Source organism: Palleniella muris, assembly GCF_004792655.1.
Lineage (GTDB): Bacteria > Bacteroidota > Bacteroidia > Bacteroidales > Bacteroidaceae > Prevotella > Prevotella muris_A.
On the sequence record NZ_SRZC01000026.1, the window covers coordinates 1 to 52528 of the forward strand.

Genomic DNA, 52528 nt, shown 5'->3' on the forward strand with positions numbered 1-52528 from the left:
GCCTGCGCCGATGGTACTGCACTGCAATGCGGGAGAGTAGGAGGCCGCCTTCTTTAACAGAAAGGTTCCCCCGCTGACTGAAAGGTCGGCGGGGGAATTCTTTTATGTTCGGGAGTAGGGGACGGAGGAAGCGACAGGATAGGAGGGGGACAGAGTGGGATTTTGGAAAGTCTGGCTGAATAGAGTTGGTGTTTGGAAAGTGATAGCTTCATATTAATATTGAAATATCTTGAAATATGATATATGCAGAAACAGACAGGCTGGTTCTTAGGTCATGGAAACCAGAGGATTTGCCATATTTTGCTGCTATAAACAGCAATCCACAAGTGATGAAATATTTTCCGGCATTGCTGACAGATGAAGAAACGGAAACTTTTTACAGTCGTATTCAAGATGAATTTAAGCGTAATGGATGGGGATTGTATGCGGTGGAATTAAAGGAGACCGGTGCATTTATTGGATATGTCGGACTGCACAAGATTGGATTTGATGCCGAGTTCACACCTGGCATAGAAATCGGGTGGAGGTTAGTTGCCGATTGTCACAATAAAGGCTATGCCACTGAAGCTGCAAGAAAAGTATTGGAGTTAGCTAGGGAAATAGGGATGACACGACTCTATTCTTTTACTGCTGTTGTGAACAAGCCTTCAGAGCGTGTTATGCAGAAGATTGGAATGGAAAAAATCAATGAGTTTGACCATCCGAAACTTTCTGGTGATTCACCATTACTGAAGCATGTCCTTTACCAGATAGATTTATAATGTAACATATGATGACGCTATATGTACTTATACAGAGTATTATAGGCGTATCAGTATGTGTGCATAATAGGAACACATTATCCAATGTCAATTTTGTCAGTTTCTGTAGTGTTAAAGTTACGAAAACTGCATTTGTTCCATCACTTTTTTTGTAAATTTGTGCGGAAAAGGGATGAAGACAATTATTTTTGACTTTGATGGTACATTGGCGGATACACGCCGTAGCATAGTAGAGACGGTGTTTCTTACTTTGAGTCACTTTAATTTACCTCAACCTTCTGCAGAACGTATCCAGTCCGTCATCGGGTTGCCTCTCCGTGATACTTTCACATGTGCAGCAGGTTTGTCCGATGAAGAAACCATTACAAAATGCATTGAATTTTACCGTAGCAATTATGATATGGTATGTCTAAAGTCCGTGACTTTGTTTCCTAATGTTACTGATACTCTAAAAGCCTTCTATTGAAGAGGATATATCATTACAGTAGCTTCCGGTAAGGGTAAAAACATCGTTGGAAAACCTACTTGAGACGCTGGGGATTGCCACATACATTTCACACATTTGCGGTGAGCAGGATGTTGCCAACAAGAAACCTGCTCCGGACATGGCTCTGCATATTTTAGAGAAGACTTCTACGAAGCCTATGGATGCCATTGTCGTTGGTGACACTGTTTTTGACATTCAGATGGGCAAGTCTGCCGGTTGCCGAACTTGTGCTGTGACTTACGGCAACCACAGTGAGGGGAAGCTCATAACCTCACATCCTGATTATATGATTTCTGATTTTATAGACCTTTTTAAAATAGTGGATAATGAAGCACGTGATTGATTTCTTCCATTCCTGTCACTCAACTGCACTCAAAAGAGAAAAGGCGGCAACGATTATCCACTGTTAAATGTCGGAATGATGGACAAGAACCAGAAGATGCCGGTAGCTTTGAGCACTCGCCATGGCTTTGTGGACGGAGAGCACATTTCAGATTTATATAAGAAGATACAGGAAACTTTGGATTGCACAGACTCCATGTAGTAGTTATGCTGTCAAAAACTGTAAGAATGTTGTTTATTGTTAAAAACAATTTTGTTGAAGCAAGATTTCCATGCTATAAGGATTATATAGGTGTATTAAACAAAAAAAATAGTATGATGAAGTATCCAAAAACATTCCTTATTGCATTACTTACAGTAGTGCTCGGTCTGCAGTCATGTGACAGCAACGACGATTATGTAGCAGTGAATTTTCCTAATGGTCTGGTGACTGTGAAAGTCAATCCTGAAGGAAAGACTTATTTCCAGCTTGACGAGAAGACAACATTGTACCCTGAGAACCTGACCTCTACGTTGTACGACGGCAAGGAAGTACGCGCATTGATGAATTTCGAGGTTTTGGACAAAGTGACAGAGGGCTATACGAAGACCGTACGTGTCAACTGGATTGACAGTATACGTACCAAGGACATGGTCGTTATTCCTGAGGGAGAGTCCATAGATGATTATGGCAAGGACCCTATCGAGATTGTCAATGATTGGGTAACCATTGCCGAAGATGGATATCTTACACTGCGTGTCCGCACATTGTGGGGAGGTAGCAACAAGAAGCATTATTTGAATCTTGTCGGTGGTGTGAATGAGGAAAATCCGTTTGAGGTGGAGCTCCGTCATGATGCTAAGGGCGATGTGAACGGAGCTTGGGGTGATGCATTGATAGCTTTCCGCTTGTCAGAGATTCCTGCGGAGATACAAGAGAATCAGAAGCTGACTTTGCGTTGGAAATCATTCAACGGAGAGATAAAGAAAGTCGATTTCAAACTCTCCGGAACATCGTCTGATTCAGGAGATAAGGTAGAGCCTGCTGTGATAAGCCGTGGTGCTGCCATAAAATAATGGCGCAGCTACTGCGTAAGCAGCTATTGTAAATTCGTAGATTGGCATAACATTTATTCTGAGAGACGGAAAAATTGTTATAAGAAGAAAAATGAAACATATCGGGAGCGACAACGAGATGGAGCTGATACGGCGGATGCAGTCCGGTGACCATAGTGCCATGCGGACTGTATACGAGAAGTGCGCAGGCTACCTTACGGCAGTCTGCTCCCGTTATGTTGTTGATAGTGAGGACGTCCGAGACGTGCTGCAGGATTCTTTTGTGAAGATATTTTCCGGTATAGGGAATTTCAGGATTATGGAGAACGGCTCATTGAAATCATGGATGACAAGGATTGTCGTCAATGAGTCTCTGAAATTCATACGGAGGCGGAATATATTCAGTTTTATCGATACCGTAGAGGATATTCCCGACTCTCCTGATGTTGAATTGGAGACAGACGGGATTCCGTTTCAGGTGATACAAGAGATGATACAGAGCCTTCCGGTCGGTTACCGCACCGTCTTCAATCTTGTTGTGTTTGAGAAAAAGAGCCATAAAGAGATAGCAGCCATGTTAGGCATCAAGGAAGGCACCTCCGCATCGCAGTTTCATCGGGCAAAGGCTATGCTTGCCGAAAAAGTCAGTCAACACTTAAAGTAATGGTATGGAAGATAATAATTGGATAGAGGATTTACGGCATAAAGAGCATGATTTTGAGCTTCGTGCTCCGGAAGGTCTGTGGGACGATATAGAACGAAGTCTGTCATCCGGGCATCGCCGTCAGAGACGTATCCTTCCTTTGTGGCTTCGCTATGGTGGGGTTGCTGCTGTTGCGTTATGCCTTGCTGTTATCGTGCCGTTACTGTTCTCTGAACATTCCCTGCAAGATGATGTCCGCATGGCAGACAGTGGAATGAGTAAGGATAGCCATAATCTTGTTACAGAGGTTGGAGACAAGAATCCTGACGAGGTTGTCCATGCAGCCCTGCGTCCATTGGAACGTGGCATCAAGCGTGTGGGCAATGTTTTGGAACGCCATACAAAGGTTTTGGCAGACGCATCTGTTTCAATGGAAACATCAGATGAATTATCTGAAGGTGGAGAGGAAAAAGAAAAACAAAAACCGGCGGTCACTGAGCATACAGATACAGCACCCTCAGTTATTCCTCCCGGTTCGCGGACACAGCCATTGGGTACAGGAAGGAACAAGGACGTGCCTGCTGTAAGGCATAATAAATCCGGTGGTGCCTGGAGCCTGACGGCATACGCAGGCAACCTTATGGCCAATGGAAAGAGTTCCGAAACAGGATATTCGCCTATTGTCAGGACATTGAGCCCTTATGGCGGAGCAGCAGATGTGCCGATTGGTGTGAATAAGGTGTATGACATTTTGACAATGAACCGTGGTGAGAGTGTTGAGACAGAGACGCACCATAAGCTGCCGTTGCGTTTCGGACTGGGCTGTGGTATTCCCGTCAGTGACAGAATGAGTGTCGAGACGGGCATAACATACAGTATTCTTTCGTCTTCCACGGTGTCAGGTACGGATAAGAATTATTTTGATACAAAACAGACGTTGCACTACATTGGTGTTCCTTTGAAGTTGCATTATAATCTTTTGAAGACACGCAAGTTTGGTGTCTACATGAGTGGTGGCGGTATGGTGGAGAAGTGTGTCTACGGCTCTTCGGACACCGACCTCTTTATTGGTTCGGAAAAGGCATCCTCAACTTCGGAGAAAGTCAGCGAGAAGCGTTTGCAGTTCTCTGTCATAGCCGGTGGAGGTCTGGAGTACCGCATCACCGAAGCTTTGAATCTGTTTGCAGAGCCGGCGGTGAGCTATTCTTTTGACAACTACAGCAGCGTTGAAAACTCATATAAGGAGCATCCTTTGAACTTTGACCTGAAGGTCGGTGTGCGTTTTGATATAAAACGATAAGTGGATTTTTTGCAGTCAATAGTCAACTGAGCGCAGTGAACTATTGACTGTTTTTTTTGATGTCTACAGCTGCTTTTCAGACTATATGGCGGTTTTTATACAAAATCACATATTATGCGCACGGAATTACAGTCTTCTGATGTTTGTTTTTGTTAATTTTGCATACAGAAAAATAAAGTCAGAAACTAACTAAAAACATTTTTATGAAAAAACAAATTCTTACATGCCTTGCAGCAGCATTGCTGTTGACCATGCCTACAGCTGCCCAGCAGTATGCTGAGAAACTTAATCGCGGAGCTGTCAAGATGCAAGGTGCACCCCGTGGCGGTGCCTATCTGTCATGGCGCAGTTTTGTGACGGACAGCAAAGACATGACCTTCGACATCTATCGCAATGGAACAAAGGTTGCCAATGTCTCAAAGACCAACTATAAGAACCTTTCGTACAAAGTCACGGACAAGTTTGTCATCAAGGCTGTCGTGAATGGTGAGGTGGTTGAAGAATTCTCGCCAATGCAGATAGCTTCATCACAGAAACTGCACATCGACCGTCCGGCAGGAGGCAAGACAAAGCCATACACCGATTACCCTGACGGACAGGATTACACGTATGAGCCGAATGATTGCTCTGTGGGAGATGTGGACGGCGACGGAGAATATGAACTTATCGTGAAATGGTATCCGAGTAATGCGCGTGACAATTCACAGGGTGGTGTGACAGGCAACACTATCCTTGACTGCTACAAGCTGAATGGTACAAAACTGTGGCGCATCGACCTTGGCAAGAACATCCGTTCCGGTGCCCACTACACACAGTTCCTCGTCTATGACTTCGACGGTGACGGCAAGGCGGAGATGATTTGCAAGACCGCTCCGGGAAGCATTGACGGTGCAGGAATCTATGTCAGCGAAGCTGCCACAGAGGCGTCAATAAAGTCGGTGAACAACACAAAGGATTGGGTTACTTCCGCCGGACGCGTCAATGGTGGTCAGGAGTGGCTGACAGTGTTCAATGGTGAGACTGGAAAGGCTGTGCATACCATATACTACAATCCCAACCGCAACACCACTGTCGGTGGAGAGGCTGCCGGCACATTCAATTGGGATGACCGTAGCGGGAAGACTGACAATGGCAGCTATGGCAACCGCGGCGAACGCTATCTTGCAGCAGTTGCCGCACTTGATGGCCCTGCCGCACTGCCGAGTGCTGTGATGTGCCGTGGCTATTATACCTATGCTTTCCTTTGGGCAGTGGATTTTGACGGCAAAGAACTGAAAACACGCTGGCTCCATTCTTCGAAATCAAAGACATCCTACAGTGTCACTGATGCCGGTGGTGCAACAAATACCTACACTCCAGGTGCGGCAACACGTGGCTCCGGCAGCCGTACGGCATACGGGAATGGTAACCATAACATGTCGGTGGCGGACGTTGACGGTGATGGCAAGGACGAGATTGTGTGGGGTTCATGCGCAATAGATGATGACGGAAAACTGCTTTATGCCACAGGCTACGGTCATGGCGACGCCATACATGTTGGCAAGATGATTCCTTCACGTGAGGGTTTGCAGGTCTATCAGGTGCATGAAGCATCGCCTTATGGGTGGGACCTCCATGATGCTGCCACAGGTGAGATAATCCTCAGTGGCACTGCCGATGGTGACACCGGACGCGGCATCGCAGCAGACATTGACGCTAACAATGACGGTTGGGAGATGTGGTGCTCTTCCTCAAGCAATCCACGCAATGCGGTCACCGGCAAGACGATAAGTTTCACTGCCCAGCCTTCCATGAATTTCAGGATTTATTGGGACGGAGACTTGCAGGATGAGTTGCTTGACGGCAGTACAATCACGAAGTACAGCAACGGCGCGGTTTCAACTCTGAAATCGCTGAGCGGCTCTTCATGCAATGGCAGTAAGAAGACTCCTAACCTTTTGGCGGACATTCTCGGCGACTGGCGTGAAGAGGTTATCCTTTGGGACAGCAGCACTTCTTCCGACTTGCACATCCATTCCACAACAGAAGAGAGCGACCACCGTGTGCCTTGCCTCATGCAGGACCATACCTACCGCATGGCTGTCGCATGGCAGAATGGAGCTTACAACCAGCCTCCTCATCTCGGATACTACTTGCCTGACTATGAACAGCAGTATGTCCAGACGGCGATTGGTTCGCCTGTAATCAGCGGAGAATGTGAGATAACAGTCTGCAACCCTGCCGGCACGATGCTGAAAAAGGGATATGGCACGGTGGAAGACATGCTCGACACGCTTCCTACGGGTATGTACGTCATCAAAGCCAATGACGGAACGCACACTAATACACGCAAATTCATTGTGAGATAATCTCATATTCCACTAATTACAAAATCCTAAATCCAAGATTGAAGTTTATTGCTTCATCATGGATTTAGGATTTTTTTTTATTGCAGTCTTGTAGAAGCAATAACAAAAACGAATCCCTTGTAAATTGTTGATTTATGGGGGCTTATGACATAATCGCGTTAGCTGTTTCTTGTAAATCAAAGAAAGCAACTCTTTGACGGACCACCAATTTCTTTCTGTACTACAATGTAAATTTACCGCATTAACCAATATTAACTAAATGGGGGGGGGTAAAACGAGATTTTTTTGTAAATTTGCACATTATTAATCTTAAATTATGATAATATGAATGTACAAACATCAAATAGTAGTTTGTGGATTTCATTTCTACTGTCTATTATTTGGTGTCTGACAAACGATAACACAGCTTACCGGCATTTGTACAAAAAAATGCCAAAGACTCTTGCAGCTAAACTTGATAAGCAGTAAAAATACTTAATAATCACCTAACTAAAAGAACAATCTATGAATCAGAAAAATCGATTCCTAAAAGGGACATTGGTGCCCTTTGCCATGGCATGTTCAGCAATGATGCTTCCTGTTTGTCAGGTAAGTGCCAATGCTGCAGGCAATGTCAGCCTTGCCGCCCAGCAGCAAGGCAAAGTGACCGGTGTTGTTGTTGACGCTAACGGTGAACCTGTCATCGGCGCGACAGTAATGGTCAAAGGCTCAAGCAACGGCTCGATAGCTGACATTGAAGGAAAATTCACCATCAGCAATGTCCCTGCGAACGCTGTTATACAGGTCTCCTATGTCGGCTACAAGACTGCTACCGTAGCAGTAAAGGGGCAGTCAAAACTGAGGATTGTGCTTGAGGAGGACGCTGCGTCACTCGATGAACTCGTGGTGGTCGGCTACGGTGTGCAGAAGAAGAGTGATGTAACAGGTGCTTTGACACGTGTAGGCGAGAAGGAACTCCAGGCACGTCCTGTAAGCAATGCCTTCGAGGCGCTTCAGGGCAAGGCTGCCGGTGTGGACATCACATCAAGTGAGCGTCCGGGCACAGTTGGTGACATCCGCATTCGTGGCGAGCGTTCTATTACAGCACAAAACGCTCCTCTCTATGTTGTTGACGGTGTGCCATTGATGTCCGGTTCCGGCATAGAGACACTGAACCCGCGCGACATTGAGGCTATAGATATTCTCAAGGATGCTTCTGCGACAGCCATCTACGGTTCTCGTGGTGCAAACGGTGTTGTCATCGTGACAACAAAGCAGGGCAAGGCAGGTCAGCTTTCTTTGAACTACTCAGGTTCTGTTACATTTCAGAATCTTGTCGACCGCAGTCCTTCTATAAGTGCAGCGGACTACATACAGTACCGCCGTTGGGCAGCGTACAACAGTGATCCTGCAAAATATGCTGACCCACGCAATCCAACGCAGGCAAGCGACTACGAAATCTTCCGCAGTATTGACGATGCTACAGCACGTGACAATGTCATGAACGGCTGGCAGTCAGGTTCATGGAATCCTAATGACGTGATTGACTACGATTGGACAGGTCAGGCACTCCGCACAGGTGTTGTTCATGAACACACTATCAACGCTTCCGGCGGTACAGATAAGTTGAACGCTTTCGGTTCTTTCGGCTACCTGAGCAACAAGGGTACTCAGCAAGGACAAGAGTATAATCGCTTTACTGCCCGACTTGGCATGAATATCAATCCTACAAAGTGGATGTCAATCAATATGTCATTCAATGCCTCTCGTGAGTCACAGGATTACGGAATGTCATCAGCCTATGCGCCATCAAGCACAAACTCTGCGGCCGGTTTGTACGAACTTTACAAGAAGTCTTACCGTTGGGCATTGCCTTATGATGCAAACGGTGACCGCGTTAAGTACCCTGGTGGTGATAATTTGGCCTACAACCCGATAAATGAGTGGGAACATAACATATCTAATCGCGAGACATACCGTATCCTCGGTTCACTCTCTGCACAACTCCACCTTGGTGAAATCTGGGCACCTTTGAAGGGATTAGAGTACAAACTCGCTTTTGGCCCTGATTTCCGCAACTACCGTAAGGGTGACTTTATCGATGAGGAGTCGGCTTATAACTGGATAAAAGGCGGCACAAACCAATCCAGATGGGAGCAGCGCCGTGGTTTCTCTTACACTTTGGATAACATGATTACGTACAACCGCACATTTGCCAAGAAGCACAATGTCGGCCTTACATTGCTTCAGTCTGCTACAGAGTGGAGATACGAGACAGCCAACATGGGTCTTAGCCGTATTGAAAACGACGAGTGGCTTTGGAACGCAATGGGCTCTCTTGACATCACGGATAAAGAGAATGGCGCAAGCATGAGTACAGGTATTAACGAGCGTCAGCTTGAGTCATACATGATTCGCTTGAACTATGCTTTCAATGACAGATACCTTCTGACAGCATCCGGACGTTGGGATGGAGCCTCACAGCTTTCAAAGGGACGCAAGTGGGCATTCTTCCCATCTATGTCCCTCGGTTGGCGCATCCAGGAAGAGGCGTTCATGAAGGATATCCGGTGGATTGACAACTTGAAGCTCCGTGCAGGTGTCGGTGTGACAGGTAACTCTTCCATCCAACCCTATTCAACTCTTGGTAAAATCCAGTCAATCTATGTTCCTACGTCTGATGGTTATGACAAGGCTTACACAATTAATGACCCTGCCTATGTGAAGGATGCTCTTGTGATGGCAAACACTCAGGTGGGCTGGGAGAAGACAACACAGTGGAACTTCGGTCTCGACTACGGATTCCTCGGCAACCGTATCTTCGGTAGCTTGGATGTCTATTTCTCAAAGACAAATGATCTCCTCTTGGCAATGTCTATCCCTACCGTTACAGGCTATTCTTCAACAATCGGTAACATCGGCAAGACTTCTAACCATGGTGTCGAGCTCACAGTCAATGCTATCCCTGTCGTAAACAAGGATTTCCGTTGGGAGACATCTTTCAACATGGCATGGCAGAAGGACAAAATCGATGAACTTGCTAATGGTAAGGAAGACGATATAGCTAATGCACGCTTCATCGGCGAACAGCTCAATGTTTACTATGATTTCTTGACTGACGGCTTGTGGCAGGATACTCCTGAAGACCAGGCTGAGATGGCTAAATGGAACGCAAATGGCTATAAGTTTACTCCGGGTAATGTGAAGCCTGTTGACCAGAATGGCGACTACAAGATGGTGGCTAGTGATGACAAGGTGATCATCGGCAACAAGCGCCCTACATTCACGGCAGGGTGGAACAATACATTCAACTACAAGGGTCTTGAACTCAGCTTCCAGCTCTATGGACGTTTCGGCTATTGGGTTCACGCTCCTCAGTACCTCTTCGGTTTTGGCGGACTTGGCGAGGCGGCTCTTGACTATTGGACTCCGGATAACACGGGCGCACGTTTCCAGAAGCCTGTCTTGACTTCTGCCCAAACCGGCGATACCGACCAATTCTCCAGCCAGAATGGTTACGAGAAGGCAAACTTCATCCGTATGCGTAATATCTCTCTCGGCTACACTCTCCCAAGCAAGTTGCTCAAGAACGTACAGCTCAAGAATGTGAAGGTTTACGCTCAGGTCATCAACCCATTCGACCTCCATCAGTCAGTTGCAGGACTTGACCTCGACACAGGCAACTCTTACTTCAACCGCAGTTGGGTTATTGGTCTCGAACTTGGTTTCTAATATGATACACTAATTCGCTTAAAACAGAATAACAATGAAATTCAACAAATATATCGCTGCCGGACTCATCGCTGCAACGGCAACAGGCTTCACTTCTTGTTCGGATGATTTTCTTGACGAGAAACTGAGCTCTTCTTACGATACCCAGTACTTTGAGACTGAGAACGGTATCCTTGCACTTACAAAATCCCTCTATGGCCATATCCGTTGGATTGGCGGCTATGAGACACAGGGTTACAATCAGTTCATGGCAGGTACGGACGAATTCGGCATCGGAACTGATGCTGCCAACGAAATGTGGCTCACTTACGATGTCCGTATGGCTCCGTCTTTCGTCACTCTGAACGGCAACACAGGTACGAGTGCCCATGTTTGGGATGAGGTTTATTACGGCATCGCATCTGCAAACAAGATTATCGCTTCTGCAGACAAGATTGCCAATGAGGAGACACGCAATGCAGCTCTTGCACAGGCTTATTTCCTCCGTGGCTTCAACTACTACATCCTTACATCACAGTTTGGACACTGTGTCATACAGACAGTGCCTGCAGATGGCATCATCCGTTCTTTTGATCTTACTACAGAGCAGCAGTGCTGGGAACAAGTCATCTCAGACCTCCGTCAGGCTTATAACCTTTTTGACGGTGAGAAGAATACTCTTGTGGGGCAGCCTGTCAGCTGGACAAAGGCGACAGCAGCCCATTTCCTTGCAAAGGCTCTCCTTTTCGCAGCTTCCGAGCGTTGCGATTCTTGGAACGGTGCTGTCAAGGATGCTTACCTTAGAGAGGCTCTCGAAGCTGCAGACTACGCTATCGGCGCACGTAAGCTTGAGAATGACGTTATTGACCTTTATGGTAATTGGACCGGTGTGAACTGTGACATAGAGAAGAGCAATGAGATTCTTATGGTTGCTGCGCAGGATGAGCACTTTACAGGTCGTACCGCTGCACGTAACCCGGGAGCTTTCTTTAACCCTCAGTTCTCTAACTTTGCAAACACTACTCTTGGTGGTATGCGTGGTTGTGTCACCGGCGGAAAGGATTTTCAGCGCTTCCGTCCTACAGAGTACACAATCTCTGTCTTTGACAATGTTAACGACGCACGTCTGTGGAAATCTTTCGCGACGGTCTACGGAACTGCTGTCGAATACACGGACAAAGATAAGGATGGTAATGTCTTGGGAGCGCACACAGGCGCAGTGCACATTGGTGACCCATCTGTAGTCTTTATTCTCAACAAGAAGGATGAGCACGCTTTCGATAAGTTCAAGTTCGGTGCTTATCGTTATCAGACAGATGTTAATTTCGCTGATGAGGAGGGACGTCTTCCTGAGGGAGGCCGCAAGCAGACACGTACAGGTGATGCTACTTTCTCCGGCAAGCCCGGTCAGCATATCCTCAACGCATGGATTCAGTATCAGAACGGTCAGTACGTGGGCGATAAATTCGGTGATGTTAAGAATGGCGCATATACAGAAGGTAACAGCAATATGTTCCCCGGCATCATCAAGCACACTTGCGGCTATCTTAACGCTTTTGCCGGCGATAATGGCTCACGTGACCTTATCCTCGCTCGTCTTGGCGAGACTTATCTTGTCCGTGCGGAAATCAAGCTTCGCCTTAATGATTATAACGGTGCAAAGAGTGACATAGACGTTCTTCGTAAGCGTGGCGCATGGCATAAGGATGAGAACCGCAGTTATTTCGTTGATGGATGTCATGCAGCAGCAGCCTCCACATCACACGTTACCGGTAAAGAGGCTAACGTGAAGGCAAATGACGGTTGGAACCTCGGCATGAACACTTACTACCTCTCTAACCCGGGTCTTCAGGTCTCTAAGGCTTCTACAGAGGCTGAGATGACAAACTGGACTTGGGACAGGCTTCCTGCAGAGGATGAGGCTATCCTTGCAAAGATTGGTGCCACAAGCAAGTTCGACCGCGCACTCAACTTCATCCTCAACGAGCACACACGTGAGCTTGTCGGTGAGTTTGTACGCTGGGAGCACATGGCACGTACAAAGACAATCCACACCCGTTGCAAGGCTCTGAATCCAGACATTCTGTTCTTCGACGCAAGCAAGCACTACTATCGTCCTATCCCACAGACCTTCATCGACCAGCTCCAGCACGCTGATGGCACTAATCTCACAGAAGCAGAGAAGAAGGCTTGGCAGAATCCGGGCTATTAAAATAGTGTGAGTTCGGCGGGTCTCGCTTGATTTGTAGTCTGATGTATGGCGAGATTTCGTCGGACTCATGTCAATCGGTATGTTACCGGATAAGAAAATCTTCTGAATCCGCATAAATCCACATGCTCTTTGTCTCTGCGCTAAGAGATTCTCATGTGGATTTATGCGGATTCGGAAGATTTCCTTGTTAATAAACCGGACTGCGGATTGCGAATGTTGTGCAGATTTTCCTGCGCCACACTTTTTATTCCGGATGCTAAAAAAGCAGTTTTCGTGAGGTAACACTTTACCGTGCGAAAGATAACCTTTCGCACGGTAAAGTGTTACGGTTTGGACAGTCAAAGGTTACCTTTTGTAAGTCTTTGATTTTATGTTTGTTATGACAAGTCCTGCGAGGGTGAAGCCGAAAATTCCGGTGATGTGGTGGAGAGAGCCGTTGATGACCGCCTTATAGTCGCAGGTCTCGTCCGTAAAGCCGAGGTTCTCCATCGGCAGTTCCTCACTGTAGACACATTGGAATTTGCGCTTTGGCAGCATTTTCTTTTGGCGCATGCGCTTGCGTAGGAGGGCACCGAGTGTGTCGTTCCTCACTTTCCAGAATTCTGTGACCCTTACTTTCAGCGGGTCGATGCGCAAGGCAGCACCCATGGAGGAGAAGAAAACGGGATTGTTGTCATCCTTTTGGTCGCTGTATTCGGCAGGCGCATCCGTGCTTTCGGGCAGGGTGGAGACGGTGCGTTTGATGCTTGTGGCGTGGAGGATAAGCTGAATCTTGTCCTTGAGAGAGTCGATGCAGTCGATGATGTAGTCGTAATCCTCAAGGCGGAAGTCATGCATTGTCTCTTTGCTGTACACGGTCTGCAATGGCAGAATCTCGGCATTGGGGTTTATATCGAGAAGCCTTTCTTTGAGTACCTCCACCTTCGCTTTGCCCACAGTCTTTGTGGTTGCCATGAGCTGTCGGTTAATGTTTGTGGTGGCGACACAGTCAGGGTCGACAATGGTAATGTGCTTTATGCCCGAGCGCACAAGGCTTTCGGCACACCATGAGCCAACACCGCCCACACCGAAGATTATTACCTTCGCGCTTTGTATGCGTTCCATTGCCGTAGAGCCAAGCAGCCGCTCCGCTCTGTGGAAAATCTCTTTTTCGGAATATTCCATTATCGCTGTTTTTTTCGTGGTGTTTTTATAAATAAATGCCTGTCCTTGGGGTAGGGCAGGCATATTGTCGGTGATGTTATTTTACAAGGCATGCGTCAAGCATGTCGGTTATCTCCTTGCGGTTCATGTGCTGTCCGATGAACACAAGTTTCTGCATGCGGTCGCCATACCTGTCGTCCCAGTCGCGCTTCACACCGGGGTTGTCGGCGAGGAAAGTGCGCAGTTCGTCTGCCGGCATTGTGGCATACCACTGTCCGGCGTTGCGCAGTGATACCTGTTTTCCTGCCTGCTCGAACACATAGCATGTGTCCTGCTCGTCATGGAAATAGCAGATGCCCTTTGCGCGGATGACGGATTTTGGCCATTTGCGTGCCACGAACTGGTCGAATTCCGTGATAGAGAACGGTTCGCGCGCATAGTAGACGAATGTGCCGATGCCGTATTCCTCCGCCTCGCCGGTCTCCTCGTTGTGGTGGCAGTGACCGCATGTGCATCCTTCACCGTGGTGGTGATGGTGCTTATGCTCGTGGTCATGGTGGTGGCATTCGTGCTCTTCATCGTGGTGATGGTGGTGATGATGCTCCTCATGATGATGATGATGCTCGTGTTCTTCTTCATGTTCCTCCATTTCGTCGAGATGCTTTTCAACCTCCTGCACCCATGTCGGGGATGCGGCGAGTGTGTTGAAGTCAAAGGAGTTTGTGTTGAGCAGCATGTCAAGGTCCACATCGCAGTAGTCGCAGTTGATGATTTGCGCCTTTGGCTGCAGTGTATGGAGTATTTCGCGTATGCGTCCAAGCTCCTGAGGTGTCACCTCACTTGCTTTGTTAAGCAGGATGATGTTGCAGAACTCAATCTGCTGTATGACGAGGTTCTCGATGTCCTCCTCGGCGATGTTCTGCTTTGTGAGGTCAAGCCCGCCATTGAATTCGTCGCGCAGGCGCAATGCGTCAACCACACTTACTATGCTGTCGAGGCGTGCTTCGCCGTCGGTGGTGTATTCCTCGCCCATCATCGGAATGGAGCATATTGTCTGTGCGATAGGCTGCGGTTCGCAGATGCCTGATGCTTCGATGACGATGTAGTCGAATTTCTTTGCCTTCATGAGGTCGCGGAGCTGTTCGACAAGATCCATTTTCAGTGTGCAGCAGATGCATCCGTTCTGCAGTGGCACGAGTGAGTCGTCCTGTTGCCCCACGACTCCGCCTTTCTGTATGAGGTCGGCATCGATGTTCACTTCGCCGATGTCGTTGACGATTACGGCGAACTTTATGCCTTTCTTGTTTGAGAGAATCCTGTTGAGCAGGGTTGTCTTGCCGCTTCCGAGGTAGCCGGTAAGCAGCAGTACGGGAGTTATGTTGTTCATGACTATAATGTTTTTTGTTGATATTCTACGGTTTGTGGATGTCTGTTTGGTTTATATCCTTATCAAGTTTCTTCCGGCATCTATCCTTAGGAAGATAAACAGAAGTATTGTGAATCCCCAGAGAGATGAGCCTCCGTAGGAGAAGAATGGCAGCGGGATGCCGATGACAGGTGTCAGTCCCAAGACCATTCCCACGTTGATGAACAGGTGGAAAAGGAAGACGCTCATGACGCAATAGCCATAGATGCGCCCGAACTTGAACGGTTGCCGTTCCGCAACGTGGATAAGGCGGAGTATGAGGCATAGGAACAGCACCAGCACTCCTGCCGACCCGAGAAAGCCTTCCTCTTCGCCGACGGTGCAGAAGATGAAGTCCGTGTCCTGTTCAGGCACATATCTCAGTTTTGTCTGTGTGCCGTTGAGGAATCCTTTGCCTTGCAGACCGCCGGAGCCTATGGCGATTTCCGCCTGGTGGACGTTATATCCCGCGCCTGCGAGGTCTTCCTCGAGTCCGAGCAAGACATTGATGCGCACACGTTGGTGAGGCTCCATGACTTTGTTGAGGACAAAGCTTGACGAATAGAAGAATGTCACCGAACCGAGGGCGAACAACAGTATGAGGAAATAGCTCTTTATCCTGCTTTTCAGTCCTTCGTAGAGCAGTGCACCGAAGACATAGGCGGTCAGTGCCAGTTGTACCCACACGATGTCAAATGGTATCACGAATTTCGAGAACAGTGTGGCTATTAGTGTCACTGTGCCGGTGACTATTGAGAGGTTGGCTACAAGTGCCTTGTTCTTGCAATAGACATGTACCATTATGATAGTGAACACGTGTACAAGCAACAGGACAAAATATTTGCCTGCCGATGTGGGCATACCGAGGAGTTCTGTCTCTTCATATCTTATGCCGATTACGAAGTACATGACCATCGCAACGCCTGTAAACAGTATCGAGCCCGGCATGCCTTCGCGGTAGAGCATAAGGAAGAATGCTGAATAGACAAGGGCGGAGCCTGTCTCGCGCTGTCCGATGATGAGCAGCATCGGGGTGACTATTATGGCGCATGCGAGGAAGAAGTCCTTGCCGCGCTTTATGTTGAACCCGTAGGTGGACATGAGTTTCGAGACCGCAAGTGCCGTGGCAAACTTCGCAAATTCGGCAGGTTGCAGTCGCAGTGGTCCGAGCACGAGCCACGACCGCGAGCCTTTTATGGAATGAGGGTTGAAGATTGTGGCGAAGAGCAGAAACAGCATTGCGAAATATATGATGAAGGCGAAAGTGTCGAAGCCGCGGTCGTCCATCATCAGGATTACGAAGCCGAGGCAGACAGATGTCGCAATCCATACTATCTGCATTCCTGAGCGTGAGCTGATGTCGAAGATGTCGGCATCGTCAAAGGAGTAGCTTGCTCCGCAGACGCTGAGCCATCCGAATGCCAGCAGGGCGAGGTAGATGCCTATTGTCCACCAGTCGAGTGATGCGATGATGCCTTTTCCGTTTCCTTCTTTCATGTTGAGAGTTTGCTGATGTGTCTGTTGTCTTACTGTTTCTTTGGTTTTGTGGTGGTGTTGCTATCTGTTGCCCGAGCCGTAGGCGATTCTTCTGCTTTGGAAGTCTCTTGCGCGTGCTTCGCTTGCTTCGGAGAGTTTGCCGTTCATGTATTGCTCTATCATGAGTGAGCCGATAGGCACGCCGTAGTCGGCGCCGAAGCCACCGTTCTCGACATAGACGCTGATGGCTATTTTAGGATTGTCCATGGGTGCGAAGCCCATGAAGATAGAGTGGTCGTGCCCGTGGTTCTGGGCAGTGCCGGTCTTGCCGCATACAAGGTAGTCTGCTCTGTTTGCCGCGCGGCAAGTGCCCCTCTCGACAGCCGAGCGCATTCCTGCAACGACATAGTCGTAGGCGGCGCGGGATGCTTTCGTATAGTGGCGTGTGGTGTATGCCGTATCAAGCGGTTCGCCTTTGACGCTTTTCACGACATGCGGCGTGATGTAGTATCCGCGGTTGGCTATCGTGGCTCCGAGGTTTGCGATTTGGAGTGGCGTGAGGTTTACCTCGCCCTGTCCGATAGAGATAGAGATAATGGTGAGTCCGTTCCACGAACCTTTGTAGGCGTTGTCATAATAGTCTGCGTTTGGGATAAGGCCTCTTTTCTCGCCGGGGAGGTCTATGCCGAGCTTATAGCCGAAGCCCATTGAGACCATGTAGTCGCGCCAAGTGTTCATGGCGTTCTGCACAGACTTGTATTTCTTCTTGTTTCCAATCATGTAGTACAGTCCCCAGCAGAAGAATGCGTTGCATGAAGTCGAGATAGCCGGCACGAGAGGCAGTGGACTGCCATGGCCGTGACAGCCGACATGAAGACCTCTGAAAGAGAAACCATGGTAGCATGGGAAACTTGTGCCTGAGGTTATGATGCCTTCTGTAAGGAAGGTGAGTGCCTGTGATGTCTTGAATGTCGAGCCCGGAGGGTATTGTCCCATTATGGAGCGGTTGAGCAGCGGCTTCCATACGTTCCTTGACAGTGCAAGGTGGTTCTTGCCACGGTTGCGCCCGACCATTTGCCTTGGATCGTAAGTCGGCGAGGACACCATGCAGAGTACCTCTCCTGTCGAAGGCTCTATGGCGACGATGCTTCCGATTTTTCCTTCCAGAAGCCTTTCGCCGAGTGCCTGCAGATTGATGTCGAGACTCAGTGTCAGGTCTTTGCCCGGTATCGGTCGTCGGTCGTATTCACCATTGTTGTATTTGCCTTTTATCCTTCCGTGGGCATCACGCAGGAGAATCTGCACTCCCTTCTCTCCGCGGAGTTGCTTTTCGTAGTAACGCTCTATGCCGAGTTTGCCGATGTAGTCGCCTGCCTGATAGTACTCGTCCTCCTCTATGTCTGCCGGTGACACTTCTGCGACATCCCCAAGGACATGGGCGGCATAAGGATAGTGGTATTGCCTTACAGAGCGTTTCTGTACATAGAAGCCAGGGAAGCGGAACATCTTTTCTTGGAAGATGGCAAACTCCTGCTCCGAGATTTGGGACATGAACAATTGCTGTGTGAACCGTGAATATCCGGGATTCTTGTTGCGGTCCTTTATCTCCGCCATTCTGCGTTTGTAGAATTCCGGGGTTATTCCCAGTGCGTTGCAGAACTCCAGTGTGTCGATGTGCCCTTTCTGTTCGTTCATGACAACCATGAGGTCGTATGACGGTTCGTTGTAGACAAGCAGTTTGCCGTTGCGGTCGGTGATTACGCCGCGTGACGGATACTCTATTTTCTTGAAGAAGGCGTTGGAATCCGCGCTTTTGCGGTAGTCATCGCTCATGATTTGCAGGAAGAACAGGCGTATGATGTATATGGTGACAATAGCTGTCGCTATGCCACCAATCACATATTTCCTGTTGTCAAGACTGTGGTCTGCCATTCTTGGTATATAGTGTAGTCTCTACTATGTGTCGTTCTTTTTCTATTCCCTTATCTTCTCTACGGCGATAAGCATAAGCAGTGTTATGACCGTGCTTCCTCCGACAGACTCTGCCCAAATGGTGATGTTGAAGAAAGAGAAGGCTTCCAAAGTGCAGAACAGAAGGCTGTAGATGAACGTCAGGATAAAGGTGTAGGAGACGAATTTCAGCCAGCCGAGTTCTTTCAATGAGGGGGAGCACTCTTCTTCAATCTTTTCTTTCGACAGGAACATGCGGAGCACACTTGGCTGTATGAATCCTATGAAGGTCATTGAAGCCGCGGCGACGCCGGGAGTGTTCGAGAAGATATCCATCAGCAGTCCTGTGGTGAAACTCCACAGAAGGATGCTCCACCGTGGCTGTGCTGTGCTGAACTGCAGCACAATCAGGATGTATAATAGCGGTGTGGCGCAGCTGAATACATGTATATGGTTAAGCACCAACGCTTGCAGGAGTACCAGCAGTGACAGTAGTGCCAGTCTTTTGAAAAAATCAATACTCATCGCTATTCTTTTTTGTTCTTTATTGAATCCTCGGCAGCGCGCTGAACCTCCAGTCTTTCCCGCATGATTTTGTCGTCTACGACACAGACATTGCGCAGATTGCCGAAATCTGTTGACAGTTCTACCATGCAACGGTATGCTAGACCGTCAGGGGAATTATAGACATGTATGATTTTTCCTATAAGGATTCCCGGTGGGAATACCGAGCTGTAGCCTGAAGTGACAATCTTGTCATAAAGCCTGAAATGTGCATGGCGTGGTATATCGTCAACGTAGGCATGGCGTGGCGACTTGCCGTCCCAATGCAGGTAGCCGAAATATCCGCGTCCCTGAATCTTGCAGCTTATGCGTGAGTGGCTTGACAAGACCGGAATGACAATGCTGTAGTTCCTTGAGGTCTGATAGACAATGCCGACGATTCCCGTACCGCCGACAACGCCCATGTCAGGCTTTATGCCGTCGGCAGCACCTTTGTCAAGTGTTATGAAATTGTCCTGCTTGTCGATGGAATTGCTGATGACCCGTGCCGGAATGACCCGGTTGCCGGCAATGGCTGCCATTATGGGCTTTGATGCGATTGTGGTGTCACCTGTCGCTTTCTCCAGTTGTTCTGACAGTTGCTGTATTCGTTGTTCAAGGAATACATTGCGTTGTGTCAGCTGCTCGTTGACTTTTGCCAATGAGAAGAATTGGTTCACCGCAGCGTTTGCTTCGTACACTTTTCCGGATACGGCATTCGCTGAGGTGAACCATACACTGCCTTGATAACCATTGAATTGGAACAGCAGAACCATTGACACCACTTCCAGCAGCAGAAATATGAACCAATGGTGATATTTCTGCAGGAACTCTGATAAGTTGTGCATATATTAAAAACTTTTAGGCAATGTGCAAATGCCATTGGGCGTGCCCTTGATGAAGATGGCTGTTCCCCATGGCATCTGCACGTATTGTCTTTGCCTGTTTGGCATGAGTTGTCTGTGTGACTGTCTCGTTATGTGTGACTATCTCATAAGGAATGAGAAGCGGTCAACATTCTTCAATGCTATGCCGGCGCCCTTTGCAACAGAGTGCAATGGGTCGTCAGCAATATGGAACGGAATCTTGAACTTGTCTTCCAGACGCTTGCTGAGACCAAGGAGCATTGCGCCGCCACCGGTAAGCCAGATGCCGTTGGTCACGATGTCTGCATACAGTTCCGGTGGTGTGTTCTCCAGAGCGGTGAGTACTGCATTCTCGATTTTTGCGATGGTCTTGTCAATACATTCCGCAATCTCCTTATAGCTTACCTTGACTTCAAGTGGCAGGGCTGTTATGCGGTCCGGTCCATGGATAGTGTAATCCTCCGGAGCCTCGTCGCCAAGTTCGGTGAGGGCAGAGCCGACATGAATCTTGATACGTTCAGCCATACGCTCGGAAACCTTGACATTATGCTTGCGCGCCATGTGCTCCTGGATGTCGGATGTCAGTTCGTCACCTGCTGTTCGTATGGAACTGTTGGAGACAATGCCGCCAAGTGAGATTACGGCAATCTCGGTGGAGCCACCGCCGATGTCGACAATCATGTTTCCCTGTGGTGCTTCGACATCGATGCCGATACCGATAGCTGCCGCCATTGGCTCGAATATGAGGTAGACATCACGGCCGTCAGCATGCTCGGCAGAGTCGCGCACGGCACGCAGCTCTACTTCCGTGCTTCCTGAAGGGACACCGATAACCATGCGCAGTGAAGGCGAGAACAGTTTGCTTCCTGAATGAACCATCTTGATAAGACCACGCATCATCTGCTCGCAGGCAGAGAAATCGGCAATGACACCGTCACGAAGAGGGCGGATAGTCTTGATGTTGTCGTGAGTCTTCTCGTACATCATCTTTGCCTGCTTGCCGACAGCAATCATCTTGTCCGTGTGGCGGTCAAGGGCAACGACAGAAGGCTCGTCAACAACAATCTTGTCATCGCTGATTATGATGGTGTTGGCTGTGCCAAGGTCCATTGCTATTTCTTGTACAAAAGAGAAAAATCCCATTGCGTTTATGATAATTTTTTACATACAGCGTGGCAAAACTTTCATTTGCCTGCTGTATCTTGTTCGTTTATTTTGTTGCTTCAAACCAACCGTTGATGGCTGTGTCGTAGTGGGAAGACACACCGAAAGCGCGTGTGGCAAACATACGGCGCTGTTCAATGGTTGTCTCTGCTCCCTGCTCGTTGATGATGTCAAGAAGCACCTGATATTCAGCCTTTGAAGGTATGATGACAACATCCTTGAAGTTCTTCGCTCCTGCACGGATGAGTGAGATGCCGCCGATGTCGATTTTCTCGATGATGTCTGCATGTGATGCTCCGCTTGCCACAGTCTGCTCGAAAGGATAGAGGTCGACGATTACGAGGTCAATCTCCGGAATCTCATACTGCTCCATCTGCTTCCGGTCGCCTTCATTGTCGCGGCGTCCGAGGATGCCTCCGAAGATTTTCGGGTGCAGTGTCTTCACGCGTCCGCCGAGGATTGAAGGATAAGTTGTGACATCCTCCACTTTCCGGCACTCATATCCGAGTGATTCGATGAAAGTCTGTGTGCCACCGGTAGAGAGGAATTTCACTCCCTCTGCGTTAAGTTTTGCGAGCAACTGGTCAAGTCCATCCTTGTGGAATACAGAAACCAGTGCGGTCTTGATTTTCTTTGTCTCTGCCATTTTGTGTTATAACGTTATGTTTTCTTATTCTGAGAATTATTGTATAGTGTATAAAATAATGTGTATGCTTGTCTCATTGTCCGTCGGTTGCTCATTGGGGCAATGCTATTCCCTGTCCATCTTTATCCCGATGTCCACAATACCCGGAAGGATTTCACGCTTCATGTTGTGGCGCACGGTGATGTGCAGACTGTCGCCGCGCATGTGGAATTTTTTCCTTATCGGTATGGAATACTGGTAGAGCGTTATGCCATTACCCAGCATTCTGCCGTTGTGGTTGGCGATGTCGCAGTTCACCACGTCCACTGCCGTCTTTTTTGAGGGAAAGGAAGTCTGCTCTACAACAAGACTAAGGTTTTGGAACGGATAAGCATCGTTTGTCCTTATGCCAAGCGACAAGGTGTACCTTCCGCTTTCCTCCAATGCCGGCAAGTCGAATGCCAGTGCATCATTCTTTTCCCAACCGCCCACGGTGGCATGCTCATAGTGGTCGTACACACGGTTGTCTCCGCATGCCGAAAGAGACATTATGATGCCAATCACGGCAATAAGGGCTGACAGGCGGCTATTCCTTTTTGTTTTCTTGGTGTTCATTTTTCTCGCCTCCATTGTCTTTTCTCTTTGGGCGGGCGGCTTTCTTTTTCTTTTTCTTCTTTGACTTGTCAAAGCGTGTGATGTCCTCACTCTCAACAAGGTCGGTGTGAACAGGACGCCTTCTCTCCGACGTTGCCTCTTTGTTGTCGTCAAGGTCTATAGGCTTCTCGCCACGTCTGTTCATGTCCATGACAGCCTTTGCACGTTCAACAGTGATTGTCTGCAGGTTGGCTGCGAGACGCTTGTCGGTGGAGTAGGTGACAATGCCTGCGAGAATGTCCTGCTTGAAGAAATGGTAGTCGTTGTCCTGCGTCTGTAGCACGGCATCGCGCGGTGGCATTTTCCTTCCGGCTTCCATGTATGTGTCAACCTCATAGTTGAGGCAGCATTTGAGCTTTGCGCACATTCCCGCCAGTTTCTGTGGGTTGAGGGATATGTCTTGGAAGCGTGCGGCGTTGGTGGAGACGCTTGAGAACGATTTCATCCATGTTGCGCAGCACAGTTCTCTGCCACAAGGTCCTGTGCCACCGATGCGTCCTGCCTCCTGGCGTGCTCCAATCTGTTTCATCTCGATGCGTACATGGAACACATCGGCAAGGACTTTTATGAGCTGGCGGAAGTCCACACGCTCATCGGCAATGTAGTAGAATATCGCCTTGTTGCCGTCGCCCTGGTACTCCACATCGCCGATTTTCATCTTCAGTCCGAGGTCTTTCGCTATCTGGCGGCTCTGGATCATGGTGCCATGCTCTCGCGCCTTGGCGTCGTTCCATGTGGAGATGTCCTGGTCGCGTGCTATGCGGTAGATGCGCTTGATGTCATCCATGGACTTCAGGTTCGCCTTTTTCACCTGCAAGTTGACAAGCTGTCCGGTGAGGGTGACCACACCAATGTCATGCCCTGGGTTGGATTCCACAGCCACAAGGTCGCCTTTGTGCAAGTCCAGTCCGTTGATGTTGTGGTAATAGCCTTTCCTCGTGTTCTTGAACTGCACTTCCACAAGGTCGGTGCTCTCCACGTTTCCGGGGACGTCTGCCAGCCAGTCGTAAGTGTTCAGCTGATGGTCCTGCCGTCCGACGCCTTTTGCCGAAAGTCCGCGGTCACAGTTTCCTGAGATATATTTCAAGTTATCAAAATTCATTATGTCTTATTTTCTTAGTAACAAGACTGTCAGTCTCAATGCTGTGTCGAAAAAGACAATCTTCTGGTTTGTGTTTTGCGAGATGTCGCGTATGGCAAGTTCCAGCAGGCTGTTGATGTCTATGACGTTCGCTTCGTTGATGAAACGCCCGAACTTGCTGACGAACATCTCCTCTTCGGCAGTCATGTAGGACAGATCAGGGTCTTGGAAATTGGACATGAACGCCTCCCTGACCATTCGCAGGAAATACGTCAGCAGCCTTTTCTGCTTCTCCCTGCCGAAGCCTGCGACGGTCTCCGACCATTTCTTCATGCCGCGCACATCCCTTGCATAGACCTGCCTCATGAGCATTTTGAACAGGTCAAGGAAAAGCATCTGCTCGGAGTCCGGCGACAGTTGCTCTATGGCTGTCAGCCAGTTGCCGTCGGCTGCACGTGAGAGTTTGTGCGCTACGCCCTCTTCCAGTCCGCGTTTCTCCATGAGAGCCTTCTCGAGTGATGCGCTGTCAATCTTCGGCACATCGATTCTTTGCACACGGCTGCGTATCGTTTCAAGCAGGCGTTCCGGTCGTTCTACACAGAGAATGAACACTGTCTGTTCGGAAGGTTCCTCCAAAGTCTTGAGAATCTTGTTGGCACTCTCGTCGTTCATCCTTTCCGCAAGCCATATTATGGCAACCTTGTATCCGCCTTGGCTTGACTTAAGGGAAAGTTTCTTTGCCAGCTCATCACTTTCTGCAGCTGTTATGATAGCCTGCTGCGTGGTGGCTTTCATCGCTTCCAGCCATTGGTCGAGCGTTATGTAAGGACCTTCACGCTTGATAAGTTCGTGCCACTCCCTGATGAAATCGTCGCTGACGGGCTTGTGTTCGCCGCCTATCGACGGCAGTTTTACTGTCGGGAATGAGTAGTGAAGGTCAGGATGATAGTCCGTTGTCTTGTGCAGTAGTTCAGTGGCAAGAGCTGTGGCAAGTGCCAGTGTGCCGCAACCGGTCTCTCCGCAGAGCATCAGGGCGTGAGGCATACGCCCGCTATGGACCAGCCCCATGAGCCGGTCTTTCACTTCTTGTTGCCCTATGACTTCATTCCACTGCATGGTGATTGTCCTCAAATGTCCATAAAACGCCCTACATATTTATACATACGCGTGTGCGAACGGGTACATTTCGAATACAAAGTTACATATTATTAATGATTAAAGGTGAATGCATGATAAATAATTATGTTTTGTTAACCCAAGAGACTCGTTTTTTAGCCGTAGAGTGAAGGGGTTGCGAAGTGTTACCTTTCGTGTGGTGAAAGGTAACACTTGACCTTGTCAAAGGTAACCTTTTGCAGTGCGAAGTGTTACCTTTTGTTGTCGTGTTTTATATGAAAGCGGCATTTTCAATATATGCCTGCCACTTTTTCCGGCTTTTATTTTGTGGATTCATGGAAAAGTGTTACTTTTGCAGTGTGTTCGAAGGACATGTATGTCCCGAGGACGCAAGTCTCCGACTTGGACGGAACTGCAGAAGTTTTGCCTTCACAGTCCCCAATCAAAGGAGGAAGACTTAATCTTATTGGTAAAAAAATTAGCTATAGCTATTTGTTCAAAACAAATTGAAACGTAGGAAATTTCAAGAATAAGAGTTGATTGAGCAAGTTCTATGCGTCCGCGTTACGTGGACGTAACTTGTCAACTCTTCCGGTGATTCCTACGACCGCAATTTGGACAAAGTTACTGTCCACGTTTTGCGTTTGTAGGAATCATCGTTTTGTAGAAGGGACTTTTGGCATACGTTACGGTTTTAAACGTTTGCTGAAAGTCTATTGAAGACAACCTTTTGCAGGAGTGTCATTTCGTTGATTTGTCAGAGGACATTCTTAATGCTATGGGTGGCGAGGTGCTTGCCATCCTGTTGCATAATCATACCACGGGAAGGAATATCACGTGGGCGACGCGTGATCATGAGCATTTGGGCGAGGGCTACATGTACGGTGACGAGATTCTTCCCGAACGAATCACGGGGGAGAACAATCGAATCATCGTGCCGAGAGTCCTGAAGCCGAGACGCTCGCAGGCGCAACGCTCAAAGGAGATGGCGGAAGTGTTCACGCCATCTTGGGTGTGCAATGCGCAGAACAATCTCATCGATGAGGCTTGGTTTGGCAGACGGAATGTTTTCAACACGGAAATGACAACGGAAGCCGGAGTTCACACATGGATTCCGTCGGATTCTCCTATCTCTATTTTTCCCGAAGGCAAGACATGGAAGGACTATGTGCGCGCCACCCGTATGGAGATAACCTGCGGCGAAGCGCCTTATCTTGTGAGCCGTTACGATGCCACTAACGGCGAACCTATACCTATTAATAAAAGAGTCGGTCTGCTCGACCGCAAGCTGCGCCTTGTCTCTGAGAACACCGAGACATCCGGCGAATGGCTTTCTTTCGCCCAAGAGGCGTTCCAAAACATCTACGGCTACGAGTGGCAGGGCGACAATCTGCTGCTTGCCCGTGAGAATCTTCTTGCAAGTTTTATCGAATATTATGCGGAGAAGTTTGGCAAACTACCAATGGCAAAATCAACAGCCTACATCGCCTATATCGTTTCGTGGAACCTGTGGCAGATGGACGGGCTGAAAGGTGTTGTGCCCGACTCCTGCCATGAGCAGGTGACAACCGACCTTTTCGGTGGAGAAACCCGTACGCCTTGCCTCGGATGTAAGGACGGAAACCTCCGCCGGCACAATGGCACATACTGCCTCATAAAGGACTGGAGTGCGAAGAAAGAGAAGCAGAAAATAAGATACATCGACCTGATAAAGTAGTTGCCTATGAAAACCAAGTATTTTGAAGAACTGAAACCCAAACTGATTTATGTGTTCCGCATAAATGACGCTGCCCATAGGGATTGCTTGAAGATTGGCGAAGCCACCATGGATGTTGACCCCGAAGAGGTGGACATCACCGCCATTGCGTCAAACAGCAAGGTGCTCAACAAGGCTGCCCGCAACCGCATTGACCAATATACCGCCACGGCGGGAATAGCCTACGAACTCCTTTACACTGAGTCTGCCAGCTATCGCAAAGGCACACATCCTATCGGTTTCAATGACAAGGATGTGCATGAAGTGCTGCAACGCAGCGGCATACGACGCAAAGAGTTCAAAAACATAGACAAAGGTGGCAGGGAATGGTTTGTCACCGACCTTGAAACCGTAAAGAAAGCCATTGCTGCCGTAAAGGAAGGGCGTGAGTCGCTCAATCCCGGTGATGTCACCGTGGGGCGTTCACCGATAGAGTTCCGCCCCGAACAGGCTGAGGCTATAAACAAAACAGTAAAACTGTTCAAGAAGTCGCAGGCAAAGTCTCGCCGTATGTTATGGAACGCAAAGATGCGTTTCGGCAAGACATTGTCGGCATTGCAAGTAGCTAAGGTTCTGCAGTTTGAGCGCACTCTGATTCTTACCCACCGCCCTGTGGTTGATGACGGATGGTTTAAGGATTTCGACAAGATTTTTTATGACAGCCCGAATTATGCCTATGGCTCTAAGAATTATGGCTCTTCGCATAAGAATCTTGAACACCGCCATGCGAGGGAAGGCATCCATTACGTCTATTTCGCGTCAATGCAGGATTTGCGTGGCTCGGAGACTGTCGGCGGAAAGTTTGACAAGAACGATGATGTGTTTTCCACACCGTGGGACTATATTATCATCGATGAGGCTCATGCTTGAAATTAGATGCCTATGCAGATTCATTGGTCTGTAAACTCATTATTAATTATTTAGCGCAGACACGCTAAGTTTCTTACAGTTAAAATAAGGCGAGATTCGGTGAGTATATTTGCTTCTTTGCTGTTCCAACAATGGCATGTGAATCCATAAAGGAATTCGCGCCAAAATCCGGTCTGAAGCACCATTCGGTTTTTTAGCTTGTTTTTCAATTTCCTGACTTCGGCATTTGCGTTATTTGGTATTTCGAGTACAAGGCTATACGTATGCTGTGTTATAATCTGCGTGAATCTGCGGTATCAGCGTGCCCTTTTTACCGTATGAGATTTTCTCACGCAGATTTATGCTGATTGCAACATGGCATGATGTTTGCTGTATGCCTTGTATGGCAGTCTTTGACATAATGCCGGTCGATGCAAATGCCTGTTGCTTAGTTAATAATTCTAAATAAGAGGCAATAAAAGGTAGATGTGTGAGTTATTTTGTATAACTTTGTAAAGTTTTCGTGCGATTATGTCCGCATGCGCGTATTTAAATAAGTAAAGAGTTACAGGATGAGACAATTAAAGATTCAGAAAAGTATTACCAATCGTTCCAGTGAGGCACTTGACAAGTATCTTGTGGAAATTGGCAGAGCCCCGCTTATCTCTATCGACGAGGAAATTGAACTGGCACAGAAAATCAGGAAGGGCGGTCCGGCAGGCGAGCGTGCCAAGGAGAAGCTGGTGACAGCGAACCTTCGCTTTGTGGTTTCTGTGGCAAAGCAGTACCAGCATCAGGGGCTTACTCTCACCGACCTTATCGATGAGGGAAACATAGGATTGATAAAGGCGGCACAGAAGTTTGACGAGACTCGTGGCTTCAAGTTTATCTCTTATGCAGTGTGGTGGATTCGCCAGTCTATTCTGCAGGCCATCGCAGAGCAGAGCCGTATTGTCCGCCTGCCGCTGAACCAGGTCGGCTCACTGAACAAGATAAACCACGAAATCAACAAGTTTGAGCAGGAGAACCAGCGTCATCCGTCTGTCTCCGAGCTTGCAGCAGCAACGAACATCGATGAGGAGAAGATTGGTCAGAGCCTTATGGCAGACGGTCATCATGTCAGCATCGACGCTCCTTTCCAGGACGGCGAGGATAACTGTATGCTTGACGTCATGGCTTCCGGTGACGACTCACGCACCGACCGCAATGTCGATCACGAGTCTATGGCAATGGAACTTAACAACGTGCTGTCAAAGGTTTTGAAAGACCGCGAGATAACTATCATCCGCGAGTGCTATGGCATCGGCTGCCATGAAAAGGGACTTGAGGAAATCGGCGACCAGCTTGGACTTACTCGTGAGCGTGTCCGCCAGATTCGTGAGAAGTCAATTGCCAAGCTCCGCGAGAGTGGTAACGCAAAGATACTTATGAAATATTTAGGATAAAAGTTATGAAAAAGATTCTTTTTACAATGCTTATGATGCTTGCATTCGTTGCGACAGCGTCAGCACAGGCAAAGATAAAGTTTGACAAGACTGTGCATAACTTTGGGCAGTTCTCGGAAACTGACAGCAAGCAGAGCTGTGTCTTCACGTTCACAAATGTTGGCGACAAACCGTTGGTTGTCAACCAGGCATTGGCAAGTTGTGGCTGCACAGCTCCTAAATACACAAAGACTCCAGTCATGCCCGGTGAGAAAGGTGAGCTGAAAGTCGTGTATAACGGTGCCGGAAGAATGCTTGGTCATTTCAAGAAGACCATCACAGTGCGCACAAACGGCACTCCTGAGGTTGTCCGCCTTTACATTGAGGGCGACATGACAGAGGATAAGAAATAAGTTGTCAAGTTCCGTACACTCAACTTGATAATGGTTTCAGGTTTTTGGTTATGGGGTTTTAGGTTGTGATTGACATTACAGAAATCCATATAATACCAACAACTTGAGACCAACGACATTCAACTTGAGCGTAAACGAAAGTTGAATACACCTAAAAACAGAGTTCCGGCTTGTCGCTGGCGGCATGCGCCGCGAGAGGAAAGTCCGGGCAGCGCAGAGCGTCCCACTTGCGAAATTACAAGCAGTCAGTGATGGCTGAGTAACGCAGAAGAAAACAACCGCCGGCTTGCCGGTAAGGGTGAGAAGGTGAGGTAAGGGCTCACCAGCACGGTGGTGACATCGTGGCTGTGCGTCTTGGGAGCTGCAAGTTTATGTAAACTGCCGTCCGAGGGCTGCTCGTCCAAGGCAGAGGGTAAAACGCTAAACCGAAAGGGAGACATGCCGGGTGACCGGCATGATAGATAAATGACAGGCGCCTGCCGATGTGACCTCGGTTACTGTCAGCAGGTACAGAACCCGGCTTATAGGAACTCTGTTCTTTTTTCCCGCTTATTGAGTCTAACCCGCTTTAAAATATTACGCCATGGTGAACAAGGAAAGCATATTGCGAATATTGAAATCCATTTGGGAGGACTTTTCCACCAAGCGTGTGATGAACGCAGCATCGCTGCTGACTTACTCCACATTGCTTGCTATTGTGCCCGTTGTTGCAGTGATTTTTGCCATTGCGAGAGGTTTCGGCTACAATAAGTATATAGAATCATGGTTCATTTCCACACTTGACAGCCAGCCACAGGCTGCGGAAGTGATAGTCGGCTTTGTCAATTCGTATCTTGTGAACACGAAGAGTGGTGTAGTTTTCGGTATCGGTCTGGTGTTCATGCTCTATACCCTCATCATGCTGACGATGAATATAGAGGTGGTTTTCAATGACATTTGGGGCGTGAAGTCGCAACGCTCTTTGGCGCGCACGGTGACAGACTATCTTGCGATGTTCTTCATTCTGCCGATAATGATTATAGTCATGTCGGGCGTGACGCTGTGGATAGGCTCTCTCTCCGAGATAGTCGATAAGATGTTTGTCATAGGAAGCCTTATGAAATTCGGCATGGATCTCCTGCCGCTTTTGCTGCTTTCCTGCATCATTTCCATACTCTACATCTTTATGCCGAACACCCATGTGCGTTGGCGTTGTGCTATCCTGCCGGCGTTTATTGCGGCTTTGGCTATGGAACTGCTGCAGTATTTCTATATCCACTCCCAATTGTGGGTGACAAGCTATAACGCCATTTACGGCTCTTTTGCCGCCCTTCCGCTGTTCATGCTCTGGCTGCAGCTCACATGGACGATAATACTTGTCGGTGCGGAGTTGGCATACACAAACCAGAATCTTGAGGATTTCCGCACGCGTAATGACCGTGGGGAGTTGTCTCACAAGCACCGCACAATGCTTTCTATCATGGTTATGGCAATCATCTGCCGCCGGTTCAAGGAAGGACGGCGTCCGTATACCTTGCCGGAGATAAAGCAAGAGGTCAAAGTGCCTATGCGTGTGCTTGCCGAACTGACTTATGATTTGCAGCAGGCACGTGTGCTTCAGCAGATTGGGGATGACAATGATGGCACTGATGTGGCATTTGTCCCTGCCGAATCAGTAGAGAATCTTACTGTCGGTCTGCTTATCTCGCGCCTTGAGAGCATGCATCCATATACTTTGGAAGCCATGCCTGATTTCTCTTCCCATGAATGGCGGCACGTGCTTTCCGCACATCGTGACTATCTGCATGCGCAGGATTATGTGAAACTGTATGAACTTTAGCAGCCTTGTTCTGAGGTCATTTCCCGAATTTATATATTGTTGTGCTGCGGAAAGTCTCTCCGGGACGCAGCATTGTTGACGGCCATTGCGGCTTGTTCGGTGAGTCCGGGAAATGCATTGTCTCAAAGCAGATTGCGTTGCGGCGCACATAAGGCTTGCCCTCCTTTCCAATGATGTTCCCTCGATGACCGTTGGCTGTGTAGATTTGCATGGCAGGCTCAGTTGTGTAAACCTCCATGTACAGCCCCGTTTTCTTGTCATGGAGCTTTGCGACAGGCTTTGAAAGGTCGCCATTGTTGCGCAGTTGGTAGCAATGGTCGTACCCTCCTGTCACTTTGAGCTGCATATCCTCTGTGTCAATGCGCTTGCCTATGGCGGTAGGTGTGCGGAAATCGAAAGGTGTTCCGCTGACGCTTCCCATACAGCCCGTGACCCTTTTGTTGGCATTGTACAATGCTATGCTGTCCGCATCTATCCATAATGATTCGTCAAGAATGTCTTTTCCGAGGTCACCGGTGAGGTTAAAGAAGCTATGGTTTGACGGATTGAGCACTGTCGGTGCTGTTGTTGTTGCCTGATAGTCTATCCTCAGAGCATCACGCAGCAGAGTGTAGGTTACATCCAGTGTCAGTTCGCCTGGAAAACCGTTTTCCCCGTCAGGAGAAATGTATCTCAATGTTATGGATTTCCTATCCTTTTTCACTATATTCCACTGTCTTTGAGAGAAACTTGGAGTACCTCCGTGCGAACAGTCGCCGTTGGAACCCGTCTGCAATTTGTACTCCTTGCCGTCGATTTCAAGATGACCTCCGAGGATACGGCCTATGTAGCGTCCTACCACAGCCCCGAAATTCTGCTTTCTTTCCTTATAGTTGGCGAGTGTGTCAAACCCGAGTACAACGTCCGTTCCGCAGAATTTCAGTGATTGGATGCGTGCTCCGTAGTCGATGACTGTCATCTTCATCTTGCCGTTCTGCAAGGTTGCAGTCTTTATGTTCTCACCTTTCGCAATGCAGGCAATGGTGAGAAGGAGTGATAATGTCAGTAGAAGTCTTTTCATAGTATGGCAGTTGGTTCTGTTATTATGCTTTTTGTTTTTTTTGTATTGCCTTTTTACTGTCCGAGGTAGATTATACATTCATTGCTCCGCAGTGAGGACATTTGCCTTTGCTGCGTATTGCTTTCCCACATTTCCCGCAATAGTATTCCAGGCGTTTGTGCTTGTGGAATGTCTTTATGGCGAAGAAGATGTAGGCAATGAGCAGGATGTACCCTATATAATATAAGGTGGAAAGAGTGAATATGAGGTAGTCCACCATACAGACAGCGGCAAGTCCGCAGAGATACAGTACCGCATCATCAAAGGAAAGGTGGTGGAAGACATCATCGACTGTTGCCACTCCGACAATAGGAAGCATCCACACCAATGCAAGGAATGTGCCAAGAAGCGGTGGTACGGCAAAAGGATTGAGTGTCGGATGATAATAGAAATGCCGCCACATCTCAGGTTCGAACAGTTGTATGGAGGCATACATCATGGCAGCGAATGAGACTATAAGAACCAAAGCGGTAGGGTAGAACGACGGAATATCGTTGAAATGTACTATTTTTGCCCCTTTCCTGTTAATCAGGCGCAGTGTGTAGACAACGACCATAGTGCCCACAGCAATAAGCATCCAAAGGAGATGGGTGTTGGAAAATATGCTGATAAACTGTGAAATCGGGTCGTCCGGCACAACCGCAGGCAGGAGTTTTGACTCGTGAATCCACCCGAATGTCTGTTGGTCGCGTGCCAGCTGCACCCACACAGAGTCAATGGTATCCTGTGGAAGGATGCGGATGTTTGCCACAACAACCCTTTCTCCGTGATAGACAGTGGTAGAGTCGGAAGGCATCCGCTCGGTTGTCCATGGCGTGCCGGCTGTTTCTTCGCATGCCACAATCTCTTCCGGTTGTTGTGTGAAGAGCACGAGAGAATCCTCGTTGACAATGAAATTGTAATTGTTCGTGTAATGATGTTGGCTTGTGAATGTCAGAGAATCCTGCCTGCGTGTCCACATGTCGGAATCCTCGGGCAGGACTGTGTCTGCCGTGGCAAAAGCATCATGCACCTTGCTCTTGTCGTTGTAACAAGAGGCAAGTGTGGAAATCAGTGCGCAAAGCACAAGAGTCAATATGGTTTCAGTTGCTTTTCTCATTGATGTTGCTGCCGGACAGGCTTTCCAAGCGTTTATTTCACAAGCACATTCATTTGGCAATTCTTGCAGTCAAACTCCAGTGTGAAGCTCCTGCCGTCGTCAAGACGTAGCGACAGAGGCTCTTTCCATTTCGGCGTTTTCCCACCGTTCTTCACGCAATAGCCCAATGTGAAGCGTATGCAATGGCGGCATTGCATGAGTATTCCGCCTTCGTTGCCAAGTTCAAAGGCTTTCCCGTGTATCTCCGTTCCCAGCCCGGTATAGAATTGCCGGGCTTTTTCGTTTGCCACATTATGCAGATATTCAAACCTCCTATGATAAGAATCGGAAGGTGCAGGACAGTCCTCATTCCTTTCAGATGTCATCTTTGCATGATCAGGGATAATGATGTTTTCGACAGCCTCCCTTCTCAGACCGGCAAGAAGGCTTGAAGGAATGAATATGTTCTCCGGTTCCGGTGCGACGGAAACATTCTCGCAACGGTATATAGTGTTGCCAAGTTTTGTCAGTTGGCGGTTGATGTTCTCCAGCTGTGGCTTCTGTGCCTGCTGCAGTTCGTCAAGAGTCACAGATGCAAAGCCCTGCACCGGCGCATCCGTACCCTTTATTTCAAGGCACAGAGTGTTGCCGTCAAGGGACAGCTTCATGTCTGTTGTGATAGTCCGCTCTGCCGTTTTTCCTGCCAAAAGTTTGTCAAAAGCCTGGTCCTGGCTTCTGTATAGCGGTGTGCCCGGCTTCAGGTCGTGCGGCATGGACTGAGGGAAAAGCCTGTTGCCCTCCGCACGGTTGACGCGGAAACCCTTCATAACACCCTCGCTGTCAATATAGCACAGCCCATCGCCATTGGCAAAAGAACTCAGACTTGCCACATTGAACGACGGCTGCCTGCCGTTCCTGATTTCCTTGACCTTGCCGACATACTCGCCGATAGCCTTTGGAGTGCGCAACGATGCTATGTCCGCGTGCCTGCCGTTGAGGAAATAATCGGTGTAGCCTCGGCAGAAAGTCTTGTTCAAATCAGGAGAGAAAGCCAACTCCGTCCTGCCCCATGAAGCACGTCGAAGCGTCCCTTTGCTCTTTTTTATGATACTGTCCAGCCGTTGGCTGTATGCCGCCACTACATTCTTCACATACGAAATGTCCTTCAGCCTGCCCTCTATCTTCAGTGAGCAGGCACCGGCTTCGATGATTTTCTCCAAATTATCAATCTGGCATTGGTCTTTCAGCGAAAGATAGTAGGCAGGCGGAGCCACCTCGTTGCCGTCAGCATCCATGACAGAGTATCTCATGCGGCACATCTGTGCGCATTCGCCACGGTTGGCAGAGCGGTTGAAACAGTATTGCGAAGCATAGCATTGACCTGAAAAACTGACACATAGCGCACCGTGGGCGAACACCTCCAGCTCAACATCCGGCACTTGCCGATGAATCTCTTCGATTTCCTTTGCCGTAAGTTCCCTTGCCAAAACGACACGTGAGAACCCTAAATTCCTGAGCCATTCAACCTTTTCAGCCGTGCGGTTGTCGGTCTGTGTCGATGCGTGCCATTCCATTCTGATTCCCCTCCGCCTTGCTTCGGCAAGCAGTCCCATGTCCTGCACAAGCACAGCATCCACGCCCGCTTCCGCCAGTTCTGCCACAAGAGTGACGGCATCGGCAAGCTCATGGTCGTAGACTATGGTGTTTACGGTGGCATACACCTTCACTCCGAACTTATGGGCATAGAGGCACAAGGTGCGAATGTCATCAACCGAGTTCCCTGCCGCATGCCTTGCGCCGAAATTCCGTGCTCCGATATATACCGCATCGGCACCGTGGTCTATTGCCGCGATGCCGCATTCAAGATTCTTTGCAGGCGCAAGAAGTTCTATTTCACGCATTTCTTGTCGTTTGTTATTCTGTTATTTCGTTGATATTGAACGGAGTCTCCTGGTAGACATAGTAGTTCATCCAGTTCGTGTAAAGGAGGTTGGCGGCGGCGCGCCAGCGCACTACAGGTGCCTTTGACGGGTCATTGTCCGGGTAATAGTTCTTCGGGATGTCCATCGTCATGCCCTTTGCGATGTCGCGCTTATACTCTCCGTCAAGTGTCAGCGGAGAATACTCGAAATGGCAGGTGATGAAGAACTCCCTGCCGTTCCTTGCATGGACGATTGTGACACCCGCCTCCTCGCTCTCGGCGATGATGTCCAGCCCCAGCACTTTCTCAATGTCCTCCCTCCGAAGACCACAATGGCGGCTGTGAGGAGCGAAGAAAACATCGTCAAACCCTCGGAAAATAGGAAGTTCCGGAGCGTGCATCTCATGCTCAAACACGCCGAATATCTTCTTCTCCGTGTTATGTTTCGGCACACCATAGAAATGGTACAGTCCCGCAAACGCCGCCCAACAGACATAAATCGTGCTCGTGACGTTATGGTGAGCCCAGTCAAACACCTCCTGAAGTTCCTTCCAATAGGTCACATCCTCATAGTCCATGAACTCCAAAGGCGCACCGGTGACGATAAGCCCGTCATATTTCTCCTTCTTCATGTCCTCGAAATTGCGGTAGAAGGCAAGCATGTGCTCGATGGGAGTGTTCTTGGAAGTGTGCGACTTTATCTTCATGAAGTCCACCTGAATCTGCAATGCTGAGTTTGAGAGTATGCGTATGAAGTCCGTCTCCGTCGTGATTTTTATGGGCATAAGGTTGAGCACAGCGAGTTTCAGAGGGCGAATCTGCTGCGAGTCCGCTCTCTTGTAGCCCATTGTGAATATGTTTTCCTGCTTCAGTACGTCAATGGCAGGCAGTTCCTCCGGTAGAATTAAAGGCATTTTTCCTAAAGAAAATTGTTTTTGAAATGAGTTTTATGCGAGGGTTTTCCTCACGTTGGAAGTCGTTCCCAAAGGCGTTTTTATGGTCTATGGCTTACGGCGAAAGTTACATTCTTCCACCGTAAGCCATTGCTTCCTGCACGGTTAAGGCAGGCAATTGCCACCCTTCCCATGCCGGAACAGTCTGAAAACCGAAGGGAAATCAGTTCTGTTGGTATTCCTTGATATAGTTTTATTGATGTCCGGTAAAACTCCATAAGTTGTTATGAAATCACATTTTCATAGGAAATGTTTCTCATAAGATGTGGCTCCGCCACACTTTGCAGCGACATCCTGTTGCTGCATGCGAGGATAGAGGTTTGTCACAACTGAAACAGATGAATGAAAATGTGTTGTATATGTTTAGCGGACGACACCATTGATATAGTTTACAATCCATGCACCGACCTCTTTCGTGCCATACTCCGCACCACCTTCGACCTGAATCTCCGGCGTGCGCACATTTTGGTCAAGGGAAGCATCGACAGCCTTGCGCACGAGTGCCCCCTCCTCTTTCAGCCCGAAGTGCTCAAAGAGCATGGCAACGGAAAGAATCTGTGCAAGAGGATTGGCGATGTTAAGTCCCTTTCCCTGCGGCCAAGAGCCGTGGATAGGCTCGAAGACAGGTGTGGATGAGCCTGTTGAGGCTGACGGGAGGAGCCCCATTGAGCCTGTTATGCAGGAGCCTTCGTCGGTGAGGATGTCACCGAAAGTGTTCTCCGTCACCATGACATCGAAGAATCTCGGGTCCTGAATCATGCGCATGGCAGCATTGTCCACATACATGAAGTCCGTCTCCACGTCAGGATACTGTGGCGCAAGCTCCTGCGCAATCTTTCGCCATAGGCGTGATGAAGCAAGCACATTGGCCTTGTCGACAACGGTGAGGTGCTTGCGGCGTTGGCGTGCATATTGGTAGCCGACTTTCAGGATGCGCTCAACCTCAGGGCGTGAGTAGTAGTTTGTGTCGAGAGCGTCCTCTATGCCGTCAGCGTTTACGGCAGGTTCCTGCTTCTTTCCGAAGTACATGCCGCCGGTAAGTTCACGGATGCAGATGAAGTCCGCGCCTTTCACGATGCTGTCCTTCAGCGGAGATTTGTGGACAAGGCAGTCGAAAGTAGTCACAGGGCGTATGTTTGCAAACAAGCCGAGCTTCTTTCTCATTGCGAGGAGCCCCTGTTCCGGGCGCACCTTTGCCGTAGGGTCATTGTCAAACTTAGGGTCGCCGACGGACGCGAAAAGCACAGCGTCGGCTTCCTCGCATGTCTTGTAAGTCTCTTCTGGGAATGGGTCGCCCACCTCGTCGATGGCATGAGCACCGCAGAGGGCTTCCTTGTAAGACACGTTGTGGCCGAATTTCTCGGCAACGGCAGAGAGCACTGCCACTCCTTGTTCCATGATTTCCGGACCGATACCGTCACCGGCCAGGACTGCAATCTTCAAATCCATAAAATGTGATATTTTGTTTGTTGAAATACCTTTTTACCTTTGTTGTTTTGCAAAATTACTAAAAAATACTGATAAATCGGAACTATTTTGTTGGAAATGATGCCAAAAGCATCAAAAAAATGAAGATGTGATGCTTTTCAGTGCTATTATCCATGGATTTGCAGTTGAACTTTATCCGCATTTGTCTGCAAGAACCCGCATGCGACTTGTCTGTGTGGAGGAGTTTTTTCTCATGCCGATTCTTGCAGATTGGTGCGGATTCTTGCGTGAGCCTCTCAATGGGGAGAATTAGAAAACTCACGCCTTTTTTCCCCTCAGAGAATCGCTTGTATGAAGAAAAAAACAGTGGATGCGGAAAAAACACAAGAATTCTGTATTTTGTTATTATACTGATAGTCAATATGATAGGTTTTGTTTGTGATAAAAGTATGATAAAAACACTGCCATTCGTTACCTTTCGGTGCGCAGTTCGTAACGAATGGCAGTGTGAAAGATAGTGTTTTGACATGCAAAAGGCTACCTTTGGCACTCCGGTAAGCCACCTTTGGCGTCATGGACAGCATCTTTTTTGGTCACGGGAAGCCGTTTTCTTCTGATTATGATAAATAGAGCATTAGAAAACCCATGTGTTTTTTCGCGACAGCCGGCAATGCTTTTCGCGCTTTAGGAATGACCTTTTGTTTTCCCGGCTGTCGTTGTCGGGAAATTTATTCCTAACCAACTGCAAAAAAGGTTAAGATAGCTTGCTTTCCGAGGCGTTGTCTTGCAGGATTTGGAATTTTGTCTTACTTTTGCATGCGCAAGCCGCATAGCGATATGTTTTCGCAATGATGAGTGTGGGTGGCACCCTTTCTCGTCGTGTATTTTGAACAACACATGTTTAACTTTTGACAAAGCTATTATTATGAAAAGACATCGGTTATTTTTCGTTGCAGTAATGCTTCTCGTGATGTTTGCAGGCATTTCCTGCAAAAACGACAAGGCTTCCGCCGTGCAAGAAGAAGTATATCTTAAGTTTGACAGTGTGGAATGGCATGATTCAGCCACTGTCAGCCCTAACGGCATCACACGTGTGGATTACAAGTGTGTGTTCCCTGTTTCGGGCAGCAAAGCCTTGAAGGATAGTATGGTACGATGGATTTGCGAGCAATATGGCGATTCCATGTTCAATGTCTCTGTCAATATGAAAGCACTTTTGGAAAAGATGGGACGCAAGCAAATCACCGTTGACAAGGCAGAGCTTGCGGAAATCGTGGCTCACCGCGGTGCTGACGACAAGTTCCCTTTGGAGTATGCGACAGACATACGTACCAATGTGGAGTATGAAGACAGCAATTTTGTCACACTTTCATGCCAGACTTACAAATATATGGCAGGCGCTCATGGCTCGACAGTCAGCAATGCCATAACATTCTCCAAGAAAGACGGCAGCCGTTGCGGATGGGACCTCCTCGCAGATATGGACAAAAATGAGATAGCAGGCAAGATAAAGGCAGGATTGAAGGAGTATTTCAAGATAACGGAACCGAATTCCGACAGCAAGCTTCGTGAAATGCTTATGGGCATAGACGATGCTGACTACAAGGACAATTTCCCTCTGCCGGCGTATCCTCCATATCTCGTGAAAGACGGTGTGGCAGTGTTGTACCAGCAGTATGAGATAGCACCATATTCCGCAGGCATGCCGAAATGCGTGATAAAGCCATGACAGGCATCTGTCTGATCCCTATGCAGCAATGCGGCGGATGTGTGCGCTTTTTGCGGTTGGGATATAAGATAATTGTACTTTTTGACTGTGCACTTTGGAAACGAAACACATGTTTCACTTTCCAAAGTGCATTTTGCGTTTTGTAGGCTGTTTGCATGTTATGGGAGTTGCAATGCTCAAAAAATCTTAAAGAAACCCAATCTTTCGTGCGAGTTTTGTTTTTGTAAGTATATTTTTTATATCTTTGCACTTGAAACATGCATGGTGGCTATGACTGCTTTCAATGGGCGGTTGCCGCCGTTAGGTTGTAGAAAATGGTTTTTATGCCAGATATTAAAAACAGACCGAACGTCATTGATGTCGTTATAGGCACAGGATTTGGTGCAGGATTCTGGCCATGGGGGCCGGGGACAGCCGGAGCTGCCTTGGCAACCCTGATATGGTGCCTGTATTCTGGAGCGCTTGCCGGACTTGGAATGCCAGTGGTATGCTCGTCATACCAAGAGGTGTTGTGCGTCACGGCAATGCTTGCTGTTGTCTCTACGCTTGCCAGCATTGCGCCGATAAACCGTCTCGAGAAACATTGGGGCGCAGACCCTTCGAGGGTTGTCGTGGACGAAATGGCAGGTGTATGGGTCACTCTCCTTGCCGTTCCCGCGACAATGGAATGGCAGTATGTCCTTGGGGCATTCCTGCTTTTCCGTATTATGGACATAGTGAAGCCTCTCGGCTGCCGTTGGTTGGACAAGAACATCCATGGCGGCTGGGGCGTCATGCTTGATGACATACTTGCCGGAGTGTATGGCGCGGTGGCTCTTTGGGGCATCAGGACGGTGGCTGAAATGTGGTGGTGATGGGCAGGAACGGTGTAAAAGAGTTCAGCAAGGCTCAGGTTTCGTCATTGCTATCCACTTTCTGCGACTTTGTGGCGACGGCAGGAGTGTTCAGTCTGACGCATCATGTCGTGGCAAGCACGGCATTAGGCGCATTCACCGGCGGCGCAGTCAACTGCAGCATAAACTACTGCTGGACGTTCAAGGGCACATGCAGGACGAAGAAAGGGGTGCTGTGCAGATATGTGGCAGTGTGGCTGGGCAGTGTCATGTTTAACACGGCAGGCACGGAATGGGGCGTCAAGTTAGTGCGGTGCTCAGGACTTTGGCCAGACCAAAACCTCGGACTTGTGATGATGGTGAAGGCGATTGTCGCCGTGGTGGTGGCTGTAGCATGGAATTTTACGACACAGAAATATTACGTTTACAAGAAATAATGAAACTTTACGACAGCATAAGGGACGGCATTCAGCACCTTATATATAAAGTCATAGACCCGGGAGTGAGGGCGGCAGTGAAGATAGGTATAACGCCAAACGTTGTGACAACGCTCGGCATGCTCGGCAATGCTGCCGGAGCGGCAATGCTTGTCTATGCCGCACTCTATGCGGAGAAAGGCGACTATTCTCTCGTAGGGTGGGCAGGAGTCGTAATCATTGTGTCTTCGATAATGGACATGGTGGACGGCTACATGGCACGCACGGCAAACATGTGCACAGTGTTCGGTGCATTCTACGACTCTGTCCTTGACCGCTACTGCGAACTGCTGACGCTTTCAGGACTGGCATTCTACTTCATGCAGACCGGGCATCCATGGGCTGCGGTGGTGACATTCTGCTCCCTGATAGGCAGCATCATGGTCAGCTATGTCCGTGCGCGTGCCGAAGGACTTGATGTCGAGTGCAAGGTGGGGCTTATGCAGAGGCCGGAACGTGTGGTGGTGACTATACTTGGCATGATTCTCTGTGGCTTCTGCGGCTCGCTTGTAGGTTTTGACGCGCTGTGGTTCGTTGTGGTTACGCAGGCGGTAATTGCCGTTCTTGCCAACTATACGGCGTTCTACCGTATACTGCATGTCAAGAACAAGCTGTGATTCATGAAAAGAAAGAAATGTAATGGAACTGAACAAGACAGTAAAAGATACATCACTTATACTATTGCCCGTCGTCATCTTCATTGCTGTGTATTTCCTTCTCGGGCTGTTCCCTAACTACAAGTTCGGGACAGTGGACACGGAAGGGGTGTACAATCTGGAGAAAGCACTCTTCGGAATGACATTGGAGGATGGCACGAGGGTGATACCTTCGGAATATTTCCGCATCCACCATTGGGCTGTCTTTGACGTGCTGTCGGGACTGTTCTATCTGTGTTGGGTGCCGTTGCCGTTCATCTATGCGATAGTGCTGTATTTCCAAGGCAGGCAAGACCTTGCGCGGAACATCACATGGGCATTCCTGATGGTCAATGTGGTGGGCTTCATCGGATACTACATATACCCTTCCGCACCGCCGTGGTATGTCATGGACCATGGATTCAATGTGATAACGGACACAAAAGGTTCTGCGGCAGGCTTCGCAAACTGTGATGCGATAACGGGAATACAGTTCTTCCATAATTTCTATGACAAGAACGCGAATGTCTTTGCGGCAATCCCGTCATTGCATTCCGCCTACAATCCGATAGCGTTCTACTACGCTATGAAGAAGCCGCGTAACCGCATCTGGCAGACCGTCCTTGCCATTGTTTCGGTGGGAATATGGTTCTCCGCTGTTTATAGCGGACACCATTATATAATAGATGTGGTACTCGGCATACTGGCATCTGTAGCCGGAATAGCCATATATGAGCGGTTCATCAAGAGAATGTGGGAAAAGTGATTCCGCAAAGATGCTTTCCGGAGCAGGATGCGGACATGAATATAATTCTATATAACACTAACATATTAACTTCAAAAGTAATTATGACAAAATCAAATGTAAAGCCGGCTACCAGCAAACTTGGCGTTATGGTTGTTGGCTGCGGAGCAGTCTCCACAACGTTTATGACAGGTGTGCTCATGGCTCGCAAGGGTCTGGCAAAGCCTGTTGGCGCAATGACGCAGTATGACAAAATCCGTGTGGGCAAGGGCGATGACAAGAAGTACCTGTCATACGGAGAAATCGTGCCACTCACAGACCTCAACGATATTGTATTCGGTACTTGGGACGTATATCCTGCAAACGCTTTCGAGGCAGCAGTCAATGCTGATGTGCTCAAGGCAAAGGACATTCTCCCTGTCCAGGATGAGCTGGAGAAGATTGTCCCAATGACAGCTTGCTTCGACAAGGATTTCGCTGCGCGCCTTGACGGAACACACGTGAAGGACTGCAAGACACGTTGGGAGATGGTTGAAGCTCTTCGCAACGACATCAAAGAGTTCAAGGCTATCAACAATTGCGAACGCATCGTGATGCTTTGGGCTGCTTCCACAGAGGTTTATGTGCCAATCAACATGGCAGTGCATGACACACTTGAGCATCTTGAGGCTGCCATGAAGGCAAACGATACAAAGAACATCGCTCCTTCCATGTGCTACGCTTATGCTGCTCTTGCCGAGGGTGCGCCATTCATCATGGGTGCTCCTAACACAACAGTAGACATCCCTGCAATGTGGGAGATGGCTGAGAAGACTCAGATGCCTATCTGCGGCAAGGACTTCAAGACAGGACAGACTCTCGTAAAGTCCGGTTTCGCTCCTATCATCGGCACACGCTGCCTCGGCCTGAACGGATGGTTCTCAACAAACATCCTCGGCAACCGCGACGGTCTTGTGCTCGATGAGCCTGCCAACTTCCGCACAAAGGAGGTTTCAAAGCTCTCTACTCTCGAGTCAATCCTCATGGCAGAGAAGCAGCCTGACCTCTATACAGACTATTACCATAAGGTGCGCATTAACTACTACCCACCTCGCAACGACGAGAAGGAGGCTTGGGACAACATCGACATCTTCGGATGGATGGGCTACCCTATGCAAATCAAGATCAACTTCCTCTGCCGCGACTCTATCCTCGCTGCTCCGGTATGTCTTGACCTCGTGCTCCTTTCTGACCTCGCAGCACGTGCAGGTAAGGTTGGCACACAGCGTTTCCTCTCATTCTTCCTGAAGTCTCCTATGCACGACTATACAAAGGGAGAGGTTCCTGTAAACCACCTCTACCAGCAGTACACTATCCTCAAGAACGCCATCCGTGAGATGGGCGGCTATGAGGCTGACGAGGAACTCGACTAAAAACACTTGAATGGTAAAAAGATTTTTCATTTCATGCGTCCTGCTGCTTATGGTAGCAGCAGGCGCATTTTCTCAAAAGATAACAGGCGTTGTCGTTGACGCTGCCACAGGAGACAGCATTCCAATGGCAGGCGTTGTCTACCGCACCCATCATGTCATGGCTGCGGCGGACTATAACGGACGTTTCTCCATTGCAAGGCACAATGGATGGAAACTTTATTTTACCGCTATGGGCTACAAGACGAAGGAAATCCTCGTCAACGAGAAGACCAAAAACCATATAGTGGTAAAGCTGAGGCCGGACACAAAGCAACTCCAAGAGGTCGTTGTCAAGTCAAAACGAGGCAAGTATTCACGCAAGAACAATCCTGCTGTGGAACTCATGAAGCGTGTCATCGCTGCAAAGAAGAAGACTGACCTTGACAATAACAGCTATTATGAGTTCTACAAATACCAGAAACTTACGCTTGCCAAGAACAATGTCTCTCCTGAAGACATTCAGGAACAAAAGGAGAAAGGCAATAAAGATTGGCTTGTCGACCAGATAGAGGTTTGCCCGATGAACGGCAAACTGATATGCCCTGTGCAGATTTCCGAGACGGTTTCCCGAAAAGTGTACAGGAAAGACCCGCGTGCAGAGAAGACCACTGTCCTTGGAGAAAGCTCCACCGGTGTGGCGAACCTTGTGGAGACAGCAGGAAACATCCTTGATGCATCGATGAAGGACATCTTCACCGATGTGGACATCTACGATGACCAGGTGCGCCTCCTGCAGTTCCCTTTCACCTCGCCGATAGGCAAGGATGCCATCGGTTTCTACCGCTACTACATTGTCGACACCTGCCTTGTGGACAAAGACGAGTGCATCCGCCTGACATTTGTTCCTAACAACCAGCAGGACTTCGGATTCCGTGGCGATATATGGGTGCTCAACGACTCCACGCTGCATGTCCGCAAAGTGTCGCTGACCATACCGAAGAAGTCGGATGTCAACTTTGTGGACAACATGAAGATTGAGCAGGAGTATGTCAAACTGCCTGACGGGCAGTGGGTGCTCGATACAGACAACATGCTTGTCGAACTGAAACTCAACCGCATGCTTAACAATGCGGTGGTGATAAGGACCACAAAACTCTCCAACTATAGTTTCAAGGAACTTCCGAAACGTGACTTCCGTGGCACGGCAACGCATGTCGTCGACCAGGATGCACGTAACCGTGGAAAGGATTTCTGGAACCAGTTCCGCACGGTGCAGCTGACCAAGTCCGAGGAGAGCGTGGGCGGATTCGCCAAGAGTGTGGCAAACATTCCGGGAATGAAGACCGTCCTCTTTGTGCTCAAAGCCTTCATGAACAACTATGTGGAGTGTACTCTCAGTGATTCCATACCGTCAAAGTTTGACATCGGTCCTGTCAACACAATCGTCAACAAGAACATTGTCGACGGATGGCGCTTCAGGCTTTCCGGACGCACCACTGCCGCATTGAACAACCATCTCTTCTGGAACGGCTATGTGGCTTACGGTGCGGAGAGTGCGAAATGGTACTATTCGACGCAGTTCACGTGGTCTCTGAACAAGAAGCACAGAGAGCCTTGGGAGTTCCCTATACGCCAGTTCACTTTCCGTTCGGAATATGACATCATGTCACCGTCGGACAAATTCCTTCTGACAAACAAGGACAACATGTTCATGGCGTTCAAGACGCGTGAGGTGGACAAGCTCTATTTCTACAACCGCCAGCAGCTTGAATTCAAGTACGAGACACTTGCAGGCTTCGCAACGACCGTAGGTCTGAAGACCGAAGGCATCAAAGGTGCGGCTGAAATGCAGTTCCACGCGATTGACGGTACACCGTTTGACAAGGAAATACGTACCACAGAGGCGCACATAGGGTTCCGTTTCGCCCCGGGAGAGACCTTCATCAACACAAAGCAGCGCCGCTACCCAATCAATCTCGATGCGCCAATCTTCGCCATTGACCATACCGTTGCCGTGGACGGAGTGCTTGGAGGAAAGTACAAGATGAACTTCACGGAGGCATCAATCTACAAGCGTTTCTGGCTCAATTCATGGGGAAAGCTCGACATCTATGTAGCAGGAGGAGCACAGTGGGACGTTGTCCCGTTCCCATTGCTCATCATGCCGCGCGTCAACCTTGGATGGTTGTCACAGCCGGGAACATACACATTCCAGCTGATGAACAACATGGAGTTCCTCAATGACCGCTATGCCATGTGGCATGTGTCCTGGGATCTTAACGGAAAGCTCTTCAACCGCGTGCCGTTGCTTAAGAAACTGAAGTGGCGTGAGTTCATCTCTTTCCGCGGAATGTACGGCAAACTGACCAACAAGAACAACCCTTACCTGCAGGAAAACATGGGAAGCGACATCCTGTTGCAGTTCCCTGTCGGATGTAACATCATGAGCAGCAAGCCTTATGCGGAAATATGCGTCGGTGTGCATAACATCTTCAAGTTCCTTGAGGTAGACTACGTCCACCGTCTCTCCTACAACGACCTTGACACAGCCATAAAGAATGGTGTGCGCTTCGCCATAAACATGACATTCTAAAGGAGTGGGGTGTAGGTGTTTTTTAGGGTCAGTACTGTCCTTATTGTCAGAATTGACAGTACTGACCCTAAAAAAATCCCTACACCCTTAAAAGGGCTAACCCCACAAAGGTCAGCAAACCATTAAGCATAAGTAGTTCGTAACCGAATTGGTATCCAAGGAGGTTGCGAACTATTTCGTTTATAATAAAGCACATGACCGGTGCCATGACGCATACAACGGGTACAAATTTGTCCTTCACACTGTACTTTGTGAACAGTCCGAAGGCAAACAGTCCCAGCAGCGGGCCATAGGTGTAGCCGACAACAGTATATACAAGATTGATGACACTCGACGAGCCTATGCTGCCAAAAAGCACCACGGCAAGCGCAAACACCACGGCAACTCCGATGTGAACCCTCTTGCGCAGCTTCTCATTCTGTGTGTTCTCGCATATATCCACACAGAAACTTGTTGTCAGTGAGGTAAGGGTGGAGTCGGCAGTGGAGAAGGATGTAGAGACAATCCCTATAAAGAAAAGCACCGCCGCCCATGTCCCGAGCTCTCCAGTGGCAGCAAACATAGGCAGCAACTCGTCACCTTTCTCCGGCACCGGGACACCGTCCTGCCGGCACAGCATCAGCAGCAACACACCAAGGAACAGGAACATGGCATTTACAGGCACAAACGCCATGCCGTAGGAACACATGTCCTTGCGCGCATCATGCAGGGTTCTGCATGTGAGATTCTTCTGCATGACATCCTGGTCAAGACCTGTCATGACAATCACGGTGAAGATTCCTGAGACAAACTGTTTCCAGAAATTCAGTGTGGAGCCAAAATCATCGAAGACAAAGATGCGCGACCGGCTGTCGTCCCATACCGCCTGCCAAAGTTCGGCTAACGGCATGCCCAGCTTTTCGGTGACGGCAACAATGATAAGCCCTGCCGAAACGAGCATGCACGCCGTCTGCAATGTGTCCGTCCACACCAATGTCTTTATGCCTCCACGCCGTGTATAGAGCCATATCATGGCGACAAGTCCCGCCACAGTAGCCCCAAAAGGGATGCCGTAACCGTCAAGCACAAACGTCTGGAGCAGCATGCACACGACGTAGAACTTTATCGCCGAACCGGACAGCTTCGACAGAAGGAAGAACCATGCACCGGTCTTGTAGCTGCGCTTCCCAAGCCTTTCCCCGAGATAAGTGTAAATGGAGGTGAGGTTCAGCCGGTAATACAACGGCAGGAGGATGTACGCCACGGCAAAGTAGCCGAACACAAAACCCATGCACATCTGCAGGTACGTCATCTGCTGCGTCATCACCATGCCGGGGACAGACACAAAAGTCACGCCCGACACACTTGCGCCGACCATGCCGAACGCCACCATGTACCACCGCGACTGCCTTTCCGCACGGAAAAAAGCGTCATTGCCCGCCTTCCCGGAGGTAAGTCTGCCGAAAAGGAAGAGCAATGCAAAATAGATTATAATTACAGTAAGTATCATTCCGCTTGCAAATTTCGCAATATTTCTCCATATATGCAAGCAAATCAAAAGTTTTTTCCACCGCTTCCTTTGGCGGCTTGCCACCGGTCAGGCAGTGGCAGAGAATGCTCTGCAAGGCATTCATCCGAGCCATTGCCCTATGCGCTTCTTCACAAGCGATGTCTCACAAAGGATGCGTATGAACTCCTTTGCACCCTCTTTCTTGTAACGGTCTTTAAGCATTTGCACACAGCCTTCCATGCGGCAGCCCTCATGATTGATGGGTATTGCGCGCAGTTCCTCGCTGTCCTCCGTGGCGGATGCCGACAGGATTGTGCATATTCCGGTGTTCCTCACAAGGCGCAGCAGCGGCGTCACCTCGTCCATTTCCACCCTGACATTAAGCTCCGCAGTGTCCGGCATTATGGAATCCAGTATGTTGCGAGCCTGCAATCCCTTCGCCGGCAGTGCCACAGGGAAGCCGGAGAGGTCGGCAATGGTGACATGACTCTTCCTTGCCAATGGATGGTCGCGGCGCACAATTACCGACAGACTGTCCTCAAAGAGTATGTGCGACTCTATCTTCGGGTAATGCCCCTGTGGACGGAACGACAGCACGAAGTCAAGTTCACGCAGTGAGAGGCGTTCGATAACCTCCGCCATAGGTTTGTAGATGATGTTCAGGCGTATGTTGGGATAGCGGCGCATGAATTCCTTCAGCGTCTCGTGCATCACCATGTTGAACGAGTGGGTCACACCGATGTTCAGTGTGCCGCACCGCAATCCTCGGAGGTCCTCTATGCGTTGTGCGCAGTCGTCGGCAGCCTGCACCGTCTTTTCCGCAAACGGCAGCAGTTCCATGCCCGCCTCTGTCAGCGTCACCTCATGGGAGTTGCGGAAGAAGAGTGTGCTGCCGAGGGTGTCCTCCAGCTGCTTTATGGTCTGTGAGAAGGTGCTCTGCGTCACGCACATCTTGCGTGCCGCCTCAGAGAAGTTCAGGCATTTTGCCAGTGCGATGAATGATTTCAGATGTCTAAGTTCCATGAATCTTCAGACGATTAATGTTTTTGTTTATTGGTGTCCGGTAAAAAACAATGACAATCAGGAAAGATTTTACATATCACCATCTTATGAGGTTTTTCTTTCAAAATGGTCTTGTCTCGGGAACCGCGTCAGCGGTGACAAGAGAGTAGCTGTGGGTAGCACCCGCAGATTGTAATACAAAACACCAAACAACGACCGATTTATCGGTCGAACAGCCCTACGGTACTCACTTTTATTCGACCGATAAATCGGTCGCGCACAGAGCGTTGCTACATTCCGTGGGTGCTACCCACGGCTACTTTCTTGCCACCGCTAACGCGGTTCTCTGCCCGGAAACATCCGGACATTGCATATACAATCAGAGATGTATTTGCGTTTTATCGGACGCCAATAGTTTTTTTATTGGTGTGCAAAGATAATGCCAACCGAGTGCAATAGAATTCATTTTAAATTGCCGAGGTGCAGCTTATTTTATGCAAAGATAATGCCAACCGAGTGCAATAGAATTCATTCTGAATTGCCGAGGTGCAGCTTGTCTTATGCAAAGGTAATGTATTTTTCCGTAAACAGCAACAGTGTGGCGTTTTTTCAGCGTGTGGCAGAGAAGGAATACCGTTTGAAACAGAATATCGGCACTGTCACACCGAGGAACATCAGCAGCACTATCGTGCAGCAGACAAGCCCGTTATAGTTCAGCAGATACAGCTGGTGCATGAACTCACTCTCTGAGGTATGCTGCACGCAGGCGATGAGTGCCTGCATGGCGCGGTAGGCATACATGCCCGGAATCATAGGGAGGAGGGCAGGGAAGGACATGCTTTCCGCCGGTGCCTTCCAATGAGACGAGACGGGGATTGACAGCAGACCTATGACGAGGCTGCCGATGAAGCCGGCGGGGATTATAGTGACGCCAAACTGCCCTGTCAGCAGAGTCCTTGTGGCATGGCCCGCAGCGGCGAGGATGGCGCATCCTGTGAACGCCTTGACAGGCACATTGCTTATGCTTCCGAAGCCTATTGCGGCTATTGCGGCAAAGAATGAATCTTCGATTATTGGTAACATGTTGTGGTAGTCGTTATGTGTGGGGAAATAAAGTGAAATCTTTCTCTTTGCAAAAGGTAACGGTTTGTGCTGTAAAAGGTAACCTTTCGTATGGTAAAAGGTAACACTTTGCAGCGCGAAAGGTTACCTTTTGCTTTGTTGTCTGTAATGTGTTGATTATCGGAATGTGATTGTTGTTGCCCGGTAAAGCGCAAATACATCTCTGATTGTGTATGCAATATCCGTATGTCTCTGTGCAGAGAACCGCGTTAGCGGTGACAAGAGACAAGACCATTTTGAAAGAAAAACCTCATAAGATGGTGATATATAAGAGCTTTCCTGATTGTCATTGTTTTTTACCGGACACAAATAGAATGTAATATCTTTACTATTGTCGTTCGTCAGAATCCTTGGAAACTCATCAATGCAAGTCCGAGGTAAAGCCCTATGGACAGGCATACGGTGATGGTTATGGCATGGACGAAACGGCTCATGGCACAGATGTGATGCCCGTTGATGAGGTCGCTGACAGCGTTGAGGTACGGAATGCCGGGTATGAGATAGAGCACACTTGTGCCTAACGCTATGTCGGGAGTGCTGCCTATGTCGAAGACATAGCATGAGCAGGAGAGCACCGAGGAGACGCAGGCTGCAAGAATTGTCGCTATGCGCATGTCGACGCCATGCCTCCTGCAGAGCACACTTCGCAGGTGGAAGCCGCAGACAGTGGCAAGGAAGACAATGCCCATAGCTTGCCCATCGCCTTCGAAAAGACGGCAGAACGATGCGTTTGCGAGGGCGGCAAGCAAGGTCACCGCCCACAAGGGAATCCTTGCAGCATGGGTGATTCTTCGGTACTGCCTCATGGCGACAGGCAGCGGTGTGCGGCGGTCAAGGCAGTTCCAGCTGAGTTTGCTCAGTGCGCTGACGGTGGAATAGTTGATTACGCTGCCGCTGATGGCCTTGCTGCATACCTCCGTCGTTCCGCTCTCGTCGTCCTTCAGCACCACTTCCACATGCCGCGGGTAGATGCTCACTTCCGCATTGCCGCCGTAAGCCTCCGCCATGCGCCCGACATTCTTCTCTATCCTCACCGTCGCCGCGCCGCATTCCAGCAGTGTGGTGGCGTAGCTGCACAGGAATGTCCCGAGCATTCCGGCATTGCTCCCCTTATTCGTCCTCATCCTCCCAGTCGTAAATGTCACTGTCGTCCCACTCCACGATGTGGTGCTTGTGGTTGAAAATGGCAAGCCGGTGGCATACTGTGCTTCCGAAAACGATGAGCAGTACCAGTGCCGCGCATCCTATGATGAGCCATGCGGCGTAAGGGTTTTGGATTGTAGCTGTCATGATTGAATGTTGTCTTGTTTATGATTTCGGGTGCAAAGTTACCGCTTGCCGTCGGATTGTGGAAGCTCCTGTATGCGTTTGTTCGAATAGCGGCTATCGGAAAATATGATTATAGTGGAGATAAAAATGTCTTTTCTTGATTTCAATATGCTGTGTTAACATTTTAAAGTACACTTTTGTGTATACTTTGCAGAGCATCAATCAAAAAATCACTTTTATTCTATGTAAGTTTCAAAACCATTTGTAACTTTGCACTCGAACAAAACATAAAACCTATGGAAAGATACAGCAGGAATCGCATTTACGTCAATGCGGAAGAGCAGAAAAAAGTCAGAAATACCCGTATCCTTTTAGGAGGTGTCGGTATTGGCAGCATCATAGCGGAATGCGCTTTGCGCTTCGGTTTTGAGAATATCACCATTGTAGATGGTGACAAAGTGGAGTTGAGCAACCTCAACCGTCAGAATTATACTGAGGGGGATATTGGCACATGCAAGGCAGAAGCACTTGCCAAAAGACTGCTGAGCATAAACCCTTCTGCCGGCATAGCTTTCGTGAATTCTTTCATTGACCATGAGAATGTGGAAAGCCTTGTTAAAGGACATGACATAGCCATCAATGCTTTGGATTTCAAGAGCGACATTCCTTTTGTTTTTGACGAAATATGCTCGCGGGAACATATTCCTGTGCTCCATCCTTATAATTTCGGATGGGCAGGATTCCTTACAATAGTCAAGCCTGAAGGCTACCGGCTGACGGAATTGTCAAAAGAATATCGTGGTTTTGAACTGAAGGTCGCCGAGTATGTATCGAATTATGAAGCCTTCTGGAATCTTCCAAACCAATGGCTGGCAGGCATTGTTGAGAAATACAAGCGTGAAGCTGCGGTGCTGCCACCTCCACAATTGTCTGTTGGTTCTTGGATTGCAGCCGGTCATTGTGTCAATGCCATGTATAACATTGTTGCAGGCAAGGAGGTGAAGTATTTCCCAAAATTCTATTTGTCATCATTGATGTGCGAGACTGCACGTTGATTGGGAATAACTATATGAGTTTGTAGTTTGTGGCATAAGAGAGGGCTTCTGCGATGTTCCTGACTCCAAGTTTCACAAACAAAGTTCTTTTGCAGGCTTTTATCGTATCAATGGATTTGCATAGGTTGTCAGCAATTTCATTCATAGTGTAGCCTTGGGCGGAGAGTATCAGGACGTCACGTTCTATGCCGCTTAAGGTTACATTATTTTTTACAATCCATTTGTGTTTGTCGAGTGAGTACTCATAGTATGTTTCTGAATCCGATTTCCTCATTACAATATGTCCCGGAGTGCTGCGTGAGGACATTGCCACAGTACATAGCGCTAACCAGATTCTTCCGTCCTTTGTCAGTATCATAGGGGTAAGGTTGTGGTTTATCAACTGTCTTTTTCGCCCTGTGATGAAGTGGAAATCATAAGAAATGGTATAGTCAAGACGTTCTCCCACCGGAATGGTCCCAAAGAGGTTGAACCCGCTTCTGTTTATTTCAATGAGCATCTTTTGCTCCTCTTCCGGTACATGGTCCACATAAATTTGGTAACCGAATTCCCTGATTTTGTCAGCCGGCACACCGCACCAATTTGCAAGATTCTCCGATACATAAAGG

Annotated in this window: 45 protein-coding genes and 1 other RNA gene; 24 read left to right on the top strand and 22 right to left on the bottom strand. The window is 48.8% G+C overall.

Features of this window, described 5'->3' with window-relative positions:
- Nucleotides 1–236: 236 nt before the first annotated feature.
- The 10 genes from E5358_RS12885 (at nucleotide 237) to E5358_RS12925 (ending at nucleotide 12818) form a co-directional block, all read left to right on the top strand.
- The gene (locus tag E5358_RS12885; protein ID WP_135940588.1) at nucleotides 237–761 is read left to right on the top strand and encodes a GNAT family N-acetyltransferase; all 525 of its coding nucleotides are present in this window, start codon (nucleotides 237–239) and stop codon (nucleotides 759–761) included.
- A 172-nt stretch (nucleotides 762–933) separates the two neighbouring features.
- Nucleotides 934–1227, top strand: a complete 294-nt coding sequence (locus tag E5358_RS12890; RefSeq protein WP_135940589.1) for an HAD family hydrolase — start codon at nucleotides 934–936, stop codon at nucleotides 1225–1227.
- 46 nt (nucleotides 1228–1273) lie between these two features.
- Entirely contained in the window at nucleotides 1274–1591 is a 318-nt protein-coding gene (locus tag E5358_RS12895) for an HAD family hydrolase (RefSeq protein ID WP_135940590.1), read from the top strand.
- A gap of 75 nt (nucleotides 1592–1666) precedes the next feature.
- Nucleotides 1667–1792 (top strand): hypothetical protein, encoded by a 126-nt coding sequence (locus tag E5358_RS15440; protein WP_277821306.1) that lies wholly within the window; start codon nucleotides 1667–1669, stop codon nucleotides 1790–1792.
- Between the two features lie 113 nt (nucleotides 1793–1905).
- Nucleotides 1906–2646, top strand: coding sequence for a NigD1/NigD2 family lipoprotein (locus E5358_RS12900; RefSeq protein ID WP_168354675.1), 741 nt, complete (start codon nucleotides 1906–1908; stop codon nucleotides 2644–2646).
- 91 nt (nucleotides 2647–2737) lie between these two features.
- Complete coding sequence (locus E5358_RS12905) at nucleotides 2738–3289, top strand: RNA polymerase sigma factor (RefSeq protein WP_135940592.1); 552 nt, start codon at nucleotides 2738–2740, stop codon at nucleotides 3287–3289.
- Between the two features lie 4 nt (nucleotides 3290–3293).
- A complete protein-coding gene (locus E5358_RS12910) occupies nucleotides 3294–4568 on the top strand; it encodes a porin family protein (RefSeq protein WP_135940593.1) in 1275 nt (424 codons plus the stop codon).
- 203 nt (nucleotides 4569–4771) lie between these two features.
- Nucleotides 4772–6916: a rhamnogalacturonan lyase family protein gene (locus E5358_RS12915; RefSeq protein WP_135940594.1), complete on the top strand. Its 2145-nt coding sequence runs from the start codon at nucleotides 4772–4774 to the stop codon at nucleotides 6914–6916.
- 504 nt (nucleotides 6917–7420) lie between these two features.
- Nucleotides 7421–10627: a SusC/RagA family TonB-linked outer membrane protein gene (locus E5358_RS12920; RefSeq protein ID WP_277821307.1), complete on the top strand. Its 3207-nt coding sequence runs from the start codon at nucleotides 7421–7423 to the stop codon at nucleotides 10625–10627.
- A 34-nt stretch (nucleotides 10628–10661) separates the two neighbouring features.
- A complete protein-coding gene (locus E5358_RS12925) occupies nucleotides 10662–12818 on the top strand; it encodes a RagB/SusD family nutrient uptake outer membrane protein (RefSeq protein WP_135940595.1) in 2157 nt (718 codons plus the stop codon).
- Nucleotides 12819–13163: 345 nt separating this feature from the next.
- On the opposite strand, the gene E5358_RS12930 is transcribed toward E5358_RS12925, so the two are convergent.
- From E5358_RS12930 to E5358_RS12980, 11 genes are all read right to left on the bottom strand, one after another.
- The gene (locus E5358_RS12930; protein ID WP_135940596.1) at nucleotides 13164–13982 is read right to left on the bottom strand and encodes a tRNA threonylcarbamoyladenosine dehydratase; all 819 of its coding nucleotides are present in this window, start codon (nucleotides 13980–13982) and stop codon (nucleotides 13164–13166) included.
- A gap of 76 nt (nucleotides 13983–14058) precedes the next feature.
- A complete protein-coding gene (locus E5358_RS12935; RefSeq protein WP_135940597.1) occupies nucleotides 14059–15348 on the bottom strand; it encodes a CobW family GTP-binding protein in 1290 nt (429 codons plus the stop codon).
- Between the two features lie 51 nt (nucleotides 15349–15399).
- Complete coding sequence (gene rodA / locus E5358_RS12940) at nucleotides 15400–16863, bottom strand: rod shape-determining protein RodA (RefSeq protein ID WP_135940598.1); 1464 nt, start codon at nucleotides 16861–16863, stop codon at nucleotides 15400–15402.
- A 60-nt stretch (nucleotides 16864–16923) separates the two neighbouring features.
- Nucleotides 16924–18774, bottom strand: coding sequence for a penicillin-binding protein 2 (gene mrdA, locus E5358_RS12945; RefSeq protein WP_135940599.1), 1851 nt, complete (start codon nucleotides 18772–18774; stop codon nucleotides 16924–16926).
- Nucleotides 18775–18816: 42 nt separating this feature from the next.
- The gene (gene mreD, locus E5358_RS12950) at nucleotides 18817–19317 is read right to left on the bottom strand and encodes a rod shape-determining protein MreD (RefSeq protein WP_135940600.1); all 501 of its coding nucleotides are present in this window, start codon (nucleotides 19315–19317) and stop codon (nucleotides 18817–18819) included.
- A 2-nt stretch (nucleotides 19318–19319) separates the two neighbouring features.
- Nucleotides 19320–20183, bottom strand: a complete 864-nt coding sequence (gene mreC / locus E5358_RS12955) for a rod shape-determining protein MreC (protein WP_135940601.1) — start codon at nucleotides 20181–20183, stop codon at nucleotides 19320–19322.
- 138 nt (nucleotides 20184–20321) lie between these two features.
- A complete protein-coding gene (locus E5358_RS12960) occupies nucleotides 20322–21344 on the bottom strand; it encodes a rod shape-determining protein (protein ID WP_135940602.1) in 1023 nt (340 codons plus the stop codon).
- 67 nt (nucleotides 21345–21411) lie between these two features.
- Nucleotides 21412–22011: an IMP cyclohydrolase gene (locus tag E5358_RS12965; RefSeq protein ID WP_135940603.1), complete on the bottom strand. Its 600-nt coding sequence runs from the start codon at nucleotides 22009–22011 to the stop codon at nucleotides 21412–21414.
- A 105-nt stretch (nucleotides 22012–22116) separates the two neighbouring features.
- Nucleotides 22117–22605 (bottom strand): gliding motility lipoprotein GldH, encoded by a 489-nt coding sequence (locus E5358_RS12970; protein ID WP_135940629.1) that lies wholly within the window; start codon nucleotides 22603–22605, stop codon nucleotides 22117–22119.
- Complete coding sequence (locus tag E5358_RS12975) at nucleotides 22577–23746, bottom strand: PSP1 domain-containing protein (protein ID WP_135940604.1); 1170 nt, start codon at nucleotides 23744–23746, stop codon at nucleotides 22577–22579. The genes E5358_RS12970 and E5358_RS12975 overlap by 29 nt, the downstream gene beginning before the upstream one ends.
- Nucleotides 23747–23752: 6 nt before the next feature.
- On the bottom strand, nucleotides 23753–24841 hold the full coding sequence (locus tag E5358_RS12980) for a DNA polymerase III subunit (RefSeq protein ID WP_135940605.1): 1089 nt from the start codon (nucleotides 24839–24841) through the stop codon (nucleotides 23753–23755).
- A 778-nt stretch (nucleotides 24842–25619) separates the two neighbouring features.
- Between E5358_RS12980 and E5358_RS12985 the strand changes: the two genes are divergently transcribed.
- The 6 genes from E5358_RS12985 to E5358_RS13010 all read left to right on the top strand — a co-directional run bounded on the left by E5358_RS12985 (nucleotide 25620) and on the right by E5358_RS13010 (nucleotide 31102).
- Nucleotides 25620–26558: a restriction endonuclease subunit M gene (locus E5358_RS12985; RefSeq protein WP_135940630.1), complete on the top strand. Its 939-nt coding sequence runs from the start codon at nucleotides 25620–25622 to the stop codon at nucleotides 26556–26558.
- 6 nt (nucleotides 26559–26564) lie between these two features.
- Entirely contained in the window at nucleotides 26565–27467 is a 903-nt protein-coding gene (locus tag E5358_RS12990; protein WP_338400504.1) for a DEAD/DEAH box helicase, read from the top strand.
- 551 nt (nucleotides 27468–28018) lie between these two features.
- Nucleotides 28019–28891: a sigma-70 family RNA polymerase sigma factor gene (locus E5358_RS12995; RefSeq protein ID WP_135940606.1), complete on the top strand. Its 873-nt coding sequence runs from the start codon at nucleotides 28019–28021 to the stop codon at nucleotides 28889–28891.
- 5 nt (nucleotides 28892–28896) lie between these two features.
- On the top strand, nucleotides 28897–29283 hold the full coding sequence (locus E5358_RS13000) for a DUF1573 domain-containing protein (protein WP_135940607.1): 387 nt from the start codon (nucleotides 28897–28899) through the stop codon (nucleotides 29281–29283).
- Nucleotides 29284–29440: 157 nt separating this feature from the next.
- Nucleotides 29441–29823, top strand: an RNA gene (gene rnpB, locus E5358_RS13005) — RNase P RNA component class A.
- Between the two features lie 43 nt (nucleotides 29824–29866).
- A complete protein-coding gene (locus E5358_RS13010) occupies nucleotides 29867–31102 on the top strand; it encodes a YihY/virulence factor BrkB family protein (RefSeq protein WP_135940608.1) in 1236 nt (411 codons plus the stop codon).
- A 16-nt stretch (nucleotides 31103–31118) separates the two neighbouring features.
- Here the strand turns inward: E5358_RS13010 and E5358_RS13015 are convergent, their stop codons facing one another.
- The 5 genes from E5358_RS13015 to leuB form a co-directional block, all read right to left on the bottom strand.
- Entirely contained in the window at nucleotides 31119–32162 is a 1044-nt protein-coding gene (locus E5358_RS13015; RefSeq protein WP_135940609.1) for an aldose epimerase family protein, read from the bottom strand.
- Between the two features lie 70 nt (nucleotides 32163–32232).
- Nucleotides 32233–33300, bottom strand: coding sequence for a zinc ribbon domain-containing protein (locus E5358_RS13020; protein ID WP_135940610.1), 1068 nt, complete (start codon nucleotides 33298–33300; stop codon nucleotides 32233–32235).
- A gap of 32 nt (nucleotides 33301–33332) precedes the next feature.
- A complete protein-coding gene (locus E5358_RS13025) occupies nucleotides 33333–35180 on the bottom strand; it encodes a peptidase U32 family protein (RefSeq protein ID WP_135940611.1) in 1848 nt (615 codons plus the stop codon).
- Between the two features lie 13 nt (nucleotides 35181–35193).
- The gene (locus E5358_RS13030; protein WP_135940612.1) at nucleotides 35194–36114 is read right to left on the bottom strand and encodes a homoserine O-succinyltransferase; all 921 of its coding nucleotides are present in this window, start codon (nucleotides 36112–36114) and stop codon (nucleotides 35194–35196) included.
- A 402-nt stretch (nucleotides 36115–36516) separates the two neighbouring features.
- A complete protein-coding gene (gene leuB, locus E5358_RS13035; RefSeq protein ID WP_135940613.1) occupies nucleotides 36517–37602 on the bottom strand; it encodes a 3-isopropylmalate dehydrogenase in 1086 nt (361 codons plus the stop codon).
- Between the two features lie 904 nt (nucleotides 37603–38506).
- Here leuB and E5358_RS13040 point away from each other — a divergent pair.
- From E5358_RS13040 to E5358_RS13070, 7 genes are all read left to right on the top strand, one after another.
- Nucleotides 38507–39310, top strand: a complete 804-nt coding sequence (locus E5358_RS13040) for an RsiV family protein (protein ID WP_135940614.1) — start codon at nucleotides 38507–38509, stop codon at nucleotides 39308–39310.
- A 323-nt stretch (nucleotides 39311–39633) separates the two neighbouring features.
- On the top strand, nucleotides 39634–40164 hold the full coding sequence (locus E5358_RS13045) for a phosphatidylglycerophosphatase A family protein (protein ID WP_135940615.1): 531 nt from the start codon (nucleotides 39634–39636) through the stop codon (nucleotides 40162–40164).
- Nucleotides 40164–40580, top strand: a complete 417-nt coding sequence (locus tag E5358_RS13050; RefSeq protein ID WP_135940616.1) for a GtrA family protein — start codon at nucleotides 40164–40166, stop codon at nucleotides 40578–40580. Before E5358_RS13045 ends, E5358_RS13050 begins: the two co-directional genes overlap by 1 nt.
- Nucleotides 40580–41236: a CDP-alcohol phosphatidyltransferase family protein gene (locus tag E5358_RS13055; protein ID WP_135940617.1), complete on the top strand. Its 657-nt coding sequence runs from the start codon at nucleotides 40580–40582 to the stop codon at nucleotides 41234–41236. The genes E5358_RS13050 and E5358_RS13055 overlap by 1 nt, the downstream gene beginning before the upstream one ends.
- A 22-nt stretch (nucleotides 41237–41258) precedes the next feature.
- On the top strand, nucleotides 41259–42020 hold the full coding sequence (locus E5358_RS13060) for a phosphatase PAP2 family protein (RefSeq protein WP_135940618.1): 762 nt from the start codon (nucleotides 41259–41261) through the stop codon (nucleotides 42018–42020).
- Nucleotides 42021–42103: 83 nt separating this feature from the next.
- On the top strand, nucleotides 42104–43411 hold the full coding sequence (locus tag E5358_RS13065; RefSeq protein WP_135940619.1) for an inositol-3-phosphate synthase: 1308 nt from the start codon (nucleotides 42104–42106) through the stop codon (nucleotides 43409–43411).
- Between the two features lie 10 nt (nucleotides 43412–43421).
- Entirely contained in the window at nucleotides 43422–45983 is a 2562-nt protein-coding gene (locus E5358_RS13070; RefSeq protein ID WP_135940620.1) for a DUF5686 family protein, read from the top strand.
- A 79-nt stretch (nucleotides 45984–46062) separates the two neighbouring features.
- On the opposite strand, the gene E5358_RS13075 is transcribed toward E5358_RS13070, so the two are convergent.
- From E5358_RS13075 to E5358_RS13095, 5 genes are all read right to left on the bottom strand, one after another.
- Nucleotides 46063–47472: a sodium:solute symporter gene (locus E5358_RS13075; RefSeq protein WP_135940621.1), complete on the bottom strand. Its 1410-nt coding sequence runs from the start codon at nucleotides 47470–47472 to the stop codon at nucleotides 46063–46065.
- A 120-nt stretch (nucleotides 47473–47592) separates the two neighbouring features.
- Nucleotides 47593–48495 (bottom strand): LysR family transcriptional regulator, encoded by a 903-nt coding sequence (locus E5358_RS13080; RefSeq protein ID WP_135940622.1) that lies wholly within the window; start codon nucleotides 48493–48495, stop codon nucleotides 47593–47595.
- Nucleotides 48496–49083: 588 nt separating this feature from the next.
- A complete protein-coding gene (locus tag E5358_RS13085) occupies nucleotides 49084–49557 on the bottom strand; it encodes a threonine/serine exporter family protein (RefSeq protein ID WP_135940623.1) in 474 nt (157 codons plus the stop codon).
- Nucleotides 49558–49937: 380 nt separating this feature from the next.
- Nucleotides 49938–50720 (bottom strand): threonine/serine exporter family protein, encoded by a 783-nt coding sequence (locus E5358_RS13090; RefSeq protein WP_135940624.1) that lies wholly within the window; start codon nucleotides 50718–50720, stop codon nucleotides 49938–49940.
- A complete protein-coding gene (locus E5358_RS13095) occupies nucleotides 50707–50886 on the bottom strand; it encodes a hypothetical protein (protein WP_135940625.1) in 180 nt (59 codons plus the stop codon). The genes E5358_RS13090 and E5358_RS13095 overlap by 14 nt, the downstream gene beginning before the upstream one ends.
- A 275-nt stretch (nucleotides 50887–51161) precedes the next feature.
- Between E5358_RS13095 and E5358_RS13100 the strand changes: the two genes are divergently transcribed.
- Nucleotides 51162–51920, top strand: coding sequence for a ThiF family adenylyltransferase (locus E5358_RS13100; RefSeq protein ID WP_135940626.1), 759 nt, complete (start codon nucleotides 51162–51164; stop codon nucleotides 51918–51920).
- A gap of 10 nt (nucleotides 51921–51930) precedes the next feature.
- Here the strand turns inward: E5358_RS13100 and E5358_RS13105 are convergent.
- Nucleotides 51931–52528, bottom strand: a 598-nt coding sequence (locus tag E5358_RS13105; protein WP_135940627.1) for a helix-turn-helix domain-containing protein, incomplete at its 5' end; no start/stop codon positions are given.

What these genes read in the sequence shown, in the direction of transcription:
- E5358_RS12960 (WP_135940602.1), bottom strand. Translation starts at nt 21,344, where the DNA reads ATGGGATTTTTCTCTTTTGTACAAGAAATAGCAATGGACCTTGGCACA.
- E5358_RS12890 (WP_135940589.1), top strand. Translation starts at nt 934, where the DNA reads ATGAAGACAATTATTTTTGACTTTGATGGTACATTGGCGGATACACGC.
- E5358_RS15440 (WP_277821306.1), top strand. Translation starts at nt 1,667, where the DNA reads ATGATGGACAAGAACCAGAAGATGCCGGTAGCTTTGAGCACTCGCCAT.
- E5358_RS12980 (WP_135940605.1), bottom strand. Translation starts at nt 24,841, where the DNA reads ATGCAGTGGAATGAAGTCATAGGGCAACAAGAAGTGAAAGACCGGCTC.
- leuB (WP_135940613.1), bottom strand. Translation starts at nt 37,602, where the DNA reads ATGGATTTGAAGATTGCAGTCCTGGCCGGTGACGGTATCGGTCCGGAA.
- E5358_RS13010 (WP_135940608.1), top strand. Translation starts at nt 29,867, where the DNA reads ATGGTGAACAAGGAAAGCATATTGCGAATATTGAAATCCATTTGGGAG.
- E5358_RS12970 (WP_135940629.1), bottom strand. Translation starts at nt 22,605, where the DNA reads ATGAACACCAAGAAAACAAAAAGGAATAGCCGCCTGTCAGCCCTTATT.
- E5358_RS13055 (WP_135940617.1), top strand. Translation starts at nt 40,580, where the DNA reads ATGAAACTTTACGACAGCATAAGGGACGGCATTCAGCACCTTATATAT.
- mreD (WP_135940600.1), bottom strand. Translation starts at nt 19,317, where the DNA reads ATGAGTATTGATTTTTTCAAAAGACTGGCACTACTGTCACTGCTGGTA.
- E5358_RS13070 (WP_135940620.1), top strand. Translation starts at nt 43,422, where the DNA reads ATGGTAAAAAGATTTTTCATTTCATGCGTCCTGCTGCTTATGGTAGCA.
- E5358_RS12965 (WP_135940603.1), bottom strand. Translation starts at nt 22,011, where the DNA reads ATGGCAGAGACAAAGAAAATCAAGACCGCACTGGTTTCTGTATTCCAC.
- E5358_RS12925 (WP_135940595.1), top strand. Translation starts at nt 10,662, where the DNA reads ATGAAATTCAACAAATATATCGCTGCCGGACTCATCGCTGCAACGGCA.
- E5358_RS13090 (WP_135940624.1), bottom strand. Translation starts at nt 50,720, where the DNA reads ATGAGGACGAATAAGGGGAGCAATGCCGGAATGCTCGGGACATTCCTG.
- E5358_RS13095 (WP_135940625.1), bottom strand. Translation starts at nt 50,886, where the DNA reads ATGACAGCTACAATCCAAAACCCTTACGCCGCATGGCTCATCATAGGA.
- E5358_RS12935 (WP_135940597.1), bottom strand. Translation starts at nt 15,348, where the DNA reads ATGAACAACATAACTCCCGTACTGCTGCTTACCGGCTACCTCGGAAGC.
- E5358_RS12990 (WP_338400504.1), top strand. Translation starts at nt 26,565, where the DNA reads ATGAAAACCAAGTATTTTGAAGAACTGAAACCCAAACTGATTTATGTG.
- E5358_RS12975 (WP_135940604.1), bottom strand. Translation starts at nt 23,746, where the DNA reads ATGAATTTTGATAACTTGAAATATATCTCAGGAAACTGTGACCGCGGA.
- E5358_RS12930 (WP_135940596.1), bottom strand. Translation starts at nt 13,982, where the DNA reads ATGGAATATTCCGAAAAAGAGATTTTCCACAGAGCGGAGCGGCTGCTT.
- E5358_RS12885 (WP_135940588.1), top strand. Translation starts at nt 237, where the DNA reads ATGATATATGCAGAAACAGACAGGCTGGTTCTTAGGTCATGGAAACCA.
- E5358_RS13045 (WP_135940615.1), top strand. Translation starts at nt 39,634, where the DNA reads ATGCCAGATATTAAAAACAGACCGAACGTCATTGATGTCGTTATAGGC.
- rodA (WP_135940598.1), bottom strand. Translation starts at nt 16,863, where the DNA reads ATGAAAGAAGGAAACGGAAAAGGCATCATCGCATCACTCGACTGGTGG.
- E5358_RS12910 (WP_135940593.1), top strand. Translation starts at nt 3,294, where the DNA reads ATGGAAGATAATAATTGGATAGAGGATTTACGGCATAAAGAGCATGAT.
- E5358_RS13085 (WP_135940623.1), bottom strand. Translation starts at nt 49,557, where the DNA reads ATGTTACCAATAATCGAAGATTCATTCTTTGCCGCAATAGCCGCAATA.
- E5358_RS13015 (WP_135940609.1), bottom strand. Translation starts at nt 32,162, where the DNA reads ATGAAAAGACTTCTACTGACATTATCACTCCTTCTCACCATTGCCTGC.
- mreC (WP_135940601.1), bottom strand. Translation starts at nt 20,183, where the DNA reads ATGCACAACTTATCAGAGTTCCTGCAGAAATATCACCATTGGTTCATA.
- E5358_RS13075 (WP_135940621.1), bottom strand. Translation starts at nt 47,472, where the DNA reads ATGATACTTACTGTAATTATAATCTATTTTGCATTGCTCTTCCTTTTC.
- mrdA (WP_135940599.1), bottom strand. Translation starts at nt 18,774, where the DNA reads ATGGCAGACCACAGTCTTGACAACAGGAAATATGTGATTGGTGGCATA.
- E5358_RS13065 (WP_135940619.1), top strand. Translation starts at nt 42,104, where the DNA reads ATGACAAAATCAAATGTAAAGCCGGCTACCAGCAAACTTGGCGTTATG.
- E5358_RS12995 (WP_135940606.1), top strand. Translation starts at nt 28,019, where the DNA reads ATGAGACAATTAAAGATTCAGAAAAGTATTACCAATCGTTCCAGTGAG.
- E5358_RS12905 (WP_135940592.1), top strand. Translation starts at nt 2,738, where the DNA reads ATGAAACATATCGGGAGCGACAACGAGATGGAGCTGATACGGCGGATG.
- E5358_RS13050 (WP_135940616.1), top strand. Translation starts at nt 40,164, where the DNA reads ATGGGCAGGAACGGTGTAAAAGAGTTCAGCAAGGCTCAGGTTTCGTCA.
- E5358_RS13020 (WP_135940610.1), bottom strand. Translation starts at nt 33,300, where the DNA reads ATGAGAAAAGCAACTGAAACCATATTGACTCTTGTGCTTTGCGCACTG.
- E5358_RS12915 (WP_135940594.1), top strand. Translation starts at nt 4,772, where the DNA reads ATGAAAAAACAAATTCTTACATGCCTTGCAGCAGCATTGCTGTTGACC.
- E5358_RS13040 (WP_135940614.1), top strand. Translation starts at nt 38,507, where the DNA reads ATGAAAAGACATCGGTTATTTTTCGTTGCAGTAATGCTTCTCGTGATG.
- E5358_RS12920 (WP_277821307.1), top strand. Translation starts at nt 7,421, where the DNA reads ATGAATCAGAAAAATCGATTCCTAAAAGGGACATTGGTGCCCTTTGCC.
- E5358_RS13080 (WP_135940622.1), bottom strand. Translation starts at nt 48,495, where the DNA reads ATGGAACTTAGACATCTGAAATCATTCATCGCACTGGCAAAATGCCTG.
- E5358_RS13060 (WP_135940618.1), top strand. Translation starts at nt 41,259, where the DNA reads ATGGAACTGAACAAGACAGTAAAAGATACATCACTTATACTATTGCCC.
- E5358_RS13000 (WP_135940607.1), top strand. Translation starts at nt 28,897, where the DNA reads ATGAAAAAGATTCTTTTTACAATGCTTATGATGCTTGCATTCGTTGCG.
- E5358_RS13030 (WP_135940612.1), bottom strand. Translation starts at nt 36,114, where the DNA reads ATGCCTTTAATTCTACCGGAGGAACTGCCTGCCATTGACGTACTGAAG.
- E5358_RS13025 (WP_135940611.1), bottom strand. Translation starts at nt 35,180, where the DNA reads ATGCGTGAAATAGAACTTCTTGCGCCTGCAAAGAATCTTGAATGCGGC.
- E5358_RS13100 (WP_135940626.1), top strand. Translation starts at nt 51,162, where the DNA reads ATGGAAAGATACAGCAGGAATCGCATTTACGTCAATGCGGAAGAGCAG.
- E5358_RS12900 (WP_168354675.1), top strand. Translation starts at nt 1,906, where the DNA reads ATGATGAAGTATCCAAAAACATTCCTTATTGCATTACTTACAGTAGTG.
- E5358_RS12985 (WP_135940630.1), top strand. Translation starts at nt 25,620, where the DNA reads ATGGGTGGCGAGGTGCTTGCCATCCTGTTGCATAATCATACCACGGGA.